The sequence below is a fragment of the Leptolyngbya sp. FACHB-541 genome (assembly GCF_014695875.1).
Lineage (GTDB): Bacteria > Cyanobacteriota > Cyanobacteriia > Elainellales > Elainellaceae > JAAUTN01.
In genome coordinates, this window is sequence record NZ_JACJPC010000065.1 from 57,672 (window position 1) to 114,501 (window position 56,830).

At 47.3% G+C, this 56,830-nt stretch carries 53 protein-coding genes and 2 pseudogenes (2 of these 55 only partly in view); 27 read left to right on the top strand and 28 right to left on the bottom strand.

Annotated elements, in window-relative coordinates; all coding sequences use genetic code 11:
* The 4 genes from H6G00_RS14380 to H6G00_RS14395 form a co-directional block, all read right to left on the bottom strand.
* A protein-coding gene (locus tag H6G00_RS14380) for a class I SAM-dependent methyltransferase (protein ID WP_190797265.1) crosses the window boundary here: on the bottom strand, window positions 1–427 show its 5' end (the start). It extends 1,409 nt beyond the left edge of the window; only the first 427 of its 1,836 coding nucleotides appear in the window; the start codon lies at window positions 425–427; its stop codon lies beyond the left edge, outside the window.
* 167 nt (window positions 428–594) lie between these two features.
* On the bottom strand, window positions 595–1,992 hold the full coding sequence (locus H6G00_RS14385; RefSeq protein ID WP_190797266.1) for an ATP-grasp enzyme: 1,398 nt from the start codon (window positions 1,990–1,992) through the stop codon (window positions 595–597).
* A 74-nt stretch (window positions 1,993–2,066) separates the two neighbouring features.
* Window positions 2,067–2,933 carry a class I SAM-dependent methyltransferase gene (locus H6G00_RS14390; RefSeq protein WP_242042273.1) on the bottom strand — a complete coding sequence of 289 codons (867 nt, stop codon included), beginning with the start codon at window positions 2,931–2,933 and terminating at the stop codon, window positions 2,067–2,069.
* Window positions 2,930–4,186, bottom strand: coding sequence for a sedoheptulose 7-phosphate cyclase (locus tag H6G00_RS14395; RefSeq protein ID WP_190797267.1), 1,257 nt, complete (start codon window positions 4,184–4,186; stop codon window positions 2,930–2,932). Before H6G00_RS14395 ends, H6G00_RS14390 begins: the two co-directional genes overlap by 4 nt.
* Before the next feature lie 752 nt (window positions 4,187–4,938).
* Between H6G00_RS14395 and H6G00_RS14400 the strand changes: the two genes are divergently transcribed.
* Window positions 4,939–5,256, top strand: a complete 318-nt coding sequence (locus H6G00_RS14400; protein WP_190797268.1) for a hypothetical protein — start codon at window positions 4,939–4,941, stop codon at window positions 5,254–5,256.
* 6 nt (window positions 5,257–5,262) lie between these two features.
* Here the strand turns inward: H6G00_RS14400 and H6G00_RS14405 are convergent, their stop codons facing one another.
* A complete protein-coding gene (locus tag H6G00_RS14405) occupies window positions 5,263–5,487 on the bottom strand; it encodes a hypothetical protein (protein ID WP_190646071.1) in 225 nt (74 codons plus the stop codon).
* A 398-nt stretch (window positions 5,488–5,885) separates the two neighbouring features.
* Here H6G00_RS14405 and H6G00_RS14410 point away from each other — a divergent pair, with 398 nt between their 5' ends.
* Window positions 5,886–7,799, top strand: coding sequence for a cyanophycin synthetase (locus H6G00_RS14410; protein WP_190797269.1), 1,914 nt, complete (start codon window positions 5,886–5,888; stop codon window positions 7,797–7,799).
* A 337-nt stretch (window positions 7,800–8,136) separates the two neighbouring features.
* Here the strand turns inward: H6G00_RS14410 and H6G00_RS14415 are convergent, their stop codons facing one another.
* Entirely contained in the window at window positions 8,137–11,055 is a 2,919-nt protein-coding gene (locus tag H6G00_RS14415) for a GAF domain-containing protein (protein WP_190797270.1), read from the bottom strand.
* Window positions 11,056–11,207: 152 nt separating this feature from the next.
* Window positions 11,208–11,939, bottom strand: a complete 732-nt coding sequence (locus tag H6G00_RS14420) for an Npun_F0813 family protein (RefSeq protein WP_190797271.1) — start codon at window positions 11,937–11,939, stop codon at window positions 11,208–11,210.
* A gap of 487 nt (window positions 11,940–12,426) precedes the next feature.
* Here H6G00_RS14420 and H6G00_RS14425 point away from each other — a divergent pair, with 487 nt between their 5' ends.
* The 5 genes from H6G00_RS14425 to H6G00_RS14445 all read left to right on the top strand — a co-directional run bounded on the left by H6G00_RS14425 (window position 12,427) and on the right by H6G00_RS14445 (window position 16,387).
* Complete coding sequence (locus H6G00_RS14425) at window positions 12,427–13,263, top strand: AraC family transcriptional regulator (protein WP_190797272.1); 837 nt, start codon at window positions 12,427–12,429, stop codon at window positions 13,261–13,263.
* A 48-nt stretch (window positions 13,264–13,311) separates the two neighbouring features.
* Entirely contained in the window at window positions 13,312–14,481 is a 1,170-nt protein-coding gene (locus H6G00_RS14430; protein WP_190797273.1) for a benzoate/H(+) symporter BenE family transporter, read from the top strand.
* 250 nt (window positions 14,482–14,731) lie between these two features.
* Entirely contained in the window at window positions 14,732–15,385 is a 654-nt protein-coding gene (locus H6G00_RS14435) for a hypothetical protein (RefSeq protein ID WP_190797274.1), read from the top strand.
* A 380-nt stretch (window positions 15,386–15,765) separates the two neighbouring features.
* Window positions 15,766–15,951, top strand: coding sequence for a hypothetical protein (locus tag H6G00_RS14440; RefSeq protein ID WP_190646064.1), 186 nt, complete (start codon window positions 15,766–15,768; stop codon window positions 15,949–15,951).
* Window positions 15,952–16,033: 82 nt separating this feature from the next.
* A complete protein-coding gene (locus H6G00_RS14445; protein ID WP_190797275.1) occupies window positions 16,034–16,387 on the top strand; it encodes a hypothetical protein in 354 nt (117 codons plus the stop codon).
* Window positions 16,388–16,496: 109 nt separating this feature from the next.
* Here H6G00_RS14445 and H6G00_RS14450 read toward each other — a convergent pair whose 3' ends face one another.
* Window positions 16,497–16,802, bottom strand: a complete 306-nt coding sequence (locus tag H6G00_RS14450; RefSeq protein ID WP_190646062.1) for an RNA-binding protein — start codon at window positions 16,800–16,802, stop codon at window positions 16,497–16,499.
* 181 nt (window positions 16,803–16,983) lie between these two features.
* On the bottom strand, window positions 16,984–17,541 hold the full coding sequence (locus H6G00_RS14455) for a GNAT family N-acetyltransferase (RefSeq protein WP_190797276.1): 558 nt from the start codon (window positions 17,539–17,541) through the stop codon (window positions 16,984–16,986).
* On the opposite strand from H6G00_RS14455, the gene H6G00_RS14460 reads away from it, so the two are divergent.
* A complete protein-coding gene (locus H6G00_RS14460) occupies window positions 17,540–18,073 on the top strand; it encodes an AMIN domain-containing protein (protein ID WP_199318485.1) in 534 nt (177 codons plus the stop codon). The two genes, H6G00_RS14455 and H6G00_RS14460, sit on opposite strands and share 2 nt — an antisense overlap.
* Window positions 18,074–18,113: 40 nt before the next feature.
* On the opposite strand, the gene H6G00_RS14465 is transcribed toward H6G00_RS14460, so the two are convergent.
* The 5 genes from H6G00_RS14465 to H6G00_RS14485 form a co-directional block, all read right to left on the bottom strand.
* Window positions 18,114–19,973 carry an AAA family ATPase gene (locus tag H6G00_RS14465; RefSeq protein WP_190797277.1) on the bottom strand — a complete coding sequence of 620 codons (1,860 nt, stop codon included), beginning with the start codon at window positions 19,971–19,973 and terminating at the stop codon, window positions 18,114–18,116.
* 224 nt (window positions 19,974–20,197) lie between these two features.
* A complete protein-coding gene (locus H6G00_RS14470) occupies window positions 20,198–20,557 on the bottom strand; it encodes a hypothetical protein (RefSeq protein ID WP_190646059.1) in 360 nt (119 codons plus the stop codon).
* 293 nt (window positions 20,558–20,850) lie between these two features.
* Entirely contained in the window at window positions 20,851–22,326 is a 1,476-nt protein-coding gene (locus tag H6G00_RS14475) for a CoA-acylating methylmalonate-semialdehyde dehydrogenase (RefSeq protein WP_190797278.1), read from the bottom strand.
* Window positions 22,327–22,443: 117 nt separating this feature from the next.
* Complete coding sequence (locus H6G00_RS14480) at window positions 22,444–22,713, bottom strand: hypothetical protein (protein ID WP_190797279.1); 270 nt, start codon at window positions 22,711–22,713, stop codon at window positions 22,444–22,446.
* A gap of 64 nt (window positions 22,714–22,777) precedes the next feature.
* Window positions 22,778–23,521 (bottom strand): trimeric intracellular cation channel family protein, encoded by a 744-nt coding sequence (locus H6G00_RS14485; RefSeq protein WP_190797280.1) that lies wholly within the window; start codon window positions 23,519–23,521, stop codon window positions 22,778–22,780.
* 55 nt (window positions 23,522–23,576) lie between these two features.
* Here H6G00_RS14485 and H6G00_RS14490 point away from each other — a divergent pair, with 55 nt between their 5' ends.
* Window positions 23,577–23,963: a VOC family protein gene (locus H6G00_RS14490; RefSeq protein ID WP_190797281.1), complete on the top strand. Its 387-nt coding sequence runs from the start codon at window positions 23,577–23,579 to the stop codon at window positions 23,961–23,963.
* A 34-nt stretch (window positions 23,964–23,997) separates the two neighbouring features.
* On the opposite strand, the gene H6G00_RS14495 is transcribed toward H6G00_RS14490, so the two are convergent.
* A complete protein-coding gene (locus H6G00_RS14495; RefSeq protein ID WP_190797282.1) occupies window positions 23,998–24,270 on the bottom strand; it encodes a Precorrin-3B methylase in 273 nt (90 codons plus the stop codon).
* A 68-nt stretch (window positions 24,271–24,338) separates the two neighbouring features.
* A complete protein-coding gene (locus tag H6G00_RS14500; protein WP_242042274.1) occupies window positions 24,339–24,764 on the bottom strand; it encodes a biopolymer transporter ExbD in 426 nt (141 codons plus the stop codon).
* A 556-nt stretch (window positions 24,765–25,320) separates the two neighbouring features.
* Here H6G00_RS14500 and H6G00_RS36655 point away from each other — a divergent pair.
* The 3 genes and pseudogenes from H6G00_RS36655 to H6G00_RS14515 form a co-directional block, all read left to right on the top strand.
* Window positions 25,321–25,635: pseudogene (locus tag H6G00_RS36655) on the top strand (ammonia channel protein); the annotation flags it as partial.
* Between the two features lie 274 nt (window positions 25,636–25,909).
* A complete protein-coding gene (locus H6G00_RS14510; RefSeq protein WP_242042275.1) occupies window positions 25,910–26,929 on the top strand; it encodes a HAMP domain-containing sensor histidine kinase in 1,020 nt (339 codons plus the stop codon).
* An 18-nt stretch (window positions 26,930–26,947) separates the two neighbouring features.
* Window positions 26,948–27,592, top strand: a complete 645-nt coding sequence (locus H6G00_RS14515) for a response regulator transcription factor (RefSeq protein ID WP_190797284.1) — start codon at window positions 26,948–26,950, stop codon at window positions 27,590–27,592.
* Between the two features lie 716 nt (window positions 27,593–28,308).
* Here the strand turns inward: H6G00_RS14515 and H6G00_RS14520 are convergent.
* Window positions 28,309–28,683, bottom strand: a complete 375-nt coding sequence (locus H6G00_RS14520) for a spore coat protein (protein WP_190797285.1) — start codon at window positions 28,681–28,683, stop codon at window positions 28,309–28,311.
* A gap of 765 nt (window positions 28,684–29,448) precedes the next feature.
* Here H6G00_RS14520 and H6G00_RS14525 point away from each other — a divergent pair.
* Window positions 29,449–30,474 carry a DNA cytosine methyltransferase gene (locus H6G00_RS14525; protein ID WP_190797286.1) on the top strand — a complete coding sequence of 342 codons (1,026 nt, stop codon included), beginning with the start codon at window positions 29,449–29,451 and terminating at the stop codon, window positions 30,472–30,474.
* Window positions 30,471–32,210, top strand: coding sequence for an AAA family ATPase (locus tag H6G00_RS14530; protein ID WP_190797287.1), 1,740 nt, complete (start codon window positions 30,471–30,473; stop codon window positions 32,208–32,210). Before H6G00_RS14525 ends, H6G00_RS14530 begins: the two co-directional genes overlap by 4 nt.
* A 170-nt stretch (window positions 32,211–32,380) precedes the next feature.
* Here the strand turns inward: H6G00_RS14530 and H6G00_RS14535 are convergent, their stop codons facing one another.
* On the bottom strand, window positions 32,381–32,608 hold the full coding sequence (locus tag H6G00_RS14535) for a helix-turn-helix transcriptional regulator (protein WP_190797288.1): 228 nt from the start codon (window positions 32,606–32,608) through the stop codon (window positions 32,381–32,383).
* Window positions 32,609–32,828: 220 nt separating this feature from the next.
* Between H6G00_RS14535 and H6G00_RS14540 the strand changes: the two genes are divergently transcribed.
* A complete protein-coding gene (locus H6G00_RS14540; RefSeq protein WP_242042276.1) occupies window positions 32,829–33,107 on the top strand; it encodes a hypothetical protein in 279 nt (92 codons plus the stop codon).
* An 81-nt stretch (window positions 33,108–33,188) separates the two neighbouring features.
* Here H6G00_RS14540 and H6G00_RS14545 read toward each other — a convergent pair whose 3' ends face one another.
* Window positions 33,189–33,593: a GFA family protein gene (locus H6G00_RS14545; RefSeq protein WP_190797289.1), complete on the bottom strand. Its 405-nt coding sequence runs from the start codon at window positions 33,591–33,593 to the stop codon at window positions 33,189–33,191.
* A gap of 86 nt (window positions 33,594–33,679) precedes the next feature.
* Here H6G00_RS14545 and H6G00_RS14550 point away from each other — a divergent pair, with 86 nt between their 5' ends.
* Window positions 33,680–34,984: a S41 family peptidase gene (locus H6G00_RS14550; RefSeq protein ID WP_190797290.1), complete on the top strand. Its 1,305-nt coding sequence runs from the start codon at window positions 33,680–33,682 to the stop codon at window positions 34,982–34,984.
* Between the two features lie 274 nt (window positions 34,985–35,258).
* Here the strand turns inward: H6G00_RS14550 and H6G00_RS14555 are convergent, their stop codons facing one another.
* Both H6G00_RS14555 and H6G00_RS14560 read right to left on the bottom strand, forming a co-directional pair.
* Complete coding sequence (locus H6G00_RS14555; protein ID WP_190797291.1) at window positions 35,259–35,771, bottom strand: BON domain-containing protein; 513 nt, start codon at window positions 35,769–35,771, stop codon at window positions 35,259–35,261.
* A gap of 150 nt (window positions 35,772–35,921) precedes the next feature.
* Complete coding sequence (locus tag H6G00_RS14560; RefSeq protein ID WP_190797292.1) at window positions 35,922–36,971, bottom strand: YsnF/AvaK domain-containing protein; 1,050 nt, start codon at window positions 36,969–36,971, stop codon at window positions 35,922–35,924.
* A gap of 465 nt (window positions 36,972–37,436) precedes the next feature.
* On the opposite strand from H6G00_RS14560, the gene H6G00_RS14565 reads away from it, so the two are divergent.
* A complete protein-coding gene (locus tag H6G00_RS14565) occupies window positions 37,437–37,955 on the top strand; it encodes a helix-turn-helix transcriptional regulator (RefSeq protein WP_190646044.1) in 519 nt (172 codons plus the stop codon).
* An 88-nt stretch (window positions 37,956–38,043) separates the two neighbouring features.
* On the opposite strand, the gene H6G00_RS14570 is transcribed toward H6G00_RS14565, so the two are convergent.
* From H6G00_RS14570 to H6G00_RS14585, 4 genes are all read right to left on the bottom strand, one after another.
* Window positions 38,044–38,778, bottom strand: coding sequence for an SGNH/GDSL hydrolase family protein (locus tag H6G00_RS14570; protein WP_190797293.1), 735 nt, complete (start codon window positions 38,776–38,778; stop codon window positions 38,044–38,046).
* A gap of 28 nt (window positions 38,779–38,806) precedes the next feature.
* Complete coding sequence (locus H6G00_RS14575) at window positions 38,807–40,513, bottom strand: R3H domain-containing nucleic acid-binding protein (RefSeq protein WP_190797294.1); 1,707 nt, start codon at window positions 40,511–40,513, stop codon at window positions 38,807–38,809.
* 822 nt (window positions 40,514–41,335) lie between these two features.
* Window positions 41,336–42,679 carry an erythromycin esterase family protein gene (locus tag H6G00_RS14580; protein WP_190797375.1) on the bottom strand — a complete coding sequence of 448 codons (1,344 nt, stop codon included), beginning with the start codon at window positions 42,677–42,679 and terminating at the stop codon, window positions 41,336–41,338.
* Window positions 42,680–43,121: 442 nt separating this feature from the next.
* Entirely contained in the window at window positions 43,122–43,532 is a 411-nt protein-coding gene (locus H6G00_RS14585; protein WP_190797295.1) for a response regulator, read from the bottom strand.
* A 248-nt stretch (window positions 43,533–43,780) separates the two neighbouring features.
* Here H6G00_RS14585 and H6G00_RS14590 point away from each other — a divergent pair, with 248 nt between their 5' ends.
* From H6G00_RS14590 to ssuC, 4 genes are all read left to right on the top strand, one after another.
* Window positions 43,781–44,449 carry an HAD family hydrolase gene (locus H6G00_RS14590; protein ID WP_190646040.1) on the top strand — a complete coding sequence of 223 codons (669 nt, stop codon included), beginning with the start codon at window positions 43,781–43,783 and terminating at the stop codon, window positions 44,447–44,449.
* A 280-nt stretch (window positions 44,450–44,729) separates the two neighbouring features.
* On the top strand, window positions 44,730–44,909 hold the full coding sequence (locus H6G00_RS34705) for a hypothetical protein (RefSeq protein ID WP_199318487.1): 180 nt from the start codon (window positions 44,730–44,732) through the stop codon (window positions 44,907–44,909).
* Between the two features lie 27 nt (window positions 44,910–44,936).
* Entirely contained in the window at window positions 44,937–45,863 is a 927-nt protein-coding gene (locus tag H6G00_RS14595) for a sulfonate ABC transporter substrate-binding protein (RefSeq protein ID WP_199318488.1), read from the top strand.
* 28 nt (window positions 45,864–45,891) lie between these two features.
* Window positions 45,892–46,674, top strand: coding sequence for an aliphatic sulfonate ABC transporter permease SsuC (ssuC, locus tag H6G00_RS14600; protein WP_190646039.1), 783 nt, complete (start codon window positions 45,892–45,894; stop codon window positions 46,672–46,674).
* 248 nt (window positions 46,675–46,922) lie between these two features.
* Here the strand turns inward: ssuC and H6G00_RS14605 are convergent, their stop codons facing one another.
* Entirely contained in the window at window positions 46,923–48,053 is a 1,131-nt protein-coding gene (locus H6G00_RS14605; RefSeq protein WP_190797296.1) for an NAD(P)/FAD-dependent oxidoreductase, read from the bottom strand.
* 6 nt (window positions 48,054–48,059) lie between these two features.
* Window positions 48,060–49,109, bottom strand: coding sequence for a tetraprenyl-beta-curcumene synthase family protein (locus H6G00_RS14610; RefSeq protein ID WP_190797297.1), 1,050 nt, complete (start codon window positions 49,107–49,109; stop codon window positions 48,060–48,062).
* A gap of 373 nt (window positions 49,110–49,482) precedes the next feature.
* On the opposite strand from H6G00_RS14610, the gene H6G00_RS34710 reads away from it, so the two are divergent.
* The 6 genes and pseudogenes from H6G00_RS34710 (at window position 49,483) to H6G00_RS14640 (ending at window position 55,663) form a co-directional block, all read left to right on the top strand.
* Window positions 49,483–50,154, top strand: a complete 672-nt coding sequence (locus H6G00_RS34710) for a PAS domain-containing protein (RefSeq protein WP_199318489.1) — start codon at window positions 49,483–49,485, stop codon at window positions 50,152–50,154.
* A complete protein-coding gene (locus tag H6G00_RS34715; protein WP_347278185.1) occupies window positions 50,115–50,408 on the top strand; it encodes a response regulator in 294 nt (97 codons plus the stop codon). Before H6G00_RS34710 ends, H6G00_RS34715 begins: the two co-directional genes overlap by 40 nt.
* Window positions 50,409–50,519: 111 nt before the next feature.
* Window positions 50,520–51,152: a PAS domain-containing protein gene (locus H6G00_RS35385; RefSeq protein ID WP_199318490.1), complete on the top strand. Its 633-nt coding sequence runs from the start codon at window positions 50,520–50,522 to the stop codon at window positions 51,150–51,152.
* A gap of 427 nt (window positions 51,153–51,579) precedes the next feature.
* Window positions 51,580–52,143, top strand: coding sequence for a GAF domain-containing protein (locus tag H6G00_RS36660; protein ID WP_347278186.1), 564 nt, complete (start codon window positions 51,580–51,582; stop codon window positions 52,141–52,143).
* Window positions 52,113–54,335, top strand: a pseudogene (locus tag H6G00_RS14635) (ATP-binding protein); the annotation flags it as partial. The gene H6G00_RS36660 and the pseudogene H6G00_RS14635, both read left to right, overlap by 31 nt.
* Before the next feature lie 170 nt (window positions 54,336–54,505).
* Complete coding sequence (locus H6G00_RS14640) at window positions 54,506–55,663, top strand: hypothetical protein (protein WP_190797300.1); 1,158 nt, start codon at window positions 54,506–54,508, stop codon at window positions 55,661–55,663.
* Window positions 55,664–55,792: 129 nt separating this feature from the next.
* On the opposite strand, the gene rtcA is transcribed toward H6G00_RS14640, so the two are convergent.
* On the bottom strand, window positions 55,793–56,830 hold the 3' portion of the coding sequence (gene rtcA / locus H6G00_RS14645; RefSeq protein ID WP_190797301.1) for an RNA 3'-terminal phosphate cyclase. Its footprint extends 24 nt past the window's final position; only the last 1,038 of its 1,062 coding nucleotides appear in the window; the start codon falls outside the window, past its right edge; its stop codon occupies window positions 55,793–55,795.

Consider the following 56,830-nt stretch of genomic DNA (forward strand, 5'->3'; position numbering starts at 1 on the left):
TAACCACAGCAACCTGATTGGTAGGCATAACTTCAGGTTGAATTGGAATTTCCTGACTCAATGCCTTGTAGCAAACATAGATATGTTCTTTAAGAAACAGATCATCCCCATCGCAGAAAAACAAAATTTCTCCAGTCGAAATTCTCACACCTGTATTTCTGGCTGGACCTGCTCCTAAGCTTTTAGAATGACGGGTGACTTTATAAATAGATTTATAGCTAGATTTCTGCTGAATAAAATCGTTGACAGCTTCTTCCGTATTATCCGAAGAAGCGTCATTCACAACTACAATTTCGGCACTAACGGCGGCAGCATTATTATAATTTTGACGAAAGAAATCAAGACTAGATTCGATACTTTCTAGTGTTTTTTGAATAAACCTTTCACAGTTATAAACAGGGACAACAATCGCCAGAGAGTTGAGCATTGGAGATAGCCCCTTTCACGAGAATGTTTGAAGAATCCTTCAAAGGAATAAAGGCTATCTGATTCTATCTAGTTTTTCTTAAAACTAATACCGATTTGATTTGCAGATGTTGCAGATTTGCGTAAGGGCGCATCGTAACGCGCCCTCACAGGGGTATCGCCACTGCCTCACTCAATTAGCTCACCAATGTTAAAGTCTATTCTTGTCCAGCTTTTGAGCCTTCTCAGGTTGCCAAGCAGCAGTAATGGAATTTGCCAGTGATGCACCATGAGAAATGGCAGCGGATCACTTACTTCAAAAATTGCTTCTTTGCCGCGCCAAACGTTTTTGAACCAGGTTTGTAATTGTTTGAAAGAACGAATTTCGTTCAGTCGCCAAAGTTCATGATAGAGCCAGTGGGTTGGTTTACTGTCTGGAAGCGGCTGCAACGGTTCAGCAGCAGACTGATTAAGATAGGCATCCGCTACGCCAGGATGGTTGTAAAACATGGTGATGGCAGAGTGAGTTCGCGGATTGCACTCAATTGGATATACGGTTCCATCTGCTGCCTGAATAATGTCAAATGAGGCTTGACCTGTGCCGCCAATGCTTTCCAGAAAGCGATTAATCCACTCACTAATTTCGGGTTTGTCTACATTCTCGTAATTCACTTGAAACGCAGAGGATTTACAGCAGCAGTAGAGCGTTGATTTGCCATCGCGCACGGTGCTATGCGTGCAGTATTCTTGCCCAGGAATAAACTCCTGCATAATCCAGGGTTTCTTTTCGCTGATTGGCAAACTGTTGACGAAGGCGGCCGTTGCTTCAGGCGTGTTACAAGGAAGTTTGGTCAGGTCTAAACGCCGGATTGCGTCATAGGGAATGCTTTTGAGAATGTACTGATGTTTTTCCTGAGAAAAGTCGAAGTTTAGAACCTGTTCTGGAGCAGTAATTTTAAAGGATTTGGGGGCGGTGAGTGAGAGCGATCGCGCTTTCTCAGCAAAGGCAAACTTATCATCCAGCATTCGGACGATGTCCCGTTCAAAGTGAAACACCTCGCAGTAGCCAGATAGCGGATGCTGCTCCATTCCCTCGGGGTAAATGACGGCAAAAATTGCAACGGGAATAAACAGATCAATATTTTCAGCTTTGGCGATCGCCTGCAACGTCTTTGTGTAACCTTCCAAATCCTGGTTTGGATCAGGAACCGTATAGAACTTTGCAACCGTGTTAGAAAACCGATTGCCATTCAGCCAAAACTTTTCAGTATCAATCAAAATGACCCGATGCCCAGCCCCATGGAAGGAACGCGCTAATTGCAGCGTTTTCGTCATCCTGGCACCCGCAATTAAGATGTTTTTGGGCTGCGCTGCGAGTGTATTGAATGGGCGAAAAGGTTGACGTAACCAATTCCACAGCAGTGCTAGAGACACTACCGTGAGGTTAAAAGGAAAGGCAACCGCCAGCAGTGCCAGCGTTCCGAGATTTTGAAATACCGCAAAGAGGAGTTTTGGTCGGTGTGGCGATCGCTCTCTAGAGGACACTGAAGGAATGTCTGCTACCGTTTCTTGTAAAAGAGTTTCCATTCGATTAATTTGGCTAATTTGTGTTGGCAGACGATAGAGCTACAGGGGCGAACGGTTGTTCGCCCTACCCAGATTCACACTCGGCGAATTAGGGTTAGTCCGTCTCGCAGCGGCAATAAGACCTGTTCTGTACGGGAGTCTGCGGCAACAAACTGATTGAATTGAGCGATCGCCTGACCATTTGTTGACCGTTCTGCTTCTGGTGAGTAAACCTGCCCTTGAAACAGGGTGTTATCGACGCAGATGTAGCCATTCTCAGCTAGCAAATTGCTATCCAACAGCTTTTGGTAGTACTGAATGTATTCCTGTTTATCCGCATCGATAAACACGAAGTCGAACGGAGGTTCGTGCTTCGTCAGTTTTTCGAGTGTCTCTAGAGCAGCTCCTAGCTCAATCTGGATTTTGCTGCCGTGGGGCGATCGCTGAAATAGGGATTGGGCAAACTCAGCCGTATAGGGGTCAACCTCACAGGCAACTAAATACCCATCCGCAGGCAAAGTCTCTGCCATTGCTAGCGCTGAATACCCCGTAAACATGCCAATATCCAGAATGCGACGAGCACCTGTCATGTGAACAAACAGTTTGAGCGTCTGTCCTTCGACATGTCCAGAGAGCATTTCCTGCTCTAGTGGACGTACCGTTTCACCCTGATCAAATCGGCTTTGCCACGCTTCACGGTGTGTTCTTTCAGCGATTTCGGTGAGTTCTGGTGACTCGGGTGTGGTGGATTGCTCCAGATAGGGATCTAATCCCGCCATCAACACCAATGCCTTTTGTAGATGCATTGCCAGATCATCCGATACATCCGGCATTTGAGCTAACAGGGCTACCGCTGCTTCCAAATGTTCAACTGCAATACCCAAGGGTGTAACAGGGCGGGGTGCATTCGGGGTGCTTGCAGCCATAGAGCGAATTGAGTCAGGAGTTACGCTGAAAGTCATGCTTTACCTCCAACTAAGGTGGGTTTTTCGACGGTCTGACTGGCAACCGTGTCACTCACATAGGCATCTACTCCTGCACCAGCACGCGGATAGTCTGCACAGAGCTGCTTGTGCTGATGTAAAGCTGCGTCTAGCTCTTGACGAGTCAGGTCATTTACAAAGTGACAAACCCCAATTGGACAAGGCATTGCAGCCCGCAGCAAACCATCTCGTGTTGCAGTAATAGATTGGGTTGCCTGCCAGAGTAAATCACCATTCAGCATGGGGTGATCAAGCGCCAGCCCTAAGCGGCTCATCAGTCCCAGGATGCGATCGCGCTCTTCAGCCGTGATATATCCTCGTTTAGCAGCGATCGTAGCGGATAGCGCCATGTCGATATTGACTGCGTGACCATGCAGCAAAGGTGGTTCAGGAGCCAGCTCTAGCGTCGGACTCCAGGTATGTCCGTAGGCAATCACCCGGTCGAGCATCAACTCATGCAAATTAGAAGCTTCTAACTCCAGCATGGTTTTGATCGACTCATAATTTACTTTGTGTCCAATCTTCTGTAAGTCAGCGTCTTCAGTGAAATAGCCAAAATGATTGTGCAGCAACGTTTCACCATAGCGATCGAGCAAATCAAACACTTCAGCATTAGAAACGATTGCAATTTTCAACAGTTCTGCCATGCCGTTACGAATCTGGTCAACAGGCAGCGTTTGCAGGAATGAGAAATCCAGAAAGACCTTCTGGGGAGCATGGTAAGCACCGAGGCGGTTCTTTAGTTTGCCGTGATTTACCGCAACTTTAATCGCAATGCCTGCATCAATCAGCGCAATCAACGTGGTTGGAATCCGAATGTAATTAGTGCTGCGACGATAGGCAGCACAGGCAAAGCCCGTGACGTCTTGAACCAGTCCGCCACCGATCACTAAAACGGGTTCTTTGCGCACTAGATTGAAGCGGGAGAATGCATCAATGATGGTTTGAAAAGTCGTGATCGTCTTGTCAGGCTCTTCGATCGCGACTGGGAAGATGGTCAAATCAATGCCGTAATGCTGAAAGTATTGTTGTAGATGAGAACCGTAAAGACGGTAAACATTGTGGTCAACGACTGCAAGGCATCGTCCCAGACGAGTGTAGTGGTCAGCTAAGTCAGATTTGCGAAGATCAAAAATGCTGTCCACAATCTGAAAGTTGAGTTCAATTTTTTCGTATCCTTCGACTTGAAAACCGGTTGCAGTGGAAGAAAGCTGTGCCTGTATATTGCTCATGATGATTCCGTAAGAGTGATGAAAGGGTGAGTTGTGACAGGGAAGACAAGGAAACTCAAGCCCGAGTTGAGCAAGCGGCTGACCCTCAGGGCAGCAGTTGCTCTAGTCATCAACGTTTAACTTTAAGAAAATGGACGAGGTGTACAGTCCGCGTTCTGCAAATCTCTCAGACTACTCAATCTGGTCATGCCAACTGTCAGGCAGCGCAGACCTATTGATTGATCTGCGCTAACCAACGAGCGGGTGACTCTGTCTGAGGTTTGTGTCAGCTAGACAAAATATTGCCAAGTAAAATTGGGCAAGGAAAAATCACATACGATAGCAGGTTGGTCAAATTCGCACATCCTGTATCTATGGATTGAGTAAAAATCTTTTAATCGGAGCTTACGCTTCTACAAGCCAATCTGTTGCGGAAAAATGCGAACAGATGAAAACCCGAATGCGAATAGATTTGGCAAACTCCCAATAAATGACGAGTCCGAAAATACCTTTGAGCTGAAGCATCAGGGAGTAACACCATTAACTAAGAGTAGGGTAGTCAGTGGCTACAGGCAGAGAACACTGTCAAGAGGTGTAGAGCGGCTACGTCAAAAGATAGAGAAGTATATCCTGGTAGATACGTATGAAGTAAGGCAGCTGCAAGTTTGCAGTATTGACTGGGCTTTTGAAGAGACGGTTTAATCGGTGATTGTGACTTTGAGGGGGTTATCTGTGGCTGGCTTCAGCTCACCCCTTAACCGAGTTTGTCGAGGATGCCTTCCCTGACCTACAGAATGTGGCGATCGGGAGAGGACGGGCTCCTCAAACCGCTATTGTCTACCGAATTTAAGGAACCCTACAACATGCCGCGACAACGCTTACCAACGTTGTATTGGCAAACTGGATATATTGACGTGATTCGCTATAAAACAATCATGAAGGGGCGATCACTAACGGGCGATCGCCCCTTCATGATTGACCCGCTTTACTGGGTAGATATCAATACAGAAGCCGACTGGACTTATGCTGAATGGCTGATTAACAGCAATACACTACCGATTTATCAACCACAGATTAAAAAAGCAACTTAAAGCAGCTCAACACTGCTTCTCAAACAAATGTTCTAGAGAATTGCGGACAAGGAGATTTTTCAAAAAGTCGCGGGCGTATTCTAATTCGTAGTGCCTGGGTCTGCCCTGAAAGATAATCTGATACTTGTGGCTATACTCACCATCGCCGTGACCAGAAATTAGTTTTTGACGAAAAGCTGCGTCAGCAAGGTGGCGCACCTCATCTCTAAGGTCAGCTTTAGTGCTACTCATCACTTACGTCTCCAAAAAAACTTTTTATCAATTGCGATATTAACTGGGATATTAGTACCACCCAAGAAGTCAAAGAAGCAATCTGAAGAAGGTTTTAGTCCTTAAACATTCTGCTTGTCCGCCTTACACCACACTTAAGGTTATAGAAAGCCGGCTAAGTAACTTCATCTTCCAAAAGTTGTGTTCCTTGATACAGAATATGACCCTTAATCAGCAACAGCTTGAACAGAACCTCCGATAGAAGCAGCTAAGGTTAGAACGAGGTACTGTTAGGGTGGAAAATTCGACCTGAATGCAACGTCTCACTTGAGATAGATCATTTACTTCTAAAGTAAGTTGCTTTTTGGTCGAACTGTTGTGTTGGTCGAGTGATTAAGGCGTTTGATTTGGAGAGACAAATGGTTTTACAAGAAAGTGAGCAAACATTTCGGGTAAATGCTCGAAAAACAGATGCCTTTGACATTTATAACTTGAGGCACTACGAAGGACCTAACTTCTACCTCAACACGTCGGCGCTAGTTTTTGACTTTGCTTTAACGGGCTACAACGAACCTCTGCCCCTAGCTGATTATGTCTCAGCCATTAGCGATTACTATCCGCACCTAAAAGATAAACATTACGAATCCTACGCTCAACTGTTTGCTTGGACCGTAGCTGAGGTCAGCAACCTGGATATGGGCTTACATCTCGATCGCTGGAGTGTAACTCCTCAATCTAACTCTGTCGATAAGATCGCGGTGCAAGCAATCCATCAACGCACTAGTCGGGAAGTTGCCTACTGCGTCTGGGACTGGTTTGAAGCAATTAGCCAAGATCAAACCTTTAACCTTACAGACCAGATTGAGGTGTTGCAGGGTGCCTTTCGCCATTCAGTCTATGGTGGCCCTACAGTGTATGCACTGTTACGTACGGCCTACGAAAGAGAAATCCCCACCTTCTATTTGTGGGATGAGGGGTTGATGCAGTATGGCTATGGCAGAAAACAGGTTCGCGGTATTGCCACCACTTTTGACTGTGATAGTCATATTGACTCAGATTTTACGACTAACAAAGAAGATTGCAAACGTTTCCTAAGCACGTTGGGTTTCCCTGTTCCTAAGGGAGAAGTTGTATTTTCTCGTCAAGAGGCTTTGATTGTGGCAAAGCGCATCGGTTATCCCGTTGCGGTCAAACCTGTAGTTGGGCACAAGGGCATTGGCGTAACAGCAGCCGTGCAGAATGGGGATGAGTTAGAGATTGCGTTTGAGCGGGCAGTAGAGGCGATCGCCGAGAATGAACCTGTTCGCGTCATTGTCGAAGAAAGCATTTCGGGTGCCGACTTCCGCCTCCTGTGCGTTAACGGCAGATTTGTTGCAGCAACCGAACGCCGTCCAGCCTCCGTGACTGGAGACGGAGATTCCACTATTTTTGAATTGATCCAGCGCGAAAACCGCACTGCGGCTCGAATTGATACTCCCACCTCTCCTCTAGGCAAGATCAAGCTTGATGAATCGCTGGAAAACTACCTGGAAGAGCAAGGGCTATCTTTAGACAGTGTGCTTGAGGAAGACCGTACCGTTTATCTTCGCAAGGTTGCTAATCTCTCAGCAGGCGGTTTAAGCATTGATGCAACTCCTTCCATTCATCCTGACAATGTAATCCTGGCGCAAGACGTTGCCCAACACTTTCGCTTGACCTGCTTAGGAATCGATTTGATTACCCGGGATCTATCAAAGTCCTGGAAGCAAGGTGGACTGAGCATCATCGAAATCAATGCAGCTCCAGGCATTTATATGCACCTTAAACCTGCGATTGGAGAAAGAGTAGATGTGACTTCTCACATTCTGCACACTTTCTTTGAGTCAGGTTCCGCTGCTCGAGTCCCCATCATTAGCTTTAATCGAGTTTCAATCCAGGAACTGCAAGAAATCATCGATCACATTCTGTTGCAGCGTCCCGACTGGGTTGTTGGAGCAGTTTGCCGAGATACCGTTTTTGTAAATCGGGCTGAGAAACCGTTGAACTCAGAGTACAACGTCAACGTCCAAAACCTGCTGCGGAATCCCAGGTTAGATTTGCTGATTGTGGAATATCGGGAAGACGTTCTAGAGCGAGAAGGGATGTTTTATTTCGGCAGCAATCTTGTCGTGTTAGACAATCCAACAGAACATGAAATGATGCTCTCCCGCGATGTGTTTGAGGATTCAACTGTTGTGATTCGACGCGGAGACAATATTTCGATTTCCCGCAAGGGCTTGATGGAGCAGTATCAGCTTGGCTCCGCAGAACCCTTTTCTCGTGCTTACCTCAAGGAATTTGCAACGGTTCTCTAACCACAAAAATACAAGGTGGTGCGACAAACTTACAGCAACTTCTATTTGCATAAACCACAAATCCCTGTAGGGGCGGTTCGCGAACCGCCCCTACGCTATGGCTTTCTATCGGGAGATTACTGTAAATGAAGTGTTGGAATAGCTTCAAAGGCTGCAATTCTCTGACAGCATGGGTTCCGCTACGCTTCACCCATCCTAACAAAACCCTACTGACACCTCTCTCCGCGTAGGTTGGGTGGAGCATAGCGGAACCCAACAGTAGAAGCACAATGGACACGAATTAGCACTCTTTGCCCATGCTACGTTTGCCGCAAAATTAAAGACTCTCCACGCGATTTCACCTTAAAGCTGAAGGGCTGAGTGAATCTGCTCGATGGCTGCTACGCTGACGATTAATTACCTCTGGCAAAATCACCCCAACCTGGTTATTAAAGATCTCCATATCTTTCTGATCTTTCTCCTCAAAACTGGACTTGAGGTAATCAGGCACGTCTGGCCAGTCTGCCGCACTATATTCTGGGAAGTTGCCTGGTCTGCGTTTGTTAACCAGTTGAGTTACGCCTAACAACTCACCATCTGCCCCCAAAACAGGCATACACAACAAACTGCAAGTACGATAACGAGTTTTCTGGTCAGTTTTTCGGGCCATCTTAGATTCAGGGTGATCGTACAGGTCAAAGGGAATATTCAAGGCTTGTCCAGTTTGAGCAACTTTTCCGACAAAGCCCTCGCCTATTGGAACTCGGGTTTCTAACCAGGCTCCGCTGCTTTGACGGATGCTAGTCCACAGTTCATTGGCTCGATGATCGATCAGCCAAAGCGTACTGCGATCGGCGTGAGTTAAATTCTTGGCTGCCTGCATCACCTTTTGAATTAACTCCTCAGGATTGCCGCTGCTTTGACTGACGAAGCTAATGGCTTGATAGAGCGGATCAAGGGCTCGCTGCTGTTCTTGAATTGTCAAAATTTCCTGATGGAAAGATCGACATGCCTGAAGAATCGGCAGAACTGGCTCAAGACAAATCTTTAAGTAATCTGAATCAGATTTTGAAAATCCTCTTGGATCAATTTTTTCTTCTAGCGGTAGTCCAGGTATGGAAAGCTGCAACTTGTTGAATGCTCGAACAATTGCAATTACTTTTCCGCGTTGATCTATCACTGGAAAGAGCAGCAAGTTATGGAGACCGTCTACTTTATCTGGGCTGACTCCTTTGTAAATCAACACATCGTTAAACTTCTGCGGATTGTGGCTTGCCTGAGTTGCTCTTGTTTCAAGAATTTTGTGAGCAATTCCTAGAGTGGCTGAAATCCGAATTTCGCTTGCATCGCCTCCTATATCTAGATTGAGTGACCAAAATTCTGTTTCTTCTGCATCTAATAAAAAGATGGTCGTGAATTCGGCTTTTAGCAGTTTGCTGAGCGATTGGCTGACAAAACTTAGGACGTGATAAAGCACGTTGTGCAGTGCCTCGTCATCCTGGTCAGCAACAGCACTGCTCAACACGGAAAGTGCGTTGTAAATTGCCTCTCTGGGTTTAACCTGTCCTAGCTGCTTGAGGGTTTCGTGGGTTTTGACAAACTGAAGCACAACGCCTACCCGTTCGTTAAACACCTGCATTGCCTGCTGATCGTTGCGGTCAAAGCCGGTCTTAAAGTAATCGGGAACGGTGGGCCAATCGTCTTTGCTGTATTCAGGATGATTTCCTGGTTTGCGTTTGTTGACGAGTTGAGTTACACCCAAAAGCTCACCTTCTGGGCTAATCACGGGCATACACAGCAAACTACAGGTGCGGTAACGTGTCTGCTCGTCTGTTTTTTTAGCGTTTTCAGCGCTGGGGTGATCATACAGGTCAAAGGGAATGATCATCGGTTCGCGGGTGAGGGCAGCGTATCCTGCAAACCCTACGCCGATCGCACACCGCACTTCGCCCCGCCCTGGAATTTCTGTCCACAGATCGCCCTGGTCATGGTCAACTAACCATAACGTGCTGCGGTCAGCATTCATCAACTTTTTGGCGGTGTTCATTACCCGCTGCAAGATTGCTTTTGTATCCAGATTGATCTGGTCGAGCGATCGCGTTGCCTCTGCCAGAGCAGCGGTTGCCTGAAGTTTTCTGACTGCCTTGTAGCAAGATTGACAGCTTTCCAAAATTCGCCGAATCGGTAACAAGCATTTTGCCAGTCGTTCTAGATCCAGCTTGGTAAAGCCCGTTGGCTTAATCGCTTCGTTGCTATTGGGCAGCTTTTCTGCCTGTAATTTATTTAGAAATTGGATAACGGCAACCACTTCTTTGGTTTCGCTTAGAATTGGCAGCGCCAAGATGTTCTCAGTTTTATAACCATACTTCTGGTCAAATTCCTTCACCAAAACGGCACGGGGATCTTCATACACATTGGCAGGAATATGAATTACCTTTTTCGCCTGAGCGACCTGTCCGGCAATTCCTTCGCCCACGCGCACTCGGATGTCGAGAAAATCTCCGGCTTCGTTTTCAGCCACGAGTGACCACAGTTCTGTTTTTTCGTCGTTGAGCAGAAAAATGCTGGCTCGGTCTGCACTGACTAGATCTCCTACCTGTGAAGTGACATCGCGCAGCACTTCATATAAGGTTTGAGCCGACTTTTGTTCTTCTGCACCGTTGTCTACGCGAGACAGGATTTCGATTTGAGAGAGTAGCAGCTTTCTTTCAAGTTCAGCTAATGTTTTGCGAAATATAGCATCACTCGGTTCAATTTCAGACTGAATTTTCTTAAACGCCTGATCCAACCAGGTCTGGTTAAATGCAGCGGCATAAATGGGGTTGTGGACTTTGACCTGATCTTGCTGTTTACTCACTAACCCCAGCAGTCGGAGTTCCTTTTGCTCGGGTGAGTCGTCTGCGGCGATCGCCCCCTGTTCCAAGATCTTTTGATAGGTTTGCAACAGTTTAGTGCTGCGCTGCTTTCGCATGGTGAGGCGATCGCGAATTGCCCGCATCGGTTCAAGCGTTGGTAGATTTTCCCATGGGTCAATCAGCTTGTGATGTACCAAATGTTCAAACCACTCTGTTTCAGCACCAACGGCCGGAGCGTCTTCAGCATCTGCAATCAATTGACAGAGGGTTTGAGTCAGAGCAGGTTGCCCTCCCGTCCACTCCAACACTTTAGCCAGCAGCAGCTTATAGTTCTGAGATTTTTGTTTAAACCTCTGGGCGATCGGTAGCTTACTTTTAATCTGATCCTGCTGATGTAGAGTGGAGGGGGTACTTAAAGTCATGATGCAACTCGGTGGGAGAAAGCTGCCTCGCTTACAGCGCACGGCTTTTCAGAGATTTGTAATTGTAATACGTTTACATTTAGTAGAGCAGTCTTAAAGACAACGTCTTCAGAAGATTTTGGGTAGTCGTGGGTCTGTTTGCACAGCCCAAATCAGATTCTGGATGCATCTGTCTGAGGCAGCTTCCATGTTTTGCCGTCTGGAAATTGCTCTGCTAGCCAGACTGTAAACATTACCCGTTCTTTTGTAGGCAAGTCTTCTAAGGCGCTAAAGACTCGTGCTGTAAAGGTGTCATTGCTAAAGAATTCTAAAGCAAGCTCATACACTTTTTGGAGCAGAATGGTGAGGTGTCGTTCCTGCCACACCACTAGATGTGCCGCAATTAACGGATCGACCTTCAAAAGCTGCCGTACCAGATCGCGGGAGTCAGACTGAGGAAGGTTTTCCTGCTGAAGCACCTTAGTTACATCTTTCTCAAACAGCTCAGCGTGTCTAGCGCCAAAGAAATAATCAACTTCTGCATATACTGCCTGAAGTAGCAGCAAGGTAGCTCTGACAAAAGTAGAACTAGCCGCATCTACTGCGTTCCAGGGTAGGGAAGCATCGTCAATGAGTTCATCCAGACGAACCTTTTCCCAAATGCTGTGACTTTTAGACCCCTTGAGCAGTAAGCAAGTTTTTCCTAAGTTGTCGGTCAAGTTCCACCAAATGAAACTGACTTCTTTGGACTGACTTTTGGGAAACACATTCAGCAGGCGAAACGTCTGATCTTGATGATGCAGGATCGGTATCCGCTTATTTCGGGTGGGGTCCCAGGCGCTAGCGATTTGAATGTCGGGTTTGCGAACCGGAGATGACACCGTCACTTGTAGCTCTTGGCGCATGACGTTACTCTTAAACTTCTCCTTTACAGGATTAGGAGGGTAGATGGAGTGGAGAGGCAGACGTTGATGAAAATCTTGAGCGTCTTTCGAGCGCAAAATTTATAGATGCTAACCGAGTTTTGTGATCAAGTTTATCGCTAAATCCGTTTCCCAGGAATCCATCAATCGGGTCTCTAGGAGAAGCGTTTTTTCATGCGATCGGGCTAATGACAGGGGCGACCTGATCGGAACGTAGAGTTAATATTTTGACACAGACCCACAAGATTGTGCAGTCGAGCAAACCTCTCTAGGTCTTGCCTCCTTGTTGGAAGCGATCGCCATCAGTAACTCTAACTGAATAGACTGATACCCAATCTGTCGTAGAGTAGCGATAGCGGTAGGGGCGAATTATTCGGTTACAATCCCTGCAACTGAAGCACAATTCTTTGTCCAACGTCCGAATGCTTCTTTACCAAACGGATTCCGTATTAGGCATCTTCTTCTGACTATGAACTTAGATACAGAATTTGCCAGGTTATGGAGAACAGATGTATCTGGTGTTGAGCTGTTTAGTGCCCGATTGTTTCGCCATGCTTTTTCCAAGCACATGCACGAGGAATACACGATTGGCATGAATGAAGCAGGGCAGGGGCAGTTTTTGTATCGGGGAGAAACCCATCGTGCCTATCCGATCAGCTTTAATTTAATCAATCCAGGTGAAGTACACACCGGGCAAGCCGAATCTAAAGCCGGTTGGACGTTTCGCAATATCTATATTAGTGTGCCATTAGTTGAACAGATCCAGACTCAACTAGAATGGCAGGGAAAAGAATTGCCTCATTTCACTCAACCTATAATTCGGGATCAGTCATTATGGTTGTCTTTTAGCACCCTATTCCGAGCGTTGGCTGAGCCTGCCTCTCATCTAGAGCAACAATCTCATTTACTTAATGCTTTCTCGCAGCTATTTGTAAGACATGCCGAGCCGCTGTATTCCTGGCGATCGCCCAAACCAGAAACAAAAGCGACTGCAATCATTCGAGATTACTTGGAGTCTCACTATGCTGAAAACATCTCCATTGAGACGCTGACGCAGCTAACCGGATTGAGTCCCTACTATCTGATTCGCAGTTTTCGGCAGCAGATTGGCTTACCACCCCATAGCTATCAACGACACTGGCAACTGGTGCAGGCAAAGCGATCGCTACAAACATCTAAAACGCTGTCCCAAATTGCGGTGGAACACGGGTTTTACGACCAGAGCCATCTGAATCGCGCCTTCAAACGTGCCTTTGGAATTACTCCAGGTCAATACCAGAAGGGCAATTCTATCCAATACGGGTAAATTCGAGCGTCTGTATCTTGGGAAGACTACTGGTCATTCATCCTAACGATGCACACTACCTTACTAAAAGATTTCTCTGTTTCTGCGGCGATCGCAGGTTTTGTCACCGTGTTGGTTGGGTTTACTAGCTCTGCCGTGATTGTGTTTCAGGCGGCTCAAGCGTTTGGTGCATCCCCAGCAGAAATTGGCTCATGGATGGGGGCGCTGGGGTTGGGCATGGGGCTGACGTGCATTGTGCTGTCTCTGCGCTATCGGGTGCCAGTCGTTACAGCCTGGTCTACACCAGGTGCAGCAATGCTGATCACCACAGCAACCGGAGTGCCGATGGAAGAAGCGATCGGGGCATTCTTGATTTCAGCAGTATTGATTACGCTTTGTGGATTTAGTGGTTGGTTTGAGCGAGCAATTAACCGAATTCCAATTTCGATCGCAGCAGGAATGTTGGCTGGTGTGCTGTTGCGGTTTGGGCTAAATGTCTTCATCTCAATGCAGACGCAGTTTGTGATGACCTTCTCGATGTTCTGCATCTACTTAATCATGCGTCGGTTCTCACCCCGCTATGCCGTGGTGACTGCACTGATTTTAGGAATTCTGATCGCAGGTTCTAAAGGACTACTGCAAATCGACACCGTGCGTCTGCAACTGGCAGAACCCGTGCTGACGACGCCCCGCTTCTCACTTAGCGCACTCATTGGCGTAGCCTTGCCCCTGTTTGTGGTCACCATGGCTTCTCAAAACGTGCCTGGGGTCGCGGTGATTCGAGCTTCTGGTTACACCGTGCCCATCTCTCCTTTAATTGGTTGGACGGGTGCTACAACATTAGTTTTGGCACCCTTTGGTGCGTTTGCATTAAATCTTGCTGCCATTACTGCTGCCATTTGCATGGGGCGAGAAGCACATGAAGATCCAGCAAGACGCTATGTTGCAGCCATTGCGGCCGGAGTCTTTTATCTGATCATAGGCTTGTTTGGCGGCACAGTGGGTTCCATATTTGCAGCATTTCCTCAAGAACTGGTGCTGGCGATCGCCGGACTCGCTCTATTAGGCACAATTGGCAATGGACTGCTGACCGCGCTGATTCAGGAAAAAGAACGAGAACCCGCATTGATCACGTTTTTGGTGACAGCATCCGGAATCACTTTATTTGGCGTCGGTTCAGCCTTTTGGGGATTGGTTGCAGGTGGACTGGCGATCGCGATCTCACAAGTGAAAAGGTGAAACAAACCTTGGAATTGGTATAACAATCCGTGACTGATGACCAATAACTATTGACAAAATTGTTTATGTTACTCATTCATGAGTTAATCTAGTCACAATAGAAAGTCATTCAAGTGCTTTTCTTTGCAGTTACCTGATGACTCTCGATTAAAAGTCCTGCCTTGTCAGTGTTATCTCAACCAGACTCGCTGCAACAGTGACTTTCTGCTTAGAATTGCTACTCAACTCAACTTACTTAAGGACAATTCTCATGAACAAGCCTCAGAAAACTGGTCAAACCAATGATCCCACTCTCGTTAAGCTACTCGAAGCTGACTCAGATTTAGCTGCACAAGCGGCTGCCCTAGCTAGCCAACTGGAAGCTTTAAAGGAGAAGCGTCAAAGCCTGCAAACCGTGATTGGGCTATTCAGTTCAACGGGTAGCACTGCAGATTTGTTAGATAAAACCCTTGAGACTGATGATGAGATTGAATCTACTGACTCATCAGAAGCATCTCCTGAGCCTGAAGATACTTCTGACGAGCCTGAAGTGAAAGCACCCACCAAAGCGAAGTCTAGAAAACCTGCGGGCAAGGGTAGTAAGTCCTCAGAAGAGGAGCAACCCGAAAAAACCACTGGACGAGACACCGCTTGGCGGCGCTACATGCGGAAGGAGTTTATCAAAACCTCACTTCCTGAAGCGGTTGCTCATATCTTGCATCAGGAACCCGACAAAGTGTTTGAAGTACCCAGTATTGTAGATGCTCTGTTTATCGAGGCAACTCCTAAAGATGCCCGCAATGATGCTCGCAATCGCGTTTCTAATGTGCTTTCGATTGGCTTGAAGAACAACAAATGGTATCGGGGTAAGAAAGGACAATACAGTCTCTCTAAAGAGTCCGCCAAAGCGAGTGTGGCATCATAGTAAACATGTGATTCCCTAACTCCTCTGATAGAGCTTGGTTTAGCCAACTCCAAGAAAGACAAGCGATAAAGCGATAGGTTTTTCAGGTGACTGATTGGCACTAGCCCATTAGCCCTTGATGCGGGTCGATAACGGGGGGCTAACCATCTCTTAATTTGTGCTGCCAAGTATCAAATATATAAATGTTTGTAATAAAACTAGGGTTAGCCAAGAGTTTTAAGTACCTCTCCCTAGTTAAAACAGCATTTTGAAGAAGCACTAAGTCAGGGTAAGAAATAGGGGTTGTTTCTTCTAGCGATCGCATACAATGAGGAGTCAGCAAACTAGAATCTAAGTTTTGCTGGTGCCGCTTCGCGCTCAGCCCATAAGAGTAACGACCTATGACCGCAGATGAATTGACCCAGTGTCTCAACATGGCCAGAATGCTCAATTTGGTCACTGCCACTCGTCGAATTAATGGCGTACTGTATGTTTACCGGCTCAATGGGCATTACACTACCTGGGAAAGCTTTGTCTCAGAGTATCCCCTAGAGCGTCTCCAAGCCATGATCAATAGAAGCCGATAACTGCTGCGTCATTTTTGACGTTTCAATCACCTAAAAGTAATTACCCCAAATTGAAGGTTAGCGCCGTTTTGGTTAGAGTTCTATGGGGTTAATTTTTGTTTGCTGGCTATTTCTAATTTATGCTGTGCTTCCTGGCATAGTCAGCAGTTTTATCATTAGCCTACTTATTGGAGTGGCAGCAGCTATTTTTTACAAGTCTTCTAGGTCCTTTCTACCAACCTTTGCTCGAATCTTTGTTGGAGGGGTGGTTACCTCTGCGATCGCCGGAGCAGGAGGAATAGCATTTGTTTTCTTTAAGTCCTACATCCTTGACGATCTTGCTTTTCGAGGGCAGGGAATGGGCTATGCGCTGCTACTGGTGCCCGTCTTAGCAGTTGTCGGAGCTGTGTTGGGCGGTATTGGGACCGCACTGTTCAAACAACTTTTCTCTAACTAGAGGTTAAGGATAAATTCAGGAAGGCGCAAAGAAAAAAGAGAAGGGCAAAAGCCCTTCTCTTTTTTCACTTAGGTTTCTAAGGTTATGACTGCTTTCTCAAGCTGCAATTTTAGTATCTGCTAGAGGAAAAGCTGCCACGATTGCCGCCGCCACCGAATGAGCTTTTGTTGTTTTCGCGAGGCTTAGCTTTGTTAACTTTGATGTCGCGACCCATCCACTCAGCGCCGTCAAGCGCATCAATAGCAGCTTGCTCTTCAGCATCGGTACCCATTTCAATGAAACCAAAGCCGCGCATCCGACCTGTTTCACGGTCAGTGGGAAGCTGAACTCGCTTGACTGAACCGTATTCTGCGAATACAGAGGTCATGTCTGCCTCAGTAACTTCGTAAGACAGATTGCCTACATAGATTGACATAGATTTTCTCCAAAATCAGAGGTGTGTAGAGATTGAGATTTCGGAGAGAAGCCTGTCAGAACCAAACGTGAAAAACTCGTCAAGACTAAAAACAAACGCTGCAACCGATACTTAATTCTCAATCACCAACATAACACAAGAATTCTCGACTCTGTGCAGCATCTTCATGACTCTAAACAAATCAGTCAAAAGAATGTTCGCTCAGACGTGATTCAGACTTAAATGTTTCAGACTTAAATGTTTTAGATTGCAGGCTGTAGTAAACCACTTCTGTCGCTGCATACTCTATGTTTTTCTCGTACTTCATACCCAGCTTTTGCATGACGCAACGAGAGGCGACATTTTCTGGACTTGTGACGGCAACGATTTGCTGGAGCTTAAGCGTGTCAACCCCCCAGCGCAAAACGGTGCTGGCTGCTTCAGTTGCTAATCCCTGCCTCCAATAAAATGGATTAATAGCATAGGTTAGCTCGACTTCCGATGTATCCCCTAAATAATGCAGACCACAGTGCCCCACCAATTGCTGGTTTTGCTTGTAAACGAGCGCCCACACACCAAATCCGTGCTTCTGCCAATGGTCTAGCCGTCTATGTAAGATCTGAGCGGTCTGCTCAAAGGTGAGTGAACCTGTTGGAGACAAAGCTCTAGCAACCCCTGGATGGCTGTAAATCTCCTGATAAAGCTGATTTAAGTCAGCTGGGAAGAAATGCCTGAAAATAAGACGAGGAGATTTGAGCATGAGTGGAGGAGTGGAGCGTAAACAAATTAAGGAATTTTCCCGTCAAGCTTCTGATAAGACGGTAAAAGAGTGGTGGCGATCGCCATCCTCCCACCCAAAAATATTAACGACGAAACCTAGAGTTATGAAATCCCGCTGGTCAAAGTTTAGTGTATTGCCCGCTATCGTACTGGCTGCAAGTGTTATTGCTGCTCCCGCAGAGGCAGCCGTGCTTCAGTTTTGGCGATTTGATGCAAATGTAAATCGTTTGGTCTTTCTAACGGACGTTAGTGTGCAACCCAGAGTGCAATTGCTTAATAACCCAACCCGGCTCGTCGTAGATTTACCCGGAATTATCTTTAGTCGGACGACCGTAAGGCAACCTTCTCGAAATCCGATTCAAGAGATCAGAGTCGGACGATTTGAGGAGCAGACCACTCGCATTGTGGTCGAGCTTCGCCCCGGCTACACCTTAGATCCAGATGAGGTGCAGGTGCGGGGAGCGACCGCAGCACAATGGAGCATTGACTTACCCACCCCTCGACGATTTTGATAGTAGGGTTGCGATCGCGGGCAGTCTCCTACTCCTCTCATTATGCAAGTCCTGCTGCCGCTCGCTGGTCAGAAATCCACTGATGAGCCGCTGCAAAATCATCGGTCGTGATTTGAATAGAACTGGGATCGGTATGCCCTTGAGCCCGATATCGGCGGATTGCTTCTAGAGCAGCTTGATTACCCAAAAGTGCTAGGTCAGCGCCATTCCAGCCTTCGGTTTGGGTAGCCCAGTTTGCTAAATCTACACTTGCCAAAGGACGTTTTCGGTTATGAACCTGGAGAATCGCTAGACGGCTTGCCTGGTCGGGCAAGTCTACTTTTAGCTGTACGTCCAGTCTGCCGGCCCGTAAGAGAGCAGGGTCAAGGGTTTCAGGACGATTGGTGGCTCCGATTAACAACACATCGGCACATTCTTGTAAGCCGTCTAGCTCGGTGAGTAACTGCCCTACAACGCGATCGCTCACTCCTGAATCGCCTGAAAAGCTGCCCCGTGCAGGTGCCAGCGTATCAATTTCATCCACAAACACAACACAGGGAGAAGCCTGTCGCGCTTTGGTGAACACTTCTCGCACGGCCTGCTCAGACGCGCCTACCCATTTGCTCAACAGTTCTGGCCCATTCACCGCAATAAAGTTTGCTCTGGCTTGGGAGGCAACCGCCTTTGCCAAAAGGGTTTTGCCTGTACCGGGAGGACCCCAGAGGAGAATTCCGCGCGGCGTTTTGGCTCCGGTTTGTTGATACAGTTCGGGATAAAGTAAGGCTCCTTCGACGGACTCCTGAAGAATTTGCTTGACGTTTTCTAAACCGCCAATGCTATCCCAAGAAACTTGAGGAGACTCAATTTCAACCGATCGCAGCACAGCAGGTTTAATTTCTTTAATAGCCTGGAGAAAATCTGCCTGAGTAATTGTCATCGTGCGCGGAACGGGTGCTTTGAGTGAGGGGATCAGTCGCCGCAGGGCAGTGTAAGCAGCTTTTTGACATAGCGCTTTTAGGTCTGCGCCAACCATGCCCACTGAGAGGTCAGCGATCGCCCCCAAATCAACAGACCGCTCCAGTGGCATCGCTTCTGTAAGAATGGTGAGGATTTCTAGTCGCCCATCGCGATCGGGAATGCGGAACTGCACTTCTCGGTCAAACCGACCCGGACGACGCAAAGCCGGATCGAGGTGGTCAGGACGGTTCGTGGCTGCTAGAACGATCACGCCTTTGGTTCTGGCAAATCCGTCCATCAAGCTCAGCAATTGAGCGACTACTCGTTTCTCAACATCGCCTTCCACCTTGGAACGATCGGGCGCGATGCTGTCAATTTCATCGATGAATATAATGCACGGAGCAGAGCGAGCTGCCTTCTCAAACAGTTGGCGTAGACGGGCTTCGGCTTCTCCATAATATTTACCCATCACCTCTGGCCCGACGATGGCAATGTAGTTAACCTCCAACTCTTCAGCCAGGGCACGGGCAGAAAGGGTCTTCCCCGTACCAGGTGGCCCGACTAAAAGAACTCCTCGCGTCGGTTCTAAACCTAGCATTGTCAGCAGTTCGGAACGCTTTAGCGGAATTTCGACCAGTTCTCTTAATTCTCTAAAAACCTCTGACAGTCCACCCACGCCTTGTAGAGAACTATCTGATGGCGGGGTGACGATAACACGATCAGTGGTTGTACTTGTGGATGGATTAGCAGTACTGGAGGGCGATCGCTCTGTCGAGCTGGTTCGAGGGCGATCGCTCTCGGCTGTACGACCCGCACGACTAGACGCATCCGAAGAGGTACTGCGACGAGTTTTTACTTCCGTTTGAAACCCTTCATTTCTGCCTTCGATTTCCCGCACAAAGTAGAGAAGATCTTCAAATCCTTGATCGATCAGGTCTTCAAATTCTTTAAACAGATCGCTCATCGTCGTTACCACAGTCCAGTGTTTTCAGTATAGTCACCCGCTTCGGGAGTGTGGGCTGTGCTTCAGGAGGAGATATTTTGGGCGTAATTTGAGCGTTACAGTTTGCAATAAAAGCAGTAATACCAATTCCAAAAATTAGGGTTAAAGATGGAAGGGCACCCCGCTAGCGGGGTGCCCTTCCATCTTTAACCTCTTTTTAGAGAAAATTATAGTAATAACCGAATCTATTCAACGGGTTCCCGAATTTCGACGGAGGGATTGATCAGGTCAAAGCGATCAAGCAGCAAGACCAAACCGACCGATACCAGTGCCCCTAGACCAATACCAATTGCTAACAGAGAAAGGTAGAGCCGCTTCAAGCTTCTGCGAGTAGCCGTAGCATCTTCGTGCCGCCGCTGGGCCAGATCTGGCTCTTCTTGATCTCTTTCCTGTGGGGTGAGTGGTGTACTTCCTTCTGGTGTCAGATCTGTCCGTATTAGTTCTTGTTGCTCACTCTCCTGGGGTGCGAGATCTGGCAAATGTCTCCCATTACCAGAATAGGAATTTTGATCGGGCTTAGAGGGGTCAAACGGATGATCGTTCATGCTTGATATTTTGCTCAGCCTTTAATCCAGTTGCATCAATCTAACGGTTGGTCTGAATAAATCTCCTGCGTGAATGGTGGTGAGGCTTCGTCGCACCACCATTCACGCTTCAAAAGATAGATTCATGCAAGAAGCTGAATAAAGGGCAAAAAGTAAGCCCCAGCCAGTCCGAAGACTGCTGGGGAACCATCAGGGTGCATCTATTGATTTCAGTATACCCCCATGAGGGGTGAAACCCCTCACCCCGCAAAAAAATATTTTTGGGAATTTGAAATTGAGGTTGGGGGTTAGGGCTAGAAGGTGCGTGACCATTCCTGAAACCAGCGCTCGACAACGACTTTGGTCTGAGTGAAGAATTCTACAGCGTGATGACCTTGACCGTGCAAGTCGCCAAAGAAACTTTCCTTCCAGCCGCTGAAGGGGAAAAACGCCATTGGGGCCGCTACGCCGATGTTGATGCCGATGTTCCCGGCTTCCACTTCGTAACGAAATTTGCGGGCGGCAGCACCACTGCTGGTAAACAGACAGGCCATATTGCCATATTGCCCCCGGTTGACCAGGGCGATCGCTTCTTCAATGGTGTCTAAATGAATTAAACCCAACACCGGTCCAAAAATTTCGGTTTGAGCGATTTCTCCAGTTGGCGGCACATCTTGTAAAATCGTCGGTCGCACAAAATGTCCCTGCTCATAGCCTGGGATCTGAGGTCTACGTCCGTCTACTAAAACTTTTGCTCCTTCTTCTGCACCCCGCTGAATGAGTTTTTCAATTCGCGCTTTGCTTTCAGCCGAAATCACGGTGCCCATCTCGACTCCAGGGTCGAGTCCGTAGCCGACTACGCGAGATTCAGCGGCAGTGGCGATCGCTTCGGTGAAACTATGCCGCGCCTCTCCGACCGTGATAGCAACTGAAGCAGCGAGGCAGCGCTGTCCAGCACAGCCGAAGGCACTATCTGCCATGATGCGAGTGGTCGTGTCGAGATTGGCATCGGGCAACACAATGACCGGATTTTTTGCACCACCCTGACACTGGGCCCGTTTTCCATTAGCGGCAGCACGGCTATAGACATAACGGGCTACAGGGCTTGACCCGACAAAACTCACAGCTCGAATGGCAGGATGATCCAAAATTGCATCGACTACATCCTTCGCCCCATTCACCAAATTCAACACACCGGGAGGTAAATCTAACTGATCGATCAGTTCAAATATTTTTCGCATTGTCAAAGGCACTTTCTCGGAAGGCTTGACGATGCAAGTGTTGCCGCAGGCGATCGCATAGGGCATAAACCAGAAAGGAATCATGCCCGGGAAGTTAAACGGACAGATGATTGCCGTCACACCGAGCGGCTGACGAATCATGATTTCATCCACACCTCTGGCGATGTCTTCTGAGTTGTAGCCCTGCATCAAAATTGGAATACCGCAGGCAACCTCAACATTCTCAACCGCCCGGCGCATTTCGCCGCGCGACTCTGCCAGTGTTTTGCCGCACTCTTGAGTAATGGTTTGGGCTAAGTCGTCAAAGTGCGTTTCTAGAAGTTCTCGTAACCGAAACAAATATCGCACTCGTTCGTTGGCGGGCACTCGCCGCCATTCCACAAATGCAGCAGATGCAGCCTCGACAGCCCGCTCAACTTCTCCAGCTACAGACAAAGGAACCCTGGCAAGCTGCTCAAGTGTGGCAGGATTGGTGACTTCCAGAAGATCAGTGGTATCTGGAACAACCCAGTGACCGTTGATATAATTTGCCAGGTCGTTTGTACTCATGCAGCAACATTCCTCAAGCGTCTGGTAATGCACATGTTGACTCAGATGACGCTGTTCTGAACCACTGTTCTAGATATTATCGTCATTGGTCATTAATTCAGAGCTTGAACGACCTGCTTAAGCATCTTGATCAGAGGGAGTTTCGTCTGTTTCTCTATACAAATCGACTCTCAAATCTCTCCCTTCTTGATACATTTGGGGAGCAACTCCAGGGTTTCCCAAAATTTCTTGAGGGTCGCCTTCATACCCACCTTTAGATACTAAATCCATTACGTCATAAGTTTTGGAGGTATCAGTGGGGCGATCGCCAGTTTCACCTGGCTTTTGAGCTGCATTCTGCTTGTTCTCATCAGGCTTGGAAGATTGATTCGTTGGGCGATCGGTCATGGCTATTCACACTCCAAGTTTTGAATCTTTTCCTATCCTTTAGCAATCTTTGCAAAGTAGCATCCTACTTTGGGACAGATTGTTGCTTGAGGTAGCGGGGTTGAGGAAGGGTAATGCAGTAGCGCACTGAGAGCATTCTCAAGCTTAATGTCACCATAAACCCCAAGAAAGTTGCCGTGGCAGTTGGAATATCGAGACTGACCGCTAATAAAAATGTCCAGGAACCTATAAAGGCACAGGTTGCATATAAGGAAGTTGAAGTCCTGAAGATCATTGGAATTTGAGCTAATAGGACATCTCGCAATACTCCACCAAACACACCTGTAATTACGCCAATAATTGATGCCACCAAGTAAGGCATTCGAAAGGTGAGCGCGTAAGATGTTCCTGAGATACTAAACAGAGCTAAACCCATGGCATCGATAATCGTGAATAACCTTCCAGTCACAGGTTGGTGAGGAATTGGAATTCGCGGCGAATATAAAAAGATGATAGCCATCAGCAAAACAATCAGCGGATATTCCTGATGCTCTACCCAAAACAAAGGTCGTCGATTTAACAATAGATCTCGCAGCGTTCCACCCCCAAATGCATTGACGAATGCCACGATGTAGATACCCACAAAATCTAGCTGTTTAGTCTGAGCAGCCAGCATTCCAGATAGGGATGCCGTAATCACAGCCCCAACTTCAATCACATATCCAAAGAATGCAAGCCGCTGTAAGTGATAGGCGATCGCCGTATCACGAGGCAAAGCCGACGTGAGCAAAACATCAAACCAATAACTGTCAGGGGGATGGAAAAACATAGTGGCAGGATTGCGATTAGCATAGAAAGCATAACCGAACACACTACCTACCCCGATGAAAACGAGCAGAATTCACCACGTTGCCATCATTTGCTCTAACTATGAGAAGTCAAAACAGTTTTATGTAGAGACTTTGGGGTTTGAAGTGATTGCGGAAACATTTCGTGCAGAAAGAAACTCTTACAAGTTAGATTTGAGAGTCGGTGAACTCGATCAGATTGAGTTGTTTTCTTTCCCCAATCCGCCCGATCGCCCCAGTCGCCCTGAAGCTTGTGGGCTGAGGCATCTGGCATTTGTGGTGGAAGATATTGAAAAATCGGTTGCGGAACTTCGGTCTAAAGGAGTTGCTGTGGAAGAGGTGAGAGTAGATCACCTGACGGGAAAACAGTTTACCTTTTTCCAAGACCCTGATGGATTGCCTTTAGAGATTTATCAGGCTTGAGCAAAACTAGTATATTGCTTTGAAGACTAATGGATTATTTGGGCGATCGCTTCGAGCGTTGTGACTTAGGCGGAGTTCGGTGTGCCCCAAAATATTTCTCACTGCGATAGCGCAGCCACACCCGTAACTCCTGCGGAATTTGGTCTTTTTGCTCTTTGGTCAGAGTGTTGTAAAGTGCCAGAGCACGTTCTCGCTCACCCCGACAAGCTCGATTGTTGTGAGCATCCCAATAGCTGCGGGCAACCCGAATTCGCCGACAGACTTCTTTGATTAATTCTTTTTCAGGGAGGGGTTCTTGCTGTGCCATACTTCAATTGCAACGTCCTCTTGCCGATCCTAACTCACTCTCATCTTCCTCAGCCGCTCTGATGCCATCTAGTCAATTCCTAGGGAAACGCGATCGCCTCCGATCGCTCGCATCTGACCCAGAACATTAACAATTTGCTGGTAGGGTAGTCGGTAATCTGCCTGCAAAATAATTGAACCTTCTGGATTCTGACTCAAATACGCTTGCATCTGCTGGCTCAGTTGTTCTTGACTCACAGGTTGACCATTCAAGGAAAGTTGTTCCTGCTCATTCATTCCTACAATTAATGGATCAGGGTAGTTGACAGCATTAGCTCCTGAGTCAGCATTGGGAAGTGTAATATCTAATGCTTGCGAACCAAACTGAGCAGACATCGAAACGATGATGAAAAACGTCAGGATGGTCATTAGAACGTCCATCATTGGCACCAGGTTGATCTCTGGCATTTCTTGCTTTCTAGACCGATTGAATCGCATCGCTAAATCACGCCTCATCAAGCTTCTGCTGTCAACTTCATTTTAGGGCTGATTGTTGATCTAGTCAGTCAGATTCAGCCAGCTAAAGATTTGCTCGTTGTTTGCTCGTTGATGAAGTAGAGACAAGAACTAAAAAGATTCAGCAGATTAGCTTTGCTAAACCCAGATCTGATGTCTAAACGTTCTTATTAATCATAAACAGATTTGATTGTCTATTTTGAGGTCTTTATAAGAGCGTATACGGTTTTATTGAAACTCGCAGATTAAAGTAAAAAAGTATATTTGACAGGCGTTTAATTTCGTCTATAACAGGCGTTTAAATGCAGATAAACTGATTGAATTGCTACATTTTTGTATCTACCCTTGTGTGTAATTTTGATAGGCATCAATCATGAATTGAATTAAATGATGTCTTAATTCCGGAGAGTGGGAAGACGTGGGTATTCGGATTTTTGCAACCTTAGTAGTTGCTTTTGGTTTGTCAATGGGTTTATTTACAGGAGAAGCCCTGGCTCAAGTTCCTAATCCACTGGAGGCAGCGGCCACGGCTCAAAGCGCGGCAGATACAGCATTTATGCTGATCTGTTCTGCTCTTGTGCTACTGATGACTCCTGGCTTGGCATTCTTTTACGGTGGGTTTGTGCGATCGCTCAACATCCTCAACACGCTGATGATGAGTTTTGTACTCATGCTGGTAGTTGGGGTGACTTGACTGCTTTGGGGATATAGTCTGGCATTTGCACCGGGAACTTCTTTTATTGGCGGTTTGCAGTGGCTGTTCCTGAATGGGGTTGGACTGGAGACAACGGACTATCTAACAGGTTCAGAACCAGAGGCGGTAGTGTCCTACGCTGCAACCATTCCCCATCAAGCGTTCATGGTTTACCAGTGACTTGTCTCCGATTACTGCATCGAGCAGTACAGGTAAATTGAGTACCGAATAGAATTGGATTAACTCACAAATCTTTAGGTCATTTGCTACAAAACATATCAAACCAAACAGGGGAGTTAGAATGCTAAGAAATCTCAGTATTCTAACTCCTAGTTTTTGAATTAGGGTTGTCGTCAATACTTTTATGGTTTATTCATTGCTGCGTCCAATCTCTATATCGAGTCAAAATTCATACTCAAACATTTTTTGGCTGGTCGTTGGATTGTTCGCAATGGTCGTCTTTCTGGAACTTGTCACCCTCGCTGACTATGTTTTTAGCTATTTCTACATTGGTCCAATTCTGCTGGCTAGCCTTCGCCTAAATCGCAATGTCGCCGTTCGCTTAACGCTGTTAGCATCTGCATTAACTATCGTTAACCTGTGGATTCCTGGTAGTCATATCATTACGGCTCCAACGGTCGGAAACCGGATCATTGCTGTATTCGCACTGGTTGTGACTCAAATGTTAAGCGATCGCAATCGCTACTACGAAGAGGCGATCGCTCAACAGAGAGCAAAACTGCGATTTCAAGAAAAACTAGCGAACTTACGAGAAGATTTTGTTCTCACGCTGACTCACGACCTGAAAACACCGCTGCTGGGTGCGATTGAAACCCTGAAAGCATTTCAGCAAGAGCGATTTGGCGCTGTAACTGAGATGCAGCATAAGGTACTCTCTACAATGACCCGGAGCCACCAAGCCAGCTTGCAACTGATTGGCACGGTGTTGGATGTGTACCGCAACGATGCAGAAGGGGTCAGGTTAGAGCGATCGCCCGTCAACCTGATTGAACTCACCGGGCAAGTAATTCAGACCCTCAGCGATTTAGTATCCAGATATCAGGTATCGATTCATCTCAACACTGAAGCAATAAGCGCTCAGTCTTGTTGGGTAAATGGGGATGCCCTTCAGCTTCAACGAGTTTTATCAAATCTGGTGATTAATGCCATTCACCATTCACCTACTAATGGAAATGTTGAGGTGATTTTACAGTCTGAGAACAATTCTCACGCAGCGCAGCAAGTAGTAATCAAGGTGTTAGATGAAGGTCCTGGAATTCATCCAGAAGAATTACCTCAACTGTTTGAGCGGTTTTATCAGGGACACAGCGATCGCCAAGCAAAGGGATCAGGTCTAGGGCTATACTTATCTCGGCAGATCGTTGAAGCACACAGCGGCACAATCTGGGCAGAAAACCGATCCTCGCGTGGAGCCGTATTTGGGCTGTGCCTTCCTGCTCTCACGCCATAGTCCCTTTCCTTAGTTTCTATGGATTCCTCTCAGCTACGAATTTTACTGGTTGAAGATGACGAACTATTTCGTCTAGGGCTGCAAATGAAGCTGCAACAGGAACCAGACATTGAGATTGTAGCTGAGGCAGGAGACGGCGAAACCGCCATCAGATTAGCTAGCGAACATACCCTGGATGCGGTTTTGCTGGATATAGGACTACCCAGAATAGGCGGCGTTGAAGCTTGTCGCCAAATTAAGCAAAACTGTCCTAACCTACCTATTCTGGTCTTGACCTCTCGCTCTGACCGAGCGCTGATTAGTCAACTGATTCAGGTGGGTGTCCGAGGTTACTGTCTCAAAGGCATTGCGGCTCAAACACTGGTGTTAGCCCTCCGCTCTGTGGTTGCAGGAGCATCCTGGTGGGATGAAACCGCAACGGTTGAAATTCAAGCGCTACCCCACTCAAAAACTACAAATAAATCACCTTTAACCCCAAGAGAACAAGAAATTTTACAGTTAATTACTGCTGGCAAAACGACACAAGAAATTGCCCAAACGTTTTACATTACCCCTGGAACGGTCAGAGTTCATATTCACGCGATTCTACAAAAACTAGATGTTCGCGATCGCACTCAGGCTGCTTTACTGGCGCTGCAAAAAGGATTGATTACCTCTACCTGAATACGTCTGGAATAGACACATAATCCTTGAGTAGTGTGTCAACTTAACTTGTAGAGAAGGGATAGAATGCAAGTTTATGTACTCTTGTCATCGCTTCCTGATTCTGTCTGCTCTTTACGAAAAGCAAAAAGTCCAGCACTTCTTCTACAAGTGCATCTGGAACTTGTGCAATTTCTTGGATAAGTTGCTCTCTAGCTGTCCTGGGTGTAATTGCTATGGTTCTGTAGCTATTTTACCAAGTCCAAATTTGGCAATCCGCCTCTTTTGACTGAGCGATCGCTGCAAGTGAGAGGACGTTTGAAAAGTTCAATCTGTAGCCCAAAGATTTGTAGAGGCGTGGCATTCGGGCAAGGATTTTTGATCTATTTCAGGATCTACCTGCCGAATGCTACGCCCTTACAGGGACATTCGCTACTTTTCAAACACCCTCTGAGGCAGCGGTACAGGTTTTAGGATTTTTCTCAGCAAGAATCGACTTTTCTACAGTAATCAATCAAGGTAATTGAACAAGTAAGAGCCACTTTATCTGGATTGGCAATCAGATTCTTGAAATGCTTTAAGCCATTCCATAAGTGATGTAAACCGTCTGTTCGATTGAACTCAGTCAACAAGGTGTCAGTTCTCATATCTGATGTTGAGAATGAGTCAGAGGCGATCGCTGTATTCTCTAGTAAGTTGCGATCGCCCCTAACCCAAGCTGAATATTGCATTGAGGATTAACTCGACGCAGATGTAGCAGGCTTGCGGGTAGGACGCTTGCGGTCTGATTTCTTTTTCAGCCCTACGGATTGCGCCTGATCGCTATCTGAGCCGTAGTGACCTCTTACCACTTCTTTCATGGCTAAAACTGCATTGTGAAATTCCCATTCTGATAGTCGCGCAGCGTCGGATGCAGCCCGATACAGAGCTAGTTTTTCGGTTTCATGCTGCTGTTGCGCCAGCATGGTTTGATATGTTTGTTTCAGATTGTCTGAGGTTGCTTCGGGGCGAACGGTTATGTAATCAACCACTGTTTTCAAGCCATTGAGCGAGTCGATGTCTTGACTGATGACTTGATCAGGGAGACGACGGTTTGTATTAGGAGCTACCATAGGCTACACCTTGATGGAGGACAGCATCAGTGTGCCCGTAGCCCTGTCATCGCTAACAAGAAAATTGCGTTTTGCTGACGCAATACTAATGTGATGACTTACAGAAGCAATGTAACGACTTACAGAAGCATTGTAATAACTTACAGAAGCATTGTGATGACTTACAGAAGCAATGTAACGACTTACAGAAGCATTGCAGCGAATGCAAAAGCAATGTGATGGCTTACAGAAGCATTGCGATCGCTCTTTTTGCTTTGGTGTGAAGTAGGCGTTCGCTAGTTTTCTAGATACAGAGCCTTGAATTTGGTTGATTACGAATTAAGAAGGAAAAATAAAGCTGTAATCCAGCCAGTACGAAGAAGCTTTAGATGTATTAGCTGAATAAAGGACGATTGCTTAGAGTTTCTATGTATACGCAGAATGCAATTTTTGTATAGAAACGGAGTAGGACTATGCCTCGACAATCAAAACTTGATGTGATCTAGATCAACCCAAATAGAAATTAATCAAGATACAGTATCCTCTACATAGAGTATTCTCAGTTGTATGTATTCAATCATCCATCTAACTCATTTATCAAGCAAAATTTCCTAAGTGATTCAAAATAGTAGTTACTAAAACGATTGAACTGATCTTGTTAGTATTGGAAAGAGGGTTAAATCGCTATATGAATCAACATACAGAAACCTTAAAACCAATAGTAATTAACAGGAATTGTTTGCCATATTTTGCTATGTTGATCCAAAGAATTATCCTTAAATAGTAATGACGTTGTTGACATCTATTGACCTTTTTGCTGGTGCAGGGGGACTTAGCTACGGACTTAAGGCAGAAGGATTTCAACCTATTGCTGCCGTAGAAATTGATCCGGTATCAGCAAAAAGTTATGGCTTTAACCATCAAAGTACAAATCTCATAGTCAATGATATTCGTCAGGTGAGTGGTATTCAAATTCTCAAACAGGCAAACATTTCTCCTGGTGAGTTAGATTTGTTGACGGGTTGTCCACCATGTCAGGCTTTTTCCACGCTTCGTACACGCCGCCGAAAGCAACAGCTAGATGATCCAAATAAAAACCTCATTATTGAAATGCTACGACTGGTACGCTCGATGCGCCCTCGCGCAGTCATAGTAGAGAACGTTCCTGGCTTAGCAGATGACGAGCATTTCAATAAATTTCGGCTTGGTTTGAGACAAGCTGGCTACCGATATACGTATGCGGTTCTAAATGCATCTGACTTTGGCGTACCACAGCGGCGCAAGCGGTTGATTCTTGTTGCATTACGAGGAAGGGAAATCCCTTCGGGTTGGTCAAGCTACCGCTGTGAGCGTAGAACTGTCAGAGACGCTATCGGTCATCTCGTACCAGCGGGAACTAGTGGAGATCCGCTTCATGACCTTCCTGAGAATCGCACGCCAGCTATGATATCAAGAATCAAAGCAACCCCTAAGAACGGTGGTAGTCGTCGTGATATTTCACCTGAATTACAATGTGCCTGCCATGTGCGCCTTGACGGGTTTAAGGACGTTTATGGTCGAATGGCATGGGACGATGTCTCACCAACTATTACTAGTGGCTGTAACAACCCCTCTAGAGGTCGGTTTCTTCATCCCGAGGAGCATAGAGCTATAACGCTTCGAGAAGCTGCACTACTACAGACATTTCCCAAAAATTACCAGTTCTGTCTTGATCGAGGCAAAGAGCATGTTGCGTCTCAAATCGGGAATGCTTTTCCCCCAGATATGATTAGACCAATCGCAAGAGTCATCAGCCGCGAGTTGTCAGCATGAGTAGGAGAAAACCGGTAGATGACCTTCAAACAAGTGTTAGGGCACTTAAGCAAAAGACTCCCTACATTTGCAGCCTTCGCTTTCCTAATTATCGAAATCTTCGATTTGACAGCGAACTATCCTTTGATTTTCCAATTACAGTTCTGCTCGGTCGAAATGGAACAAATAAGAGTTCTGTTCTTCACGCTCTGTACGGTAGTCCACTCGGGCAGACTATTGCAGACTTCTGGTTTGAGACAGAACTTGACGCAATTCCATCAGAACGCAATGGACGAAAACAAAGCGTTGTTCACAGATATCGTAAAAACAATGGCGATATTGTTGAGTGCATTAAGGCCCGTGCCCCACGCGGATCTAAAGATCCTGATTACTGGGAAGCAGTCAAACACAGCAAAGTCTACAATTTACCCGTTAGTGGCACTCGAGTTCGCCCTATTGAACTTAAGGTAACACATTTGGATTTTCGAGGTGAGCTGCCTGCTTTCGATAAATACTTTTACTTTCCCGATCCAAAGCATCTTGCAGAGCGTGTCCGTTCTGCAAAGGTGCGAGGAAAGCTACGCAGGGATTATCGAAAACAAGATTATCTTAGACAACGTTCAAAACCCTTAAGAAAGGCAATTGAGGAGGATGGTCTTGCATTAACTACTGAAGAGTTAGAAGTTTTAAAGTACGTTCTTGAGCGCGACTACGTTAGTGGGAAAGTACTGAAACATTCACTGTTTCATGGACACGAAGGCTGGACAATACTGTTCAAAACAAACCAATTCAATGGGTATTCGGATGCATTTGCTGGTAGTGGTGAGTCAGCTGCTGCATTGCTTGTACACAACATATTACAGACCCCCGAAAAATCCTTGGTGCTCCTAGACGAACCTGAAACATCCCTTCATCCCCGTGCTCAACAGCGAATGCTAGAGTTTATTGCACATCAAGCTGTACGGAAGTCCCTTCAGGTTGTGATGGCAACTCATTCTATTTATCTTGCACAAGATCTTCCTCAAGAGGCAATCCGAGTGCTTGTTCGAGAAGAAGATGGTTCTGTAACAGTGAGAAGCGATTTCCCAGCAGACGAGGCGTTACATGAAATTGGTACTCTTCCACCTGGAAAAACTATTTTGGTTGAGGACGAGCGTGCAAAACACATTGTTGTTTCAGCATTAAAGCTAGTATCAAGTCACGCATTGAGGCATTTTGAGATTCGAGTTCGGAAGGGTGGAACCTCACAGATATATCTTGATATTCAAGCCTATGCTAACTCTGAAAGAAAAGATGTATTCGTCATTTTTGACGGAGATCACAAACCTAAAGATCAAATTCCTGAGAATGGAGCGCTACCTCAAGGAGAGAATGACCTAAATAAACTAATTCAAAAAATTACGTCTGGAAACAACAGAAATGGACCTAAGCTCAATTTTGCGGACGTAGATGAGAGGACACGTTACATTCGATTCTTCAGAAGATTTGTCCATTTTTTACCTGGGCTAACTCCTGAGAATCTTGTCTGGGATGAAGGGGCAGCGAAAGAACTATTAGGGAAAAAGCTACCAGATGAAATTTCACAAGAGCCGAATTTCAAACAACGGCTCCACTTACTTGCAGAGGAAATACCAGGCTTTGATGCTGATACAGTTTTCAAGAATCTTCTTGCCAAACTATTAAGTAGTGAAAGCCAGCGAAAAAAAGACCTCATAGAAGTCATAGAAATCATTCGTGGGATTCAATTTGCTGTTTAAGCGCGATTAATCTAATGCAGTGAGATGCTGCGTTAGAAGTACAGCCTAGAGAAAAGATGATCGCATCTTCATAATTATGCTGCCTATACATAGGATGGAGGAAAAGCTTCCAGTTGATGCTCTTAGAGAAGCCTGAGAACGAAAGACTGTTGCTCCTATTTCTCAACGTCCTAGCCTGAAGGTCCTAAATCATCAGGTAGTTGATCAACCGAACATTGCAAAATGTGGAGCAGCGCCTTGAACTGGCGAATGGTTAGCTTCGGCTCTGCTCTGCCCACTTCCCAATTGCTGACCGTTTGCACTGTAATTCCAAGAGCGTCTGCTACTTGCTTTTGAGTCAGGTTACGAATTCGCCTTAACCTAACTAACGCAGATTCTTGTTCTAGCTCCTCGGTCATTGATGCCTAAATTGATTTATATAAAACAGATTGACAAGCAGCCCTAAATCGATTTAGATAAGGTAGAGGCTTAAATCAAACTGCCTCGTCAGAGACAGCACTGGTCAGAGGCATATCCTCACCACCTGGCATCTCTAAGTTTCTCACTATCCAAGTAATTTAAGGCATTTTAGTCCAGTCAGATGGCTGTTGGTTCTGCTTGCTTTTGAGCAGTTCAGTCATGCTGAGGCTTTGCTATGCCTATCTACCCTTGCTGCGACGCAATAGCGCGATCGCCCACTTTCCCATGCCATCCTATCGAGATTCCCTGCATCCCTGGTGCATCGTCCGCTCTTTTCCCAACACTCATACCCTGGTTGTCGCTCGTTTTCGTCGTCGCAGCGATGCAGAAGCGCAGCTGAGAGCCTTGCAACGTCTAATACCAGCGGCGACCTTTTGCATTGTGTTCGATGCAGGACAACATTCTGACCAGCCTGAAACCGAGGAAGAAGATAGCTAAAGGCGATCGCTAATCATGTCAGTGCCCAAGTGTGAGGGCGATCGCTGAACTTTCTGATGGCGGAGAACAATTTGCCTCGCTTCACAGATGCCGTGTCTCTGCGGGTGCCGCCCACCATTTGTTGTTGCGTCCATCGGCATACTGAACCGGAGCATCAACCAGCTCTTGCAAATCTACGTTGTCGAGGGCAGCGAGTTTGACCGAAATGTAGTCACCGCCAAGCTCTTCAAGGTAGCCACGTCCAAACGGGCGGACACCACAGCGTTTACAGAATAGATGATGACTGCTCTTGGTATTAAACTGGTAGTCACTCAGATCGTCTTCACCCGCGAGCAGTCGAAATGCGTCAGGCTTGATGATCACGCTCCAGTTTCGAGTCTTAGTACAGATTGAGCAATTACACTTGCCTGTGCCCAAACTTAGATCGATATCTGCTTCAAAACGAACAGCGCCGCAGTGGCAGCTTCCAGCGTATGTCTTTTTCATGGGTGCATCTCCATAACAACTTCATAAGAACTTTGCTGACCGAGTTTCAGAAAATTCTTATCCTCAACCTCTCAGGAATCAGAACAATGGTGACTCGCTTTTTCTCTCGTATTATCTCTCGCCTTAATAGAACAACAAGGTTTCCTGCGATCGCCTTTGTTGGCTTTACAGCGTTGCTTCTGCTCTGGTTTATATCTCCCGTTTTGTCTCAAGAATCGTTAGAAGAGAAGGTGTTTAACGAGGTTTGGCAAACAGTTAATGATAATTTTTATGATGACAATTTTAACGGAATTGACTGGGCAGCAATGCCAGACAAGTATAGACCTCAAATCAGGCAAGTACAAAGTCGTCAGCAGTTTGCGGAGGTCATTAATCAGATGCTAGCTGAATTGCAAACCTCCCACACCTACTTTTACACCCCAAGCGAAACTGCTTACTACCAACTTTTAGGGATTTTTCAACCTGAAATCAACGATCTACCGGACGCTGCAAAAGCACTATTTCCCAACGATAGATATGAGTACACCGGCATTGGTATTTTCACTAAAACCAGCCACGAAAAAACTTTTGTCAGCGCGATTTTGGATGGTAGCCCAGCGGCGATCGCAGGTTTAAGGGTAGGCGATGAATTACTTAGCGTAGACGGCAACCCCTATCAACCGATTGAATCATTTACAGGTAAAGCAGGACAAAACGTAACGCTGTTGATTCAGCGATCTGCTGATCCCACCAGCCAGCAAGAAATTAATGTCACTCCTCAAACATTTGACACAACGACCTTGTTCAAAGAGGCACAGCAAGCCAGTACTCAAGTGATTGAGCAACAGGGTAAACGCATTGGCTATATTCACATTTGGTCAAATGCGGCTGATCTTCATCAACAGCAGATGATGGAAGATTTGATGTTTGGCAAGCTCGCCGATGCTGATGGTTTGGTATTAGATATTCGTGACGGCTGGGGAGGAGGTTCGATCGCCTATCTCAATTTCTTTACGGGCGAGAGTCCGAGCATCACCAGTATTAGACGGGATGGAAATGCATTCATCGCCGATTACCACTGGAAAAAACCCGTAGTTCTTCTGATGAATGAGGGCAGCAGAAGCAGCAAGGAAATTATCGCCTTTGGCTTTCGGCAAGCTGAAATTGGGACTTTAGTCGGCACGACCACCGCAGGCGCAGTTGTAGCAGGACGTGGCTTTATGATGCAAGACGGCAGTTTGCTATATGTTGCTGTAGCGAATGTGTTGGTAGATGGCAATCAGAGATTAGAAGGAAAGGGAGTAACCCCAGATATTCCTGTGGCTTTTCCGTTGGAATATGCAGAGGGCGTTGACCCTCAAAAGCAGCAGGCGATCGCTACGTTAATCACTGCTATTGAACAGCAACCCTAACCATTAACCGCAATCGTTTTGTCACGAGAAGATAAGAAACAAAACAGAGTTTCCTACCCGCTGATATAGCGCTAACGCACATACTCTAGAACATGTTTTTGAGTGAAAGCCCCCTACAGCGGAGGCTTTCACTCAAAAACACTTTAATCACTCCGGGTCGAATTCCCCGTCCGCTTGCGGCGCTCGTAACGAGCGGAAGTGCGTCCCGAAGGGAAAATTCCGTAATGCTCCGTCCGCTTGCGGCGGAGATAGGAATCTTAGCGCTCCGCAATCTTTACGGTGTGCCCGTATGCGACTCGGTTATGTCGTTGCTGTCACTTGGAGGTGGCTCTGGCTCTGCACCTGAGCGAAGTGCAGCGTTCACCGTAACACTTTGAACACCCTTGATTTCTCTGGCAAGTGTCTCAATCTTATCGAGTTGAGCTTGATCAACCACGGTGCCTGCAACTGTTACTGCGCCATCTTTTGCGTCAACCGTCAACTCACTTGCAGGTAGATTAGCTTCAAGTTTTGATCGCACCTCACTCTGCAAGTCGCCATCTGCTTTCTCAGCATCACCCCCGGTTATGTCATTGCGCTGCTCAGCAGCGCGAATATCAGAATTTAGCTGTCTGCGACGTACCTCGGAAGTTGCATCGTCTTGATTAGTTTCGGCGGTGGGTTGATCCAAATCAGCTTCAGCATTAGCCGCTGAATCAGGAGCACTGCTGCTGGTTCGAGCAGTGGAGCAACCTACGGCACTGACTAACAAAACGCTACCCAAAAGTAATGAAGTTACTTTTTTCATAATCTGATCCAATGATGTTGTTAAAAACGTTTACTGCACAAACTTTGAAGGCAAATTCAAAGGCAAATTATTTGGCAGCAATGCATTAGAAATAGCCTGAAATTTCTAATACTTTCTAATGCTTTTAATGCATTGCTGATAGAACGATGCCTAAGTGCGATCGGATGGGAAATCAACTGGGCCCTCCACTCTCGGATGTCCTTGAACATTGACATCCAGTTCTTCATGACGAACGGTCTCTTCGGCATTCACAACTTCCTGGTTGACTTCCTTTCGCAAGCTAACTTCTTCTCGCACAAAGGCTTGTTTTTGAATGTTTGGTGTTTCTTCGTACATCTCCATCCGCATTACTTCGCCTTCACGGAAGTCCGCATCGCTAGGAGCTACAGCTTTACCGATTTCAGACGAAATGCGCTTAACCACAATGCGCTCTTTCTCGATTGGAACTGCAACCCTAGCTGTCTCTGTTTCAACGTGCTTGCTAACCGTTACCTCGCCTGCTTTCTGCCGAGTTTTCCCGACCCGCAGTTGTTCTTCGTAAAGCTGAACTGATTCACTATCAGTGACTGCTCGAACCGGGGTTTCAACGGTGCTACTCGGCGGGTTGATTGGAGCAGCAACAGGTTGCGCCTGCTCAACGGTTTGGGTGTGGGAAGCATCCGTTACGTTGTAAATGCCCCAGTCTTGAATGGTGTGCCGCTTGAGAACTTGTTCAGCGTGCTGAACGTCGGCATCTGTACCTTGCACCATGACCAAGTAGTCACCACGAGAAACGCGATCGCTATAGACCTGCGCTTCTTTTTCAGGAATGCCTAGCCCAACCAGCGCTCCCAGCAAACCACCTGCTGCTGCTCCAATTGCGGTTCCCGAAAGAGCCGTCGCCAGCACGGTTGCTCCAGCCCCAGCTAACATCACAGGCCCGATGCCAGGAATTGCTAAAACGCCCAAACCCACTAACAACCCAGTGAGTCCCCCCAAAGCGCCTCCTGATACTGCACCTGTTTTGGCTCCGTCATCAGCTTTGTTGCCTACATGCTCACTCACGCTTGCACCAGCAAGTTTATCAGTGCGGTCATCTCTGGCAATTACGGAGACTTTGTCCATTGGGAAGCCACTACGCTCCAGCTCGTGCAGCGCTTGTTCTGCTGCGCGTCGAGTGGGAAACGTTCCGATCGCTCTTCTGGTTTGAGTTAAAGCCATACTTCCGCCCTTTCATCTAAAGTAAACCTGTATTTCTTACTTCATGTTGGGTCAGCTTGACGGCAGTCGTGTTCCCCTAAAGACTGAGCCCAAAATGCTCGAAAGAAATAGCTTTCAGGCTAATGCCTCATATTGCTTTCAGCCCTATGAATACTTTTGTTCACTCCTTTTTCACTAAAAGATTCAGGGATGTACCCTCGCTTCCTTTAATCTTTTAGTATTTAATCTTTAACAGGAAGGAAGTAAAGTATTTAGGTAACTTTTACTTGAGGTGGTAATGGTAAGATTGAAATACTCCACACCAGAGTGTCCGCGTAGCGCTTGCACTAAGCTTGACTGCCCGATTGGGTTGTGTGATCGAAGCACAATTCAGCTCTCACAAACACAAAGCGATCGCAAACACGAAGCAAACCAATCTGATATTTTTAATCCCTAACACCGAGCTTTAATCCTTGCTTTACCTGTATGAATCCTTTGAAGTTGCGCCCTGAAGATTGCTCAGCCTTTGGACAGTTGGTGTTGCAGTATCTTCAAGACAACCCTCAAACCAACATGAGTCAGCTTGCTAAACAAGTGCATATTTCTCGTGCTGGATTGGGCTGGATTTGCCTCAAGCGCAGTGGTCCCGATGAGGAAACTGCTAAGCGGATTTCAGAGGTGATTGGCGCTGATCTACGAGAGGTTGCACGACTAGTGCATGAAAACAAAGTAGAAAATTTGTCAAATTTGGGTGGGTTAAACTACGTTGCTAAGGTGAATGGCAACAGGGTGAAGCGATTAATTCCTGTCTCTGATGCTCTCGCGGGATTAAATAGTCTTTATCAAGCATTTCATCAGGTCACAAGAAGCGTCTCACTTGCCGAGAAGCCGTCAGAATTCCAAATTTACAAGCAGTCGTTTGAACTGCTAAAAGCACACCTTCTCAAACCTAAACAGAGATCTTCTAAACATTCTGATAGCTTTAATTCGCCTGATCAAAATTGATATCTTTACCAGATTGATATCCTTGTCAGGCTGAAGCAATGCCTTGCTCAGAGGTTCGCTCCAGACACCCTGTCTCCTGACTAGCGTTTCATTCACCAATGACATGAGGAAGAAAAGCCCGTCTCACTTCCGATGCTCCCCGTAGGCTTGGCTCGATCGTCGCTGTGAACCAGGATAGATCGCCTTTGAGGAAATGAGCGTGGAGATCAACGAGCTTTCCATAGCGGTTGGCGATCTCTTGAATTGCTGTATTTATGCGCTGTAGGTTTTTGCGGGCGATCGCTGGCTCAATTCCTGAAAAATTGAGCCTATCATCTCCCAAGGTTGGATCGTACACATTACCTAGCAAAACGGGGCGAATGGGAAGGCGCTGCACAAAGGTGTCGAGAGCGTTAGCAAAGGTGGCAATTCCTGGTCCTGTATCTTGCATGAGTCCACGAAGCAGATCGTTCCCACCAACGGTGATCAGGGCAATTGCTTTTCCTTCAACCCGCACTCCTTGTGCTTGAGTGGGCAGACCCGCAACGGTTGCCCCATCAACGGCACGATGTTCAAGTCGGGCAGATCCATGTGAGGTAAGGTCTTGACCCTGGAATTCGGGAAACAGGCGATCGTCGTTCTGAACCAGCAGTTGTCCCGGATGAACACCAAATTCGTTGTATCGTCCGCAGTCTAAGATCGAATCACCGAATGTATAAAGGGTCGTCATGGTTTGCTCCTGCTGAGTGTTTTGCTCCCGCTGATTGCAGCCCAAAAGTGCCAGGAGGCTTACTCCTCCGACTGCCCGAATCAATTGTCGTCGCGTCACTCGCAACGAAGTCATCTCTATTCTCCTCCTTGTCCGACGTTGATTAAGCCGGATAGATCCGCAAACGACGGTTCGGTTCTACTCCAAAGCTGCTAGATTTGAGCCGATAATGCTCAATAAATTCATGCTGCAGCTTGCGAACATGAGCGGAGCGTGGCAGCAACTCGACTGGCTGACCTTTTGGAATCACCACTTGCTCAACGGCTAGTCGCGCTTCTTCGAGAGCATCCCACTCATCATCTTCATCACCGCTGTAAGCAGACTCGCTTGATTCCAAATCAGGCTTTACCGATTTGTCCTCTTGTCCCAATGCCTGCTGTAAGGTGCTGGCAATGTGAGCAACGGTGTTGGCTTTAACCGCATAGATCGGCAGCCCATAGCCTTCTGCCATCCGCCGTAGGTTGGCGTGTTTTCTTAAGTTTGCCTTCAGCGTCAAAATTGCATCTGCTCGTTCAACCCCACCTACGACTCGAACCGGCAATTTCAGTTGTTCAATTACTTGTTCAACCAAACTCCGACTCATTTGGTAGGGGTAAAGAGATAGCGATGTCTCTGAGTTGTTTTGAGCCGGTGGAATTGCGTCTATCTCCCAATCGCTCAGTAAGCGCTCAGGCTGGGGAATCACCACCGGTTCCGTCTCCACGCGCTGTGGAAATGGCAGCACATGCCCTGCTGCATGTCGTTTGAGTGTTGGTGTGGATGGTGTAGAGTATTGCCCACCCCGACCTGTTCGCCGCCCTAAGGGCACTTGTGGAATCTCTTGGGTAATCGTAATCTGTCCCTGCTCATTCACGGTTCTGATTTGACGCGCAGGTTGATTTCCACGCAGGAGGCGATCGACGGTGTCGGTTACACTCTCATGCACAACCCACTTTTGGCGTTCCTGCATTTCAACCGCAATCTCGAAGGTTGGAGGTGCTTTGCGCTCTAGCACACTCTTCTGGGAACCACGACGACGAGCTTCGTCATCACCTAAGGTGACAGACTGGATACCACCCACTAGATCTGATAGGGTTGGGTTCTTGATCAGGTTCTCCAACTGATTGCCGTGAGCCGTACCGACGAGCTGCACCCCGCGTTCGGCGATCGTTCGGGCTGCTAGTGCCTCTAGTTCAGTGCCGATCTCATCAATCACGATGACCTCTGGCATGTGGTTTTCCACCGCCTCAATCATCACCTGATGCTGCAACTCAGGACGCGCCACCTGCATTCGTCTTGCCCGTCCGATCGCTGGATGAGGAATATCCCCGTCACCTGCGATTTCATTGGAGGTGTCTATAATTACGACCCGCTTGTTCAGATCATCTGCCAGGACACGAGCAATTTCCCGCAAAGCTGTCGTCTTACCCACACCTGGACGACCTAACATCAGAATCGATTGTCCTGTTTCGACTAGGTCGCGAATCATGGCGATCGTTCCTTCGATCGCACGACCGACCCGACAAGTTAGTCCGATGATTTCGCCTTGACGGTTGCGAATGGCACTAATGCGGTGCAAGGTTTGTTCAATTCCTGCCCGATTATCTGCTCCAAAATGACCCACGCGATCAGTGCAATCTTGCAATTGCCCCTGAGTGACCACTTGCTCTGAGAGATACTCGGCTTGACTGGGAAACCGGGCTTCTGGTCGTCGTCCTAAATCAAGCACCACTTCAACCAAAGCGTCGCGCTGAGGATGATGATATAACGATTGCCCAATCTCCTGAGGCAGCATCTCCAGCAGTAGCTGAAGTTCGTTTGTTGTATGCATTCTATAAACTGGCGTATCAGCGCCGATAAAAGAACGTAATTTATGTTGCAAAGCTTGCTTTTACCAAGTCCCAGGTAGCAAAACGTAGCAGATGAGTGAGGACTGGGTGAACTGAGTGAATTGTATAAATGTCTTTGATTTACATCCTAGACCTAGGAATCTTGCTATAGAAGATCTTGATTGTAACAAACCTACCTTTAAAGTATTGGATGAGAACCGAACATTTTAGTGCGGATCGTGGCGTTGCTAAATGCGGGTACGACTCCCGGATCTCAATCCCCTTTGTAGGGGCATGGCATTGCCATGTCCCTACGAAATTCATGCATCAAATTAGCAGTAAGTTGGCAATGCCTGGAGCATTTCTTTCAATACAAAAGCTGCTTAAAGAAAATAAGCCAAATGGTAGAACGCACACAGGGGGAAAGCTCCCAGTTACAAAACTTTAGATGGAGCAAACTCAAGTATTGGATAGACTAACCTTAAAAGCATATTCTAAACAACACTTCCACTTTCACTATGCAATCTGAATTCTCAATGCCCTATCAGACTGGTGCAAAAATGCCTCAAAACTCCAGTCATGTTAAAAACTCCAGCAAGGCAAAACTGACGACCTCAATTTCACCTCCCAACATTGAGGGTTCTCCAAAAGAGCAAAATTGACGTTCAGGAGTGTTGCAGTATCTCCAACAGTTGCTTGGAAGGTATGCTGAGGCATTTCGCTACGAAATAGGTAGTTTGTGTGGCGATCGCCCCCATCCAGGGCTTGCTCGAAACAACCATCTTCTACAACTTGCTTTTAGGGGATTACATCCAAAGCTGAATTTATAAACCGGAAGGAAACGTTTCTGGAACTTCTGTCGCTTCAGGTTGAGCTGGGCGATCGAGCGGTTCTACTGCGTGGGTATGGTCAATGTGAATTACTGCATCAAATTGTGCCGGAAGTTGAGCTTTAAAGTAATGGCTTCTACGCTCGGTTCGGGGTGAATAAATCACCCCGATTGCCCTTTCTAGGCGTGCTTTTTGCAGTCCTGTAATCGCTGAATTCTCCTGACGTAGATTCAACCAAAACTGAGGCAGTTCAACCTGATGAAAGACTGCTTCGTAGCTTCCAGGTAAAGCCGGTCGAACTTGCTTTACCTCGACCGAATCTCCCCAATGAGAAGCTGCTGCCACGGTTCCGCTGTAGGTAGTAAAACCAATGAGGACAGCCTCTTGTCCATAACGTTCTCGCACCAGTTGCCCTACGTTCCACTCACCTGCTTTTTTCATATCGGTTGCCCGTGCATCTCCTAGGTGAGAATTGTGTGCCCAGACGACAATCTTGGGCTGTTTTCCCTGGCGGTCAAGGTGGGCAGTGAGATGATCTAATGTCTCTGCCATGTGGCGATCGCGCACATTCCAGGAACTCTCTCGATCTTGAAACATTGAGCGATAATAGGCTTCTGCATTCTTGACTAAACGGGCATTCTGTTCTGCGTAGAAAAAGTCATCTTCTGCTACACGTCCATCCCGTTGAGCATATTCTCCCCGGCAGCGCTGCAATTCCATCAATTGATTGATGGCTTCATTTTCACAGGGAGTAGTTAAGCCAAAAGTGGTCGCGTATCCGTAGCTTTGCGAGTCTTCGCCAGCCTGGTCAAAGCAGGAATAACGGTGACGGGCCTGTTTTGCTGCTTCCGGGTCAACCTGTTCTAGATATTTCAGCACGGCCTCCATTGAGGCATACATACTGTAGAGATCTAGCCCATAGAACCCTACTTTTGCGCCATAGTCAGGCAGGGTGTCGTTATATTGACGTAGCCAGTCTACGAAGTTCAATACGTCGGTATTTCGCCACATCCATAACGGAAAGTCTTGAAAATCGTCCAAAGCATCTGTTGCTGTTACATCTTTGCTAATGCCCCGGACAAAGCGATCGACCCGATCAGCGTTGGGAAAATCAGCTTCTACTGCTACTGCGACAAAACCTTTCTCCTGAATTAACTGTTTTGTCAAGTCTGCTCGCTGCTGATAAAACTCATGAGTGCCATGAGAAGCTTCTCCAATCAACACAAATTGAGCATCCCCAATAAGCTCCAGCAAAGAATTATAGTCTTGCTCGGCTCCAGTTAAGGGATGAGCAAGTTGTTGAATACTGTTTATTAGAGGGGCGATCGCTTCCGACATGACTTTCAAAAAGCCTCAATTGAATTTAGCTATGATAGTGCCTACATCAGATCAATTTTGCGAAACAGTTTCCATCGCGATGATGTTATAATGCTTCTCCTTAAATATCAGTGATGACAAAAAGCTGTGTTACTCTTTCGTGAGTTTGCTTTAATGGTATTGAGCGTCAAAAATAGCTCCATCCACCCTTAGGATTAGTGCGATTTCACAAAGGACAGTATTCAGTGTCACGCGTATTGGTAATTCACAACAGTGTATGGACCTTTCCAACTTTGAATAACTGAGAGCAATCCTAAATGGATTGTGAGAGTCCACTTTTCAAGGGGTGCCTCTCACAACCTGCTCATCTCACCAGTAATTTAGGACTGCTATAGATGTAGTGAAAACTACGAAGCTTCATGTGAGTCTAGCGACACAGACATGATGATTGATGCCAATCTTGCTATTTAATCTTGCTAGAAGCTATTTTCAACACAGCTTGTAGCAATGTATCTGGGTCAACAGGCTTGGCCAAATGCTGCTGAAATCCTGCCGCAAGTGCTTGCTGTCGGTCTGATTCTTTAGCATCGCCTGTTAGGGCGATCGCTGGCACCTGTCCCCCTTGCTCCGCCGTCAATTCTCTAATTCGGCGAATCAAGGTATAGCCATTTTCCTCAGGTAACCTAATCTCACTCACCAGGATGTCTAGTTGTCGCTTTAGAAACGCTTGCAGTGCGTCGCTGGTTGAACGAACTGCTGTTACATCTGCACCGTAAGTCTCAAACAGAAAAGCGAGAAATTGAAGGTTGTCATTCCCATCGTCTACGACCAACACCTTTAAACCGTTCAGGTTTAGATCATTATTTGAAGTCATAGAGCAGGAGCTTTAACAAAGTCTTTGAATATGGTTAATTATGCTCACTGAGAAACTCGCCTATCGTCGTCTAGCTTACCAAGCTTCAGATCTCTGTCTTTAGATAGATGCATTGCAAAGGTTAATAGTGGCAATCGCCACATTGGCGGATTAAGCGTTATCCCTGCTCTTTCCATTCCCTTTAAAGATAGATGTTGTTCAAGACAGTTCAGGCAATGTTGGAATGACTCAATCAAAAAAGGGAAGTTATGGCAATCGAAGGGGTAATTCTGGATGTGGACGGCACCCTGGTCGTGAGTAATGATGCTCATGCGCAAGCTTGGGTTGAAGCATTTGCGGACTATGGCTATGAAATTTCTTTTGACCAAGTTCGTCCTCTCATTGGCATGGGTGGCGACAAGGTTGTTCCTCGCATGGTTTCTTCCCTGAATGGCAAGAATGGCACTGGCAAGGAAATCGCCAATCGACGTAAGGAATTGATTATCAGTAAGTTTGGTGCTCAACTTCCACCAACAAAGGGGTCACGGGAGCTAGTGAAGAAGTTGCAGGCAGAGGGACTACATTTAATCATTGCCAGTTCTGCGACTGAGGAAGAAATGGGAGTTTTACTCAAGGCTGCTCAGGTCGATGATTTGATTTCGGAATTCACGACTTCTAGTGATGCAGAAGAGTCGAAACCAGAACCAGATTTGGTAGAAGCTGCTTTGGATAAAGCCCAGTTGCAGCCCGATCGCACCATCATGCTAGGAGACACACCCTACGACATTGAATCAGCAGGGAAAGCGGGTGTGGGCGTCATTGCCTTTCGCACAGGTGGATTCAGTGATGAGCAGCTTCAAGGGGCGATCGCCATCTACGACGATCCGAGTGACTTGCTAAATCACTATGAGACCTCGGCGATCGCAGGGGAGGGTTGACCTTCTGCTAGAGCTACAAACCGGGGCGACAGCAGCGCAAAACGCAACGAATTTAACTCAAAGGCTTTTGAAGCACTGGTTTGTAGTTTAAACATCACTACAGCTTCATCATTGGCTCATTCTAAGGATATGGCGCTCGCCCCTACACTCATTCCATTAGTTGGAGGGAGGCGAACAATTCATAACCATAGAATGGTTGCCAATACTCCGTTTTGGAGTAATTTTCGCGTCACTATTTAGAGTTAAACTTTCACAACTTTTTAGCACCATAACAATAAAAATGTTCCTCGCCCGGATTACGTTATCCTCACTGCGTGCGTATTGGACTCGGCTGCTCAGGCGACCCCAGGGGCGATCGCTGTCATCGTTTTCTCTGGTGTTTGCGATCGCCTTGAGCTTGAGTCTTGTGCTTTCTGCTTGCGATTCAGGTCTGTTGAATAAATATGTTGCAGTACCTTAATTTAGCATTGGGTTAGATCGAGAAAATGTGATTCGGTTAGGGCATCAAAAATATGGAACGCTGAGCATTGTCAGAATGCAGCGATCGGTCGAAGAACGACTGAAACCCCTCGGCGTTACGGTGCGCTGGAATCAATTTTCCACCGGGCCACAATTGCTAGAAGCGTTGAACGCGGGTCGGCTTGACTTTGGACATGCTGGAGAAGCTCCCCCTGTCAATGCTCAAGCCGCAGGAGCGTCCTTGCTCTATGTGGGTAGTCAACCTCCCAACCCTGTAGGCGAGGCAATTTTAGTACTCCCAGATTCTCCAGTTCGTCAGGTTGGTGACCTAAAAGGCAAAAGAATCGCATTCAACAAAGGCTCAAATGTGCATTACTTTGTGGTGAAAGCACTGGAAAAAGTCGGATTAGACTATAGCGATATTGAACCTATTTTCTTGCCACCCGCCGACGCACGAGCCGCCTTTGAGCGCAAGAATGTAGATGCCTGGGCAATTTGGGACCCCTTTTTCGCAGCGGCTCAATATGCAACTGATGCTCGAATTCTGACAGACGGGCAGAATATTGTTGCCAATCGTGAGTTTTTTCTATCTTCACAGCACTTTGCCCAAACCCATCCCGATCGCCTTCAAATGGTTTTAGATGTCATTGCAGAGACGGCTGAATGGGCAAAACCACGACCCAGAGAGGTTGCCGCTTTAATATCCCCCCTACTGGGCATTAATGTTGAGGTTTTGACACAGGTTTCTGCTCGAACAAGCTATGGTCTGAATCCCATCACACCAGAAGTTGTCGCTTATCAACAAGAGTTAGCTGACACATTTCATCGTCTGAAGCTAATTCCAAATCAGATTGATGTCAAACAAGTGGCGATGATGAATCTACAGATGAATCAACAAACAAGTCAACAACAGTCATCATCGTTAGAGCGATCGCCAGTTACCACTAACCCATGACCCCAGAAAATTGATATGCACCATTGATATGCACCGCAGACTTCCTAAAGTAGTCATAGGACAACTCACTCCTTGGATTTTGCCCATTACTTTGCTCATCCTTTGGCAAATTTTGGTGCAAATAGGCTGGCTCTCAACTAAAGTATTGCCTGCACCATCTGATGTGGTGATTGCAGGAGGACGGCTAGCTCTGACAGGAGAATTATCTCGTAACCTGATTATTAGCACCGTGCGTGCCATTATCGGGTTCTTAATTGGAGGCTCCATCGGCTTTGGTTTAGGATTGCTGAATGGTATTGCCCGTCCTGCCGAAAAAGTGTTAGATACCTCTGTACAGATGATCCGCAACATTCCCCATCTAGCCCTGATTCCACTCGTCATCCTGTGGTTTGGCATTGGCGAAGAGGCAAAGATCTTTTTAGTCGCGTTGGGTGTCTTTTTCCCAATCTATCTCAACACCTTTCACGGAGTTCGCTCAGTTGATCCAGAACTGATTGAGATGGCAAAGTCCTACGGTTTACAGGGCTGGTCTTTATTCAGAAAGGTGATTTTCCCAGGAGCATTAAGTTCAATTTTGGTGGGTGTGCGCTACGCGCTCGGTATCATGTGGCTGACGTTGATTGTGGCTGAAACCATTACCCTGGACTCTGGCATTGGCTACATGGCGATGAATGCGCGTGAGTTTATGCAAACCGATGTCGTCGTCTTGAGTATTCTTATGTACGCCATTCTTGGAAAGTTAGCCGACGTTGCCACCCGTGCGGTCGAGAAGAAATGGTTGAAGTGGAATCCAAACTACCAGTCGGTTTAAGCAGAAGTTTTAAAGCATGTCATTAATAAGAAATTAATAAAGGTGTATCACTATGGAAAGGGCAAGCGGTGCAGATGTAAAAATCATGGGTTTAACGAATTAATTGAACATGGTCAGATCAGCCTGGATATGCCTGTACCACTGCCCCGCCCCCGTCAGCGAAAATCACGGGCGTTTGTAACCTTGGCAGAAGACATTCTAGAGCGGGTAATGGGAAATCAGGTTGATTTGATGAGTGTTTAATTAGCTCAGTATTTAAGGGAAGCCAAAACCTCGTTGTAAGGGACAACGCCTGCGACAGCATGGCTCACCTGCTGAGCCATACGAGGATTCTGTTTCATCAACCAGATCAGCAAATAATTCATGAACGAGAATTTTCTAAACGCCTTGATGCGTAGACCTGCCCGTAAATTAGGCTCAAAGTGAGACTCATAGAGATATTGCCAGTTGTCTGCCACCTGATCAGGAGTACGACTCATGTTAACGGCTTGGGCAACATGAAAACCACTGAGAACCGCGTTGGCAATGCCTTCACCCGTTAAGGGATCGGTTAGATTTGCAGCGTCGCCAATCTTGAGGATTTTTCCATCCGTCACTTTGTTGCCCTTTTTAGCCGTTGCTAAAGGAAACACTTTGGGCGGTTGCTGGCTCACGACCTTGCTAAGTAACTGCTGTGCCGTTTCATTTTTCTGGATGAATTGCTTAAAAAGTTGAATCACATTAACTTTCAGCTTCTGGTATTCATCTAGCCAGACTCCCACTCCAACGTTTAATTTAATCAGGTCGTGTTGTGTGGAAACGGGAAAGATCCAACCATAGCCATTTATGCCCAAGCTGCGATCGAAATGAATCTGGGCTTCAGCCAACACTGCTTCAGATAAATCTTGCCGCTTTAGAATCCAATAGGCCCGAATGGCGATCGCATTCACTTCACCTGCATAAACCCCACGAGCATCAATGATCGTATCAAACGCATCCTCCAAGCCCTGACGATGCCAATCACTCTTGTGAACCGTCTGAGTAAGAAAATCACATCCTGCATCCGTTGCCTTTTCATACAAGAGTTGATCAAACACAGCTCTAGGGATGCAATATGCCTCTAGGTTGGTTGGTTCACTATGACCAATTTGATTGGAGACTCCTAGAAAGAAATGATGAATTGGAGCATACTCTGAAGCTAGTTTTTTAATATCGTGTGGGTAAATTCCCATCATTGATATTGCTTGAATCGATTCGATGCTGATGCCATCACCGCAGACCTTATCTCTTGGGAAACCGTGTTTGTCGATTAGGGTAACGTCGTGTCCACTTCTGGCTAAGTGATATCCGGCTGAACATCCGGCAGGGCCTGCACCTACGATCGCAATCTTAGACATCATTCAACCTCAATGAGAAATCAGTAAGCGGCTCCGAAAAAAGAAGGATGCTGAGTTACCTGACGATTGAATTAACTGCTCCGCTATGTCCTGAACGTCTTGTTGTCGCCTAACTTTCTTATCTGATAGGTAAACTCCCAATAGTGCCTGATTAATCAATTGATGAAATCGGGTATGAGGAAGTTGAGAAACGCTTTTTGCCGCATTTTGGATGAAATGCTTGAATCGCTCCAGCATATCATCCCGATCTCGGTAGTAGAAACAGAAGTTTAGATCTCCGTTCACTCGATCCTCTTCCTGGTCGATCAAATAATCTAATAGAATATGCAATCCCTGAACCCAGGGAAAGTAACTATTTTTGACTTGATCAGTGAGTCCGTCTGACAGCTGGTGATCTAATGCGTAAGCTACCAAGCAAAAGATTCCTAGAGTTGAGCCAGCGCAAGCAGAAAACTCATACCATCGCAGTTCAGGGAGTTCCTTTTGATAGGAGGAAAACCACGTCTTCAAGCGCGGAACTCGCTCTTCAACCTTGACGTGCTTATGAACCTGTAAATTGCAGTAATAATCTGCTAACTCATGCAAGGTTGGGGCGATCGCTGCGTAATTGGGTATCTGGCAAATTACTTCCTGACAGGTTCTCACTAATGCTTGTAAATAGCCACCGTCTGCCTGATCGTCTCGAAATCGGTAATAGTTTGTGTCCTGTGAACCGGGTGTAAGCGCATCCAGCAGGGATTGATGCAGGGCAGCAAAATCTTCAGGATCGAGTGAGTTGCTGCGATCGCACAGATTGTCTAAGTAATCACTAATCGTTTGATAAGTCACAATAAACTTAATCGCATTTTGCCAATGTCGTTTGGCAAGCAATCCATAAATTGCGCCACCTTCGCAGTGAAACTGTTTTGCTTCGATACTAGCTAAGGCTTGTTTACGAAGTTCTGGACTTGGAATTTCTTGTGCCCGAAGCTTCCACCTTTTCAGGTAGCCTCGAACCTTTGGAATCACCTTAAGGCGGGTTTCCAGGACGAGCGCCCAAGGAGAAACTGGAATATTCATAGAAGCCTAAAGTTCTGCAATTTTCAATGCTGCTGATAAGGTTGCTATTACTCTAGGAAGGCTGACCCAATTCACCCTCTCTATATAGGCGGACTTAATTTTGATTGCTTCTTCTACAAATTCATTAGACTGGAGGGATATCCCTATCTGCTGAAGACTTTCTGCGCCGCTAACGAGAGCGGAAACTCCTAGAATGACCGTCAGGTAGAGCTAGTAGAGAGGCACACCACCAAGCATGATTTATGAATGATGATCCGGTCAAACTTCATTTTCAAGTGATCCGGCAGCGAATTGCGGCGTTGCAACAGGAAGATGCAGCAGCTTGGCAAGAAATTGATGTTGCGCTTGAAGACCTGCAGGGATGTGTGAGGAGATGCAGAAAAATTTGGAGGCAACCGAGGTTGTCCAGAATGATTTACTGCATTATCGCGATTTGTTTCGGTCCTGCCCGATCGCCTATTTAGTCACTGGCGCTGATGGGGTGATTCTGGAAGCGAACGAGGCGATCGCCAAACTCCTCAATGTACCGGAACGTTATTTAGTTGGAAGACCTCTCGCTTTATATGTGGCAGAAGGCGATCACCCCTCCGGGGAACTGCGAAGCAACCGCTTGGACTTTCGGACTCGATTGAACCAGCTTTCTGAAGCCCGTGAGACACAGATTTGGCAGATAAATTTATGCCCACGGGACGGGCAACCGTTTGCGTCTGAGTTGCATATTGCGCCCCTTGCGGTATCGACAAAGCAGCACGCTCATAGTCCGAATGGGCTAATCGAAATGCGAATTGGGGTGTACGACTTAAGCCGCTCTCAGCAGATCGTTTCGCCTACAGATTTGCACGAAACAATAGCTCGTCTGGCTGAGCAACAACCTTGGGAAGCCAAACGAGCAGAAGGGATATCCCTAATGAAAATACCTCATGCTCTAGATGGCTTACGAGTGCTGGTGGTCGATGACGAAGCAGACATCCGTGAATTTATCACCACTGTTTTGAATCCTATGGCATTGGGGTCAGGGCAGTTGCTAGCGCAGCGGCAGCGCTAGAGGAGCTAGAGCAATTTCATCCTGATATGTTGATGAGTGATATTCGGATGCCCAATGGAGACGGTTATAGCCTGATTCGGCAAATCCGGGCGTTAGAAGCTGGGCAGGGAGGGCACATTCCTGCTGTCGCAATCACCGCTTACCTAGACGAGGATCGGGAGAAAGCGTTGAAGGCGGGCTATGAGACACATTTGCACAAGCTAGCTCATCCCACTACATGGATTAAGATGGTGGCTCAATTAGCTGGATATTGATGAAAGCGGTAAATTTTGAGGGCTGGGCATCGGGATTCATCCTGATTTTCTGCCTATGTCTTTGATCGCTTCGCTCAAGTGGAAGTCTCCAGCAGCCATTCACCGGGAGGAGTGGGAATTGGGCTGGCGATCGCACGTCACATAACCGAGTTGCACCACGGCACGATCGAGGTCGCCAGTGAAGGAGCAAGACAAGGAGCAACCTTGACCGTCCGATTACCATTGATGAACGCGGCTGAACTCAAACGCCTCGGAACAGAAAGCGTAAAGTCTATGCAACTCGACAATGACAAGCAGCACTGCATCAGCGATCCCTTGCAGGATTCAGAAGTACTCCTGCGGGCGATGGTTGAAAATCTGCTGGGTAGAGCTGCGTTTGTAGTTGACTCCGATCTGCGCTATCGGCTTGCTGAAGGGGAAGCGCTCTCTACTGCTGGTTTCAAACCCGAAGATCTGGTTGGTAAAACGATTTTCGAGGTATTACCGCCCGACTTAGCTGCGAGCTATGAGGGGCTGTATCGTAAAGGGCTGGCAGGTGAACCGTTTGAGCATGATCACAATGCTCACGATCGCTTCTACATCTCACGGGGCACGCCTTTACGGTCTGCAAATGGCTCAGTCTACGCCGCTGATTTCGCGTTCGGGCAAAGTGATTGGTATGGTTTCGACCCATTGGCGCAAACACCACCGACCGAGCGATCGCGAACTGCGCTTTCTGGATTTGCTTGCCCGCCAAGCGGCTGACCTGATTGAGCAGCGGCAAGCCCAAGTCACCTTACGCGAATCGGAAGAAAAATATCGATTGTTGTTCAACGCCATTGATGAAGGATACTTTCTCATCGATGTAATTTTTGATGAAACTAATCAGCCCGTTGACCTCTTGTATCTGGAGTCCAATCAAGCTGCGATCGCCATGACTGGGCAAGATTTCCCCGGACGACGGCTAAGCGAAATTAACCCGAATTATGAACTCTTTTGGTACGAAATCTTTGGTCGCGTTGCCCGCACCGGCGAAGGTGAGCGATTAGAGCGATATGCCAAGCCAGATCAAAAATGGTATGACTTCTACGTGGTTAAAGTCGGTAATGCCAGCGATCGCCGCATTGCCGTCGCCTTTCAGGACATCACTGAGCGCAAACAGGCAGAAGAAAAATTGCGCCGAGCTGCCGAGATGGATGCCTTTCGGGTCAAGCTGTCGGATGCACTGCGATCGCTCACCGATCCGGTTGAAATTCAGGCAGTCGCCGCACGGGTGCTGGGCGAGCACCTCGGCGCGAATCAGGTACACTACGGCGAAACCATCGGCGAGTACGTGGTCATTAGTCAGGGGTACGGTAACGGACTTCCACCTATGGTTGGGCACTTTCGCTTCATTGATTTTGGCGAACGACTCATAGCCGACTACCGGGCAGGTCGGATATCGCTATCGCGCGATGCGGTCAACGATCCCAATATTACCGAGTCCGAGCGACAAGTTATCACTGGAGCCGGTTTCCGCGCCTATGTCGCTGTGCCGCTCACCAAAGCAGAAGGATGGGTTGCTACCCTCGCCGTTCATAGTATCGCCCCCCACGACTGGACAACCGATGAAGTAGAGTTGGTGCAGGAAACCGCCGAGTACACTTGGGCAGCGGTTGAACGTGCCTGCGCAGAAAAAGCCTACGTGAATCGGAGATTCAACGGATTCAAGAACAATCTGCCCGTGAGCAAGAACGCCAACGCGCTGAAGCACTGACAGAACTCGATCGCGCTAAGACCGTTTTCTTCAGCAACGCCAGCCACGAATTCCGTACTCCGCTAACGCTGATGCTGGCTCCCCTACAAGATGCCTTGAGCGATCGCGCCCTCCCTCCTGCTCATCGAGAAGGCTTAGATCTGGCTCATCGCAGCAGTCTTCGCTTGCTGAAACTGGTAAACACCCTGCTCGACTTTTCTCGCATCGAAGCCGGACGGATGGAAGCCGTTTATGAACCAGTCGATTTAGCACAGTGCACAACCGAGCTAGCGAGTGTGTTTCGCTCTGCGATTGAGCGGGGAGGGCTGCGACTGATTGTCGATTGCCCTCCCCTACCAGAACCTGTCTTTGTAGACCGGGAGATGTGGGAAAAAATTGTCCTCAACCTGCTCTCCAACGCCTTTAAGTTCACCTTTGAGGGCGAAATTACCCTATCCATCAGAGCGGAAGCAAGGGAAACGCTTCAGGCTTCGACTGCCAAAGTTGATAGTTTCACCTCAAAACTCCAAATGCCAGACTCCAAACTCGAAACTTCGAGCTTGGAACTCGAAACTCCGAGCTTGGAACTTGGAGTCTTGAGATCAGAGGTCAAACCATCACCCTCATTCCCTCGTGTCGTTTTAGAAGTGCGAGATACAGGCGTTGGTATCTTGCTGGATGACCTGCCTCATCTGTTTGAGCGGTTCTATCAGGTGCGAGGCACCCAAGCACGAACCCATGAAGGATCAGGAATTGGTCTAGCCCTGGTAAATGAACTCGTTCGACTACATGGCGGCACCATCAACGTGAGCAGCACTGTAGGACAGGGAACTTGCTTTACGATCGCCCTCTTCTTTGGCACAGAACACTTGCCCAGCGATCGCCTTCAGGTTGAAGGCGATCGTATTCAGCCAACCCGTACCCTAGCATCAACCGCGATTGATGCAGCCCTTTGTGTCAAAGCAGCAGAGCAGTGGATGCCAAAGGAGGACACCAAGACACGGAGATACGGAGACACGGAGAATTCTACTGTTTCTCCCGCTCAACGTCTCCCTCACTCCGCACCTTCCTCTTCCCGTGTTCTCCTGGTGGATGACAACGCCGATATGCGAGAGTACCTGACGCGAGTACTCAGCAAACATGTTCAAGTAGAAGCCGTGGCAAATGGAGGAGCGGCACTGGCAGCCGCTCAAGCGCAAGTGCCCGATCTAATCGTGAGTGATGTGATGATGCCAGAGCTAGATGGCTTTGGGTTACTTCAGGCATTGCGGGCAGACCCACGCACGAGAGAAGTTCCCATCATCTTGCTGTCGGCTCGTGCCGGAGAAGAAGCGATCGTGGAAGGACTGGAAGCCGGGGCAGACGACTACCTGATCAAACCCTTCTCAGCCCAAGAACTAGTGTCTCGCGTCAATGCCCATATTCAGATGGCACAGCTGCGTGGGGAAGCGCTTAATCAAGCAAGAACCACCATTCGCAGAAAGGATGAACTGCTATCAACCGTTTCCCACGAACTCAACACTCCCCTGGTCTCGATTTTGGGCTGGACGCGCCTGCTGAGAACTAATCCCCCCAGTCCAGCCATATTAACCAAAGCGCTAGACACGATCGAGCGTAACGCGACGCTGCAAGCCAAACTCGTGCAAGACTTGCTAGATATTTCTCGGATCACCACAAATAAGCTGCGGTTGCAGCTTCAACCCGTCGAACTAAAAACCGTAATCGAGACGGCGATCGCATCCATCCATCATCTCGCTGAAGCAAAAGGGATTGATTTGGTGAGTCGGGGCACAGGTCAAGGTCAAACGGTTGATGCTGTGGTGATGGGAGATGGCGATCGCCTTCAGCAAGTCATCTGCAATCTCCTGACCAACGCAATTAAGTTTACGCCAGAAAGTGGGCAGGTCGAGGTTCAACTGATCACTCATGCCATTTCGCAGCCCGCAGACTACGCCGAAATTCGTGTCACCGATACAGGCATTGGGATTGCTGCTGATTTTCTACCTCATGTCTTCGATCGCTTCCGTCAAGCCAGAGATTCCGATTCAGAGAATGGGTTGGGATTGGGACTGGCGATCGCCCACCACTTAGTCGAACTCCACAACGGGACAATTCACGCCGAAAGTGCAGGAGAAGGAAAGGGCACAACCCTGATCGTCCGCTTGCCGCTGCTAACAGCAATGCCCGTTGAGCAATCGACAGGACCATCATGATTTGATGAAAGATACTCCCCTATCCGCAACAGATTTGATCTGCTCTCCTGTACCTTTTCTCTGCCATTTGACAGGGGCTTTGTTTTTGGGAAATTCCTACGATCTTTGTGTGGAAAAACACATTTTCATTTCTCCTTAATTTCACTTTTCTTTGATTTTGCCTTAATAATATGAGCTTCTTTTCGATTGAAGAACTGAAAGAACTGGTTGACCAGCCGCAAGGATTGTGTGTATCGATCTACATGCCCACTGTGCAGCTTGGTTCTGAAACTCAGCAAAACTCTGTTCGCTTTAAGAATCTAATTCGACAGGCGCAAGCAGAGTTAGAAAAATATGAATCGCCACCTCTCGATCCAGGTGAATTTCTTCAGCCTGCGATCGCTTTGGATACGGATGAATTTTGGCAGCATCAGGACGCGGGTTTAGCTCTGTTCGTCTCAGAGGGATTTTTCCGCTTCTATCGCGTGCCGCTCGAAATGATTGAACTGGTGGTCGTGAGCAATCGCTTTCATCTCAAACCATTAATTCCGCTGTTGGGCGGAGATAACCGCTTCTACATTCTCACGCTTGGTCAGCGTGATGTCCGTCTTGTGGAAGCTAATCGCTACGGCATTACCCGTGAAGTCGAAATCGAAGGCTTGCCAAAAGACATGGATGAAGCCTTGCAGTATGACGAAACATCAAAAGATCAACAGCGGCGGCAGGAGGGTGGTGCAGGTCGTGCAGGCTTACAAGGTGGCGGCTCATATCACGGACAAGGAGCCGACCGCGAAAACGTGAAGGAAGATTTGCTGCAATATTTCCACTTAGTGGATAAAGCGCTGCACGATTTCTTCCGTAACCGTCGTTCTCCGCTTGTTCTAGCTGGCGTTAACTATTTGTTGCCAATTTATCAGGAGGCAAATACCTACAATTTTATTGTGGAAGAAGGCATTCAACACAACGTCAAAGAGCGATCGGCGGAAGAGCTTCATGCGGAGGCTTGGGCGATCGTGGGGCCACAGTTTGAGGCAGACCAGAAAAAAGCGATCGATTACTATCATGAGTCGATTGCTAATGGTAAAGGATCAAACGACTTGAATGAGGTAATTCAAGGTGCGTTTTATGGTCGTGTAGAACAGCTTTTTGTTCCGGTTGGGGTGCAGAAATGGGGGCATTTTGATCCGGACTCAATGCAGCTTGAAATGCACGATGAGACTCAACCGGGTGATGAAGATTTGCTCAATGCAGCAGCGATTCAAACGGTTCTTCATGGTGGAACGGTGTACGCCGTTGAGCCAGAAGGAGTACCGGATGAGACACCCGTTGCAGCAGTGTTTCGCTACTAATTGAGCTTTATAGAGCGACACGTCAAGTTCTGTGAGGGCGCACTGCGGTGCGCCCCTACCCACGTCCGCGACATCTTCAAATCAATAGAACAAAAAAGAGGACGGAGCTTTAGCTCCGTCCTCTTTTTATCAACTTTGTGAAGGTGAGGGTGTGACCGTAACAAGTCGAGTGCTTGAGTCGATCGCCACTTTTGCCAGTCCAAATTGCTCAATCACCCAAGCATTGGTGATCAGGTGAGTACTGATTTCTGCCACTCGATATTGGCTGGGTTCCGAAGCTAAGGCGGCTGGCAGAAGGAGTTGATCCGCTAAATGAATATCAACGGGTGCCCCATTTTCGTGAAACGCTAAAAGCTCCTGGATGGCGATCGCAGCAACTTCTTCGGCAGGTAATCCGATTTTTCCAACTGCCCCAAAGCCTGTCCGGGTATGCTCATACTCTGCTATCAAAAAGATGCCCGTTCCGGGTCCAACGCCTCGTTCTCGTTGGGGTTGTACCTGAGCTTTTAACTGCGCTTGCTCTAACAAATTCTGTGCTCTGTTTGCCATCCGTTGAGGAATGTGGGACGGCAGCTCTGTGGCGATCGCCAATCCTTTAACCTGATGCAAGTCTCCCCGCTCTAGCAGGTGAATCGGTTGAAGTGAACCCACTCCATTACTTCCACTGATCTGCAAGTGCAACTCACCGCCACCCCGCGGATACCAGCCCCAAGCTTTAAGTTTCACGGTTGCCTGTACACCCATCTGCTGCAAACAGGGCAAATACACCTGTTCAATGTAAGGAGCGGGTGGACTCCAGGGAATAAAAGTGCCTCCTCTCAAAGTCACGATCGACTCCCCTTGAGTAAGTGCCAGGGGCAGCAAAACCGTTTGTAGAATTAGGGTTACGGCTCCGGCTGATCCAGTTCCTACCGTTTGGGCAACGTCAAAGGTATATTGTCCCGCTTGAATGGGTTGGCTGGGAGTAAATTCTAGTTGAGTTGAGCCGAGACGATCGCCTGTAACTTTCGCTTGACAAAGCGTTGCGGCTGCTCGCACTCCAGTTAAATGTTGGATTGCCAATCCTGGCTTTTCCCGTTTTGCTCGGATGCGATCGATCCGAATCGCTCGCCCGGTAATCGCCGCTAAACTCAAGCTGGTGCGAAGGATTTGCCCTCCCCCTTCTCC

Excerpts from the sequence above, each read along its gene's own strand:
- H6G00_RS14465 (WP_190797277.1), bottom strand. The coding sequence starts at position 19,973 with ATGAGCGATCTGTTTAAAGAATTTGAAGACCTGATCGATCAAGGATTT.
- H6G00_RS14490 (WP_190797281.1), top strand. The coding sequence starts at position 23,577 with ATGAAAACGAGCAGAATTCACCACGTTGCCATCATTTGCTCTAACTAT.
- H6G00_RS14390 (WP_242042273.1), bottom strand. The coding sequence starts at position 2,933 with ATGACTTTCAGCGTAACTCCTGACTCAATTCGCTCTATGGCTGCAAGC.
- H6G00_RS14455 (WP_190797276.1), bottom strand. The coding sequence starts at position 17,541 with ATGCTCAAATCTCCTCGTCTTATTTTCAGGCATTTCTTCCCAGCTGAC.
- H6G00_RS14590 (WP_190646040.1), top strand. The coding sequence starts at position 43,781 with ATGGCAATCGAAGGGGTAATTCTGGATGTGGACGGCACCCTGGTCGTG.
- H6G00_RS14460 (WP_199318485.1), top strand. The coding sequence starts at position 17,540 with ATGAGTGGAGGAGTGGAGCGTAAACAAATTAAGGAATTTTCCCGTCAA.
- H6G00_RS14480 (WP_190797279.1), bottom strand. The coding sequence starts at position 22,713 with ATGACCGATCGCCCAACGAATCAATCTTCCAAGCCTGATGAGAACAAG.
- H6G00_RS14575 (WP_190797294.1), bottom strand. The coding sequence starts at position 40,513 with ATGCATACAACAAACGAACTTCAGCTACTGCTGGAGATGCTGCCTCAG.
- H6G00_RS34710 (WP_199318489.1), top strand. The coding sequence starts at position 49,483 with ATGCAGAAAAATTTGGAGGCAACCGAGGTTGTCCAGAATGATTTACTG.
- H6G00_RS36660 (WP_347278186.1), top strand. The coding sequence starts at position 51,580 with ATGGATGCCTTTCGGGTCAAGCTGTCGGATGCACTGCGATCGCTCACC.
- H6G00_RS14415 (WP_190797270.1), bottom strand. The coding sequence starts at position 11,055 with ATGACTTTAAGTACCCCCTCCACTCTACATCAGCAGGATCAGATTAAA.
- H6G00_RS14500 (WP_242042274.1), bottom strand. The coding sequence starts at position 24,764 with ATGAGGCGTGATTTAGCGATGCGATTCAATCGGTCTAGAAAGCAAGAA.
- H6G00_RS14610 (WP_190797297.1), bottom strand. The coding sequence starts at position 49,109 with ATGAATATTCCAGTTTCTCCTTGGGCGCTCGTCCTGGAAACCCGCCTT.
- H6G00_RS14440 (WP_190646064.1), top strand. The coding sequence starts at position 15,766 with ATGACCGCAGATGAATTGACCCAGTGTCTCAACATGGCCAGAATGCTC.
- H6G00_RS14555 (WP_190797291.1), bottom strand. The coding sequence starts at position 35,771 with ATGAAAAAAGTAACTTCATTACTTTTGGGTAGCGTTTTGTTAGTCAGT.
- H6G00_RS14445 (WP_190797275.1), top strand. The coding sequence starts at position 16,034 with ATGGGGTTAATTTTTGTTTGCTGGCTATTTCTAATTTATGCTGTGCTT.
- H6G00_RS14435 (WP_190797274.1), top strand. The coding sequence starts at position 14,732 with ATGAACAAGCCTCAGAAAACTGGTCAAACCAATGATCCCACTCTCGTT.
- H6G00_RS14495 (WP_190797282.1), bottom strand. The coding sequence starts at position 24,270 with ATGGCACAGCAAGAACCCCTCCCTGAAAAAGAATTAATCAAAGAAGTC.
- H6G00_RS14565 (WP_190646044.1), top strand. The coding sequence starts at position 37,437 with ATGAATCCTTTGAAGTTGCGCCCTGAAGATTGCTCAGCCTTTGGACAG.
- H6G00_RS14520 (WP_190797285.1), bottom strand. The coding sequence starts at position 28,683 with ATGGTAGCTCCTAATACAAACCGTCGTCTCCCTGATCAAGTCATCAGT.
- H6G00_RS14425 (WP_190797272.1), top strand. The coding sequence starts at position 12,427 with ATGAACTTAGATACAGAATTTGCCAGGTTATGGAGAACAGATGTATCT.
- H6G00_RS14540 (WP_242042276.1), top strand. The coding sequence starts at position 32,829 with ATGCTGAGGCTTTGCTATGCCTATCTACCCTTGCTGCGACGCAATAGC.
- H6G00_RS34705 (WP_199318487.1), top strand. The coding sequence starts at position 44,730 with ATGTTCCTCGCCCGGATTACGTTATCCTCACTGCGTGCGTATTGGACT.
- H6G00_RS14400 (WP_190797268.1), top strand. The coding sequence starts at position 4,939 with ATGCCTTCCCTGACCTACAGAATGTGGCGATCGGGAGAGGACGGGCTC.
- H6G00_RS14560 (WP_190797292.1), bottom strand. The coding sequence starts at position 36,971 with ATGGCTTTAACTCAAACCAGAAGAGCGATCGGAACGTTTCCCACTCGA.
- H6G00_RS14545 (WP_190797289.1), bottom strand. The coding sequence starts at position 33,593 with ATGAAAAAGACATACGCTGGAAGCTGCCACTGCGGCGCTGTTCGTTTT.
- H6G00_RS14585 (WP_190797295.1), bottom strand. The coding sequence starts at position 43,532 with ATGACTTCAAATAATGATCTAAACCTGAACGGTTTAAAGGTGTTGGTC.
- H6G00_RS14395 (WP_190797267.1), bottom strand. The coding sequence starts at position 4,186 with ATGAGCAATATACAGGCACAGCTTTCTTCCACTGCAACCGGTTTTCAA.
- H6G00_RS14450 (WP_190646062.1), bottom strand. The coding sequence starts at position 16,802 with ATGTCAATCTATGTAGGCAATCTGTCTTACGAAGTTACTGAGGCAGAC.
- H6G00_RS14605 (WP_190797296.1), bottom strand. The coding sequence starts at position 48,053 with ATGATGTCTAAGATTGCGATCGTAGGTGCAGGCCCTGCCGGATGTTCA.
- H6G00_RS14570 (WP_190797293.1), bottom strand. The coding sequence starts at position 38,778 with ATGACTTCGTTGCGAGTGACGCGACGACAATTGATTCGGGCAGTCGGA.
- H6G00_RS14525 (WP_190797286.1), top strand. The coding sequence starts at position 29,449 with ATGACGTTGTTGACATCTATTGACCTTTTTGCTGGTGCAGGGGGACTT.
- H6G00_RS14385 (WP_190797266.1), bottom strand. The coding sequence starts at position 1,992 with ATGGAAACTCTTTTACAAGAAACGGTAGCAGACATTCCTTCAGTGTCC.
- H6G00_RS14550 (WP_190797290.1), top strand. The coding sequence starts at position 33,680 with ATGGTGACTCGCTTTTTCTCTCGTATTATCTCTCGCCTTAATAGAACA.
- H6G00_RS14510 (WP_242042275.1), top strand. The coding sequence starts at position 25,910 with ATGGTCGTCTTTCTGGAACTTGTCACCCTCGCTGACTATGTTTTTAGC.
- H6G00_RS14515 (WP_190797284.1), top strand. The coding sequence starts at position 26,948 with ATGGATTCCTCTCAGCTACGAATTTTACTGGTTGAAGATGACGAACTA.
- H6G00_RS14535 (WP_190797288.1), bottom strand. The coding sequence starts at position 32,608 with ATGACCGAGGAGCTAGAACAAGAATCTGCGTTAGTTAGGTTAAGGCGA.
- H6G00_RS14580 (WP_190797375.1), bottom strand. The coding sequence starts at position 42,679 with ATGTCGGAAGCGATCGCCCCTCTAATAAACAGTATTCAACAACTTGCT.
- H6G00_RS14475 (WP_190797278.1), bottom strand. The coding sequence starts at position 22,326 with ATGAGTACAAACGACCTGGCAAATTATATCAACGGTCACTGGGTTGTT.
- H6G00_RS14530 (WP_190797287.1), top strand. The coding sequence starts at position 30,471 with ATGAGTAGGAGAAAACCGGTAGATGACCTTCAAACAAGTGTTAGGGCA.
- H6G00_RS14420 (WP_190797271.1), bottom strand. The coding sequence starts at position 11,939 with ATGCGCCAAGAGCTACAAGTGACGGTGTCATCTCCGGTTCGCAAACCC.
- H6G00_RS14485 (WP_190797280.1), bottom strand. The coding sequence starts at position 23,521 with ATGTTTTTCCATCCCCCTGACAGTTATTGGTTTGATGTTTTGCTCACG.
- H6G00_RS14410 (WP_190797269.1), top strand. The coding sequence starts at position 5,886 with ATGGTTTTACAAGAAAGTGAGCAAACATTTCGGGTAAATGCTCGAAAA.
- H6G00_RS14640 (WP_190797300.1), top strand. The coding sequence starts at position 54,506 with ATGAGCTTCTTTTCGATTGAAGAACTGAAAGAACTGGTTGACCAGCCG.
- ssuC (WP_190646039.1), top strand. The coding sequence starts at position 45,892 with ATGCACCGCAGACTTCCTAAAGTAGTCATAGGACAACTCACTCCTTGG.
- H6G00_RS14405 (WP_190646071.1), bottom strand. The coding sequence starts at position 5,487 with ATGAGTAGCACTAAAGCTGACCTTAGAGATGAGGTGCGCCACCTTGCT.
- H6G00_RS14430 (WP_190797273.1), top strand. The coding sequence starts at position 13,312 with ATGCACACTACCTTACTAAAAGATTTCTCTGTTTCTGCGGCGATCGCA.
- H6G00_RS14470 (WP_190646059.1), bottom strand. The coding sequence starts at position 20,557 with ATGAACGATCATCCGTTTGACCCCTCTAAGCCCGATCAAAATTCCTAT.